Below are 56,155 nucleotides of genomic sequence, written 5' to 3'. Positions count from 1 at the left end.
GAGATCAGGCGCGGGTCGTGGGACCCGATCATCGGGTACCCGGAACCCTCCATGAGGATGCGCAGGATCCGGACGTACGCCTTGTCGGTCTCCGCCTTGTCCTGGTACGCGACCTCGGCGGGCTCCTTGTAGGCGCCCTTCACGATGCGGACGCGGCTGCCGTTCTCGGCCAGGCGGCGGGCGTCGGCCTCGGTGCGGAAGAGGTAGGCCTGGATGACGCAGCCGGTCTGCGGGAAGTCCTTCCGCAGCTCCTCGTGGATGGCGAACATCGAGTCGAGGGTGGTGTGGTCCTCGGCGTCCAGGGTGACCGTGGTGCCGATGGCGGCGGCGGCCTCGACGACCGGACGGACATTGGCGAGGGCCAGCTCGTGGCCGCCCTCGAGCGCCTGGCCGAACATGGACAGCTTCACGGACATCTCGGCCTTGGTGCCGAGGCCGAGGTCCTTCAGGCGCTCGATGAGCTCCAGGTACGCGTCGCGCGCGGCGTACGACTGCTCGACGGTGGTGATGTCCTCGCCCACCACGTCCAGCGTGACCTCAAGGCCCTTGTCGGCGGCGTCCACGATGATCGGGACGACCTGGTCGACGGTCTCACCGGCGATGAACCGGGCGACGACCTGCTTGGTGCCGGGGGCCGCCGAGACGAAACGGCGCATCTGGTCGCTGCGCGACGCGGCGAGGATCACGGGACCCAGCACGGGGCACCTCCACGGGTGTACGAAAGCGGGTGCCCTACCGGCATAGCCCTGCATAAGGGGTATGCGGCGGTACGGCACGGAGAACCACCGTGAAATTTAAGGATCCCTCCGATCCTGGGCCATCGACAGCTGTCACGCATCCGTGCCCTGGATCTCAGACAGATGTCTGAAGGAACGGACGGGCTGCGCGAGAATGGTCGCGTGAAGGGCGATTACCAAGAACTGGTCGACGAGATCTCGGCGCTGCTCGGCGCCCCCGCGACCCTGGAGAACCGGGACTTCGAGCTGATCGCCTTCGGCGCGCACGACGGCGGGGGCGACAGCGGCTTCGACGCGACCGTCCTCGACCCGGTGCGCACCCGCTCGATCCTGACCCGCCGCTCCACCGCCGAGGTCCGCGCCTGGTTCGAGGGCTTCGGCATCACCCGCGCCACCGGCCCGGTCCGCATCCCGCCCACCCCGGAGGCCGGGGTCCACCGCGGCAGGATCTGCCTTCCCGTACGTCACAGGGGATTCGCCCTGGGGTACGTGTGGCTGCTCGACGACGACCCGGGCCCGAGCGCGCAGCAGCTGACCGCGGCCATGGAGGTGGCGGGCAGGATCGGCGCGCTGCTCGCCGACGAGGCGCAGGCGGGCGCGGACCTGACCCGGGAGTTCCGCGCGGTCCTGACCGCCGAGCGCGGCTGGCAGCGGGACATGGCGGTCGCCGCCCTGCGCACGGCACTCGGCGCCCGCGGCGACGGCCTGCACGCCGTGGTGTGCGTGGTCCCCTGGCTCTCCGCCGACCCGGACGGCGCCCCCGCGGCCCGCACGGTGCCCGGAGCCGCGGCGGTCTGCACGGTGCCGTGGGGCACCGCGGGCCAGTCCCTCGCGGCGCTCGTGCGGCTGCGCTCGGCCGATGTGCCGGCCCCCGCCCACACCGCGGCGGCCCGCCTCCTGGAGACCGCGCGGGACGCGGCCGCCGGGATCGCGGGCCCCCGGCACGGCCTGGAGGATCTCGGCACCGCCTGGTGGGAGGCGTCGGGCGCGGCCCGCGCCGCGCTCGCCGAGCGGCGCTTCGGACCGGTGGCGCAGTGGTCGGACGTGGGCCCCTACCGCCTTCTGACCGCCCTGCCCCCGGAGGCCGCGCACGACCCGGTGGGCCGGGAGCTGCTCGGCCCCGCGCACCGCGAACTGGCGCGCACCGCCGAGGTGTTCCTGGACTGCGCGGGCCAGGCGGGCCGCACGGCCGCGGAACTGGGCATCCACCGCCAGACCCTCTACTACCGGCTCTCCCGCGTCGAACAGCTCACCGGCCTCGACCTGGACGACGGCGAGGACCGGCTCCTGCTGCACATGGTCCTGAAGTCGTCACGACTGTAAAGACCCCGCAACGAACGATTACGGCCATGATCGCGGAGCGGTACGGTTCTCGGCGTCCGAACAACCATCCCCCCACTCGGGAGAACGAACACCTCATGAAGTTCAGGCTGTTGGCCCCCGCGGTCGCCTTCTCCGCCGTAGCGCTCGTCGGCACCACGCTCGCCACGGGCGGCACCGCCGTCGCCGCGTCGAAGCCCGACTGCTTGCGCGGCATCACCAATGTGCCCGCCAAGGAGACGGTCAAGCTCCGCACCCACGCCAAGACGAGCGCCACCGCGGTCGGCCAGTGGAACAAGGGCAAGAAGGGCTACCTCTGCCAGGACGGCGACTTCTTCAAGGGCGGCTCGTACAACCTGTGCGGCAAGAAGAGCAACAAGTGGCTCTACGCCAGGCCGTACGGCACCAACAAGGAGGGCTACGTCCCCGCCACCTGCATCAAGTGGTCATAACCACCGCAGACTTGAGGTCGGCCCGCAACCCGGGCCGGCCTCGCCCCCCACGGGGATCACCGACTCCCCACCGTTCTCAGGCAGTTGTGGCCGCCCGGCGCATCACGCGCCGCATTCCCTCGGTGAGCTGGTCGGCGGTGGTCGCCGAATCGGGGTCGAAGAGCCACTGGACCATCAGGCCGTTGAGCAGTGTGCTGTAGAGGCGCCCTTCAGTGTCGATCACATCGTCGGGGAGTTCGCTCTCCTCGATGCCGGTGAACAGTGCGGCGATGCCGCTGCGGCCCTCGCGCTGCGCCTTCGCGAGCAGTTCGCGCACCTGGGCGAGCCGCTCCCCCTGAGTGATGACCTCCAGGTTCAGCATCCAGATGGCGCGGAACTCGGGGAAGGTGCGGATGACGTTCGCCCACACCGCCCGGAAGCGCTCCAGATCGCCCGCATCGGCGCTCCCCGTGCCCGGCGGGACCTCGAAGACCTCACCCATCGGCTCGATGAGGCCGACGAACGCCTCCACGAGCAGTGCGTCCTTCGAGCCGTAGTGATAGCCGATGGACGCGAGATTCGTCCCCGACTCCTTCACGATCTCGCGGGCCGTCGTGCGGACGAAGCCCTTCTCCAGCAGGCAGCGCTTGGCACCTTCGAGCAGATCTTCACGGTGTCCCATGCGGTCACCCTACGCCCGGTCCATACGGGCGTCCCAGACCACCGTCTCACTCACTCGTCTCATTCAACCGTCTCACTCTACCGATCTATACGCCCGTACTAGACAGCTGTTTAAGACGTGCGTACAGTCCACGACATGCAGACGAACCCGCACGCCACCCGCAAGGAATGGACCGCCCTCGGCGTCCTGATGCTCCCGCTGCTCCTGGTCTCGATGGACGTCTCCGTCCTCTACTTCGCCATCCCGGAGATCAGCGCCGATCTGGCACCGAGCGGCACACAACAGCTGTGGATCTTCGACATCTACGCGTTCGTGCTCGCCGGACTGCTGATGACGATGGGCTCGCTCGGCGACCGCATCGGCCGCCGCAAACTGCTCCTCTTCGGCGCCACCGCCTTCGGCCTCGCCTCGCTCGCCGCCGCGTACGCCGAGAGCGCCGAGACCCTGATCGCCGCCCGCGCGGTCCTCGGCATCGGCGGCGCGACCCTGATGCCGTCCACACTGGCCCTGGTGCGCAACATGTTCCGGGACGCCGGACAGCGCGCCAAGGCGATCGGCATCTGGCAGGGCGTCCTGGTCGCGGGCATCGCGCTCGGCTCGGTGCTCAGCGGCGTCCTCGTCGAACACTTCTGGTGGGGCTCGGTGTTCCTGGTCAACCTGCCCGCGATGGTGCTGCTCCTGATCCTCGCCCCGGTCCTGATCCCGGAGTTCAAGGACCCGGCGCCCGGCCGCTTCGACCTGCTGAGCGTGCCGCTCTCGATGGCCGCCGTACTGCCGCTGGTCTGGGGCCTCAAGGAACTGCCCGCCGAGGGCGTCGAGCCCCAGTACCTCGCGTCCGTGGCCGTCGGCCTCGTCTTCGCCGCCCTGTTCGTCCACCGTCAGCGCACCGCCGCGTCGCCGATGATCTCGCCGGACCTGTTCCGCGGCCACGGCCGTGCCTTCGGCGCCGCCGTCTCCCTGAACCTCATCTCCTCGCTGGCGATGATGGGTTCGGCCTACTTCACCACCCAGTATCTGCAGTCCGTGCTCGGCAAGAGCGCCATGGAGGCCGCGCTGTGGGCGCTGCTCCCCTCCGTCCCGATCGGCCTCGCCGCACCCCTCGCCACCACGCTCGTGCAGCGCGGCATGAACCGCGCCCATGTCGTCGCCACCGGCTTCGCCATCTCCGCCTGCGGATACGGCCTGTTGGCGGTGACCGGCACCGACTCCCTGTGGCTCGTCCTCGCCGGTGCGGGCGTCCTGGCCTGCGGCGCGGTCGTCATCGGCTCACAGCTCACCGACCTCGCCCTCGGCGCCGCCCCCGCGGAGAAGGCGGGCACGGCCTCCTCGCTCCTGGAGACGGGCCAGGAGTTCGGCGGCGCGCTTGGCATGGCTCTGCTCGGCTCCATCGGCAACGCGGTCTACCACGCCGGAATCCCGGACTCCGCCCCCGCCGAGGCCCACGAGACCCTCGGCGGCGCGGTGGCCGTCGCCCACCGCCTGCCGACCGAAGCGGCCGACGACCTCCTGACCGCGGCCCGCGACGCCTTCACCGACGGCATGCATGTCGCGGCGCTGGCCGGAGCGGTGATCCTGCTCGCGGCGGCGGTCCTGGCCGCGGTGACGCTGCGGAAGGTACGGACGCAGACGCAACAAACGCCGGAGGGACTGGATCTCTCCAGCCCGTCCGGCGTTTGAGGACGCGCTCGGCATACATCCAGCCCGTCCGGCGTTTGAGGACGAACTCGGCGAAGCCGGTGATCTACGGCAACCGCCCCCGCAGACCAGCCACTAGTCCGTCAGATCCACCGCACGCGCGGACTCCGCACCGATCTCCGCAGCCAACTCATTGAGCACCGGCTGCGGCACGGTGTCGTCCACGGTGAGCACGGCCAACGCCTCCCCGCCCACGTCGGCACGAGCGACCTGCATGCCCGCGATGTTGATGCCCGCCTCGCCGAGCACGCGGCCGACCGTGCCGACGACGCCGGGACGGTCCGCGTACCGCAGGACGACCATGTGGTCGGCGAGCGCCAGGTCCACGTCGTACTCACCGATGGCGACGATCTTCCGGAGGTGCTTGGGACCGGCCAGCGTGCCGGAGACGGCGATCTCCTCGCCGCCGGAGAGCGTGCCGCGCACGGTGACCACATTGCGGTGGTCGGGCGACTCGGAGCTCGTGGTGAGGCGGACCTCGACGCCGCGCTCCTGGGCGAACAGCGGGGCGTTGACGTACGACACGGTCTCGTCGACGACGTCCTCGAACACGCCCTTCAGCGCGGACAGTTCGAGCACCTTGACGTCGTGCTGGGTGATCTCGCCGCACACCTCGACGTCGAGGCGGGCCGCGACCTCCTGGGCGAGCGCGGTGAAGATCCGGCCGAGCTTCTCGGCGAGCGGCAGACCGGGGCGCACGTCCTCGGCGATGACACCGCCCTGCACGTTCACGGCGTCCGGCACGAGCTCACCGGCGAGCGCGAGGCGCACCGACTTGGCGACGGCGATGCCCGCCTTCTCCTGCGCCTCGTCCGTGGAGGCGCCGAGGTGCGGGGTGCAGACGACCTGGTCGAACTGGAAGAGCGGGGAGTCCGTGCAGGGCTCCTTCGCGTACACGTCCAGGCCCGCGCCCGCGACGCGGCCCTCCTTGAGGGCGGAGTGCAGCGCCTCCTCGTCGACGATCCCGCCGCGCGCGGCGTTCACGATGCGGACGGTCGGCTTGACCTTGTGCAGCGCGTCGTCGCCGATGAGACCGAGGGTCTCGGGGGTCTTGGGGAGGTGCACGGTGATGAAGTCGGAGACCTCGAGCAGCTCGTCCAGCGAAAGGACCTTCACGCCCATCTGCGCGGCGCGCGCGGGCTGCACGTACGGGTCGTAGGCGACGACCTTCATGCCGAAGGCGCTCATGCGCTGCGCGACGAGCGCACCGATGCGGCCGAGGCCGACGACGCCGAGGGTCTTCTCGGCCAGCTCGACGCCGGTGTACTTGGAGCGCTTCCACTCGCCGTTCTTCAGGGCGGTGTTGGCCTGGGGGATGTTGCGCGCGGTGGCCAGGAGCAGGCCGCAGGCGAGCTCGGCGGCGGTGACGATGTTCGAGGTCGGGGCGTTCACGACCATCACGCCGGCCTTGGTGGCGGCGGACACGTCCACGTTGTCCAGACCGACGCCCGCGCGGGCGACGACCTTCAGCTTCTTGGCGGCGGCGATCGCCTCGGCGTCGACCTTGGTCGCGGAGCGGACCAGGATCGCGTCGACGTCGGCGATCGCGGGCAGCAGCTCGGCGCGGTCGGCGCCGTTGCACTTCCGGATCTCGAAGTCCGGGCCCAGGGCGTCGACGGTGGCGGGCGACAGCTCTTCAGCGATGAGTACGACGGGTTTGCCGTTGGCAGCAGTGCTCACGTGAGTCCTCACAGATCCAATGCGGACGGCCGTCCCGACGGCCGCAGGCGGTGGAGGGTGCTAGCCGCGTGGAAGACGCACGACGCTGTGGGCCCGACGCGAATGTTGAACAGCAGTGTAGTGGCGTGCGGGGGCCACTTTTCCCGGCCGGGGAGAAGGATCACCCGCACGGGGAGCAGGGGGCCAAGAATCAGCCCCTCCGGCGTTTGAGGAGCGGGGTCCGGGGCGGAGCCCCGAGGCATCAGCCCCGGACCCGGGCAACATCACTCGTCGTCGTTGACCCAAGACATGAGCTTGCGCAGCTCCTTGCCCGTGGTCTCCAGGAGGTGGTTCTCGTCCTGGGTCTTGTACTCGTTGTACTTCTTCAGACCGCCGTGGTACTCGTCCATCCAGTTCTTGGCGAACGTGCCGTCCTGGATCTCCGCGAGGACCTTCTTCATCTCGGCCTTGGTGGCGTCGGTGATGATCCGCGGTCCGGTGATGTAGTCGCCCCACTCCGCGGTCTCGGAGACGGACCAGCGCATCTTCTCCAGGCCGCCCTCGTACATGAGGTCCACGATCAGCTTCAGCTCGTGGAGGCACTCGAAGTACGCGATCTCCGGCTGGTAGCCCGCCTCGGTCAGGGTCTCGAAGCCCGCCTTGACCAGCGCGGCCGTACCACCGCAGAGGACGGCCTGCTCGCCGAAGAGGTCGGTCTCGGTCTCCTCGGTGAAGGTCGTCTTGATGACGCCCGCACGCGTGCCGCCGATGCCCTTGGCGTACGAGAGCGCCAGCGGGAAGCCGTTGCCGGTGGCGTCCTGCTCGACGGCCGCGATGCACGGGACGCCGCGGCCCTCCTCGTACTGGCGGCGGACCAGGTGGCCCGGGCCCTTGGGGGCGACCATGGCGACGTCGACACCGGCCGGGGGCTTGATGAAGCCGAAGCGGATGTTCAGGCCGTGGCCGAAGAACAGCGCGTCGCCGTCCTTGAGGTTGTCCTTGATGGACTCCTCGTAGACCTGGGCCTGGATCGGGTCCGGCACCAGGATCATGATGACGTCGGCCTCGGCGGCGGCCTCCGAGGGGGTCACCACGCGCAGGCCCTGCTCCTCGGCCTTGGCCTTGGACTTGGAGCCCTCGTGCAGACCGACGCGGACGTCGACACCCGAGTCGCGCAGCGACAGCGCGTGGGCGTGGCCCTGGCTGCCGTAGCCGATGACCGCGACCTTGCGGCCCTGGATGATGGACAGGTCGGCGTCGTCGTCGTAGAACAGCTCGGCCACTGGGAATCTCCTATGTGTGCTGGTGTTGCGTCCCACCGTACGGCGGGTTCGGTGAGGGAAGTTGTCGGGTCTCGCGATGCGGTCCGGAATGCGCTTACGCGGTCCGGATCACGCTCAAGCGGTCCGGTCGAGCGCCCGCAGGCTGCGGTCCGTGATGGAGCGGGAGCCGCGGCCGATCGCGATGGTGCCGGACTGGACGAGCTCCTTGATGCCGAAGGGCTCCAGCATCTTGAGCATGGCCTCCAGCTTGTCGCTGCTGCCGGTGGCCTCGATGGTGACGGCCTCCGGGGAGACGTCCACGGTTTTGGCGCGGAACAGCTGGACGATCTCGACGATCTGCGAGCGGGTCTCGTTGTCGGCGCGGACCTTGGCGAGGACCAGCTCGCGCGCCACCGCGGCGGCCGGCTCGAGTTCGACGATCTTCAGGACGTTGACCAGCTTGTTGAGCTGCTTGGTGACCTGTTCGAGCGGCAGGTCCTCGACGTTCACGACGATGGTGATGCGCGAGATGTCGGGGTGCTCGGTGACGCCCACGGCCAGTGAGTCGATGTTGAAGCCGCGGCGGGAGAACAGGGCGGTGATCCGGGCGAGGACACCGGGCTTGTTCTCGACCAGGACGGAGAGCGTGTGCTTGGTGGACATGACTCTTGGTCTCTCTTTCGCTCTCGGTCTCAGTCGTCTTCGTTGTCGCCGAAGTCGGGGCGGACGCCCCGGGCGGCCATGACCTCGTCGTTCGAGGTGCCGGCCGCGACCATCGGCCAGACCTGGGCGTCCTCGTGGACGATGAAGTCGACCACGACGGGGCGGTCGTTGATGGCGTTCGCCTCGGCGATGACCTTGTCCAGGTCCTCGGGCCGCTCGCAGCGCAGCGCCACGCAGCCCATGGCCTCCGACAGCTTCACGAAGTCCGGGACGCGCGTGCCCTTGTTGGGGCCGACGTCGTCGGGACCGCTGTGCAGGACGGTGTTGGAGTAGCGCTGGTTGTAGAACAGCGTCTGCCACTGGCGGACCATCCCGAGGGCGCCGTTGTTGATGATGGCGACCTTGATCGGGATGTTGTTCAGGGAGCAGGTGGTCAGCTCCTGGTTGGTCATCTGGAAGCAGCCGTCGCCGTCGATCGCCCAGACGGTGCGCTCGGGCTGGCCCGCCTTGGCGCCCATCGCGGCCGGGACCGCGTAGCCCATCGTGCCCGCGCCACCGGAGTTGAGCCAGGTCGCGGGCTTCTCGTACTCGATGAAGTGCGCGGCCCACATCTGGTGCTGGCCGACACCCGCCGCGAAGATCGTGCCCTCCGGGGCGAGTTGGCCGATGCGCTCGATGACCTGCTGCGGGGAGAGCGAGCCGTCCTCCGGCTGGGTGTAGCCGAGGGGGTAGGTGTCGCGCCAGCGGTTGAGGTCGGTCCACCAGGCGGTGTAGTCGCCCGTGTGGCCTTCGTTGTGCTCGGCCTGGACGGCCTGCACCAGGTCGGCGATGACCTCGCGGGCGTCGCCCACGATCGGCACGTCGGCGGCGCGGTTCTTGCCGATCTCCGCCGGGTCGATGTCGGCGTGGACGATCTTCGCGTACGGGGCGAAGCTGTCCAGCTTGCCGGTGACGCGGTCGTCGAAGCGGGCTCCGAGGGCGACGATCAGGTCGGCCTTCTGCAGCGCGGTGACGGCGGTGACCGCACCGTGCATGCCCGGCATTCCCACGTGCAGCGGGTGGCTGTCGGGGAATGCGCCGAGCGCCATCAGGGTGGTGGTGACGGGCGCTCCGGTGAGCTCTGCCAGGACCTTCAGCTCGGCGGTGGCCCGGGCCTTCAGGACGCCGCCGCCGACGTACAGGACCGGGCGCTTGGCCGCGGTGATCAGCTTGGCGGCCTCGCGGATCTGCTTGGCGTGCGGCTTGGTCACCGGGCGGTAGCCGGGCAGGTCCTGGGTGGGCGGCCAGCTGAAGGTGGTCTGCGCCTGGAGGGCGTCCTTGGCGATGTCGACGAGGACCGGTCCCGGGCGGCCCGTGGAGGCGATGTGGAACGCCTCCGCGATGGTCCGCGGGATGTCCTCGGCCTTGGTGACCAGGAAGTTGTGCTTGGTGATCGGCATCGTGATGCCGACGATGTCCGCCTCCTGGAAGGCGTCCGTGCCGATCGCCTTGGAGGCCACCTGCCCGGTGATCGCGACCATCGGGACGGAGTCCATGTGGGCGTCGGCGATCGGCGTGACCAGGTTGGTGGCACCGGGACCGCTGGTCGCCATGCAGACACCGACCTTGCCGGTGGCCTGCGCGTAGCCGGTGGCGGCGTGGCCCGCGCCCTGCTCGTGCCGGACCAGGACGTGCCGGACCCGGGTGGAGTCCATCATCGGGTCGTACGCGGGAAGGATGGCGCCGCCGGGAATGCCGAATACCGTGTCGGCCCCGACTTCCTCGAGAGAACGAATGAGGGACTGCGCACCCGTGACGTGCTCGACGGGGGCGGACTGCTGTCCTGAGGATCGGGGCCGCGGCTGCGGATGGTGGGCCCCGGTGGCCTGCTCGGTCATCGGCATTCTCTTCTCGAAGCTGAGGGTTTTTGCGGGGTGTTTGCGGGGGTTTGGCAGGTGCCAGTGCAACAAAAAACCCCTCGTGCCGTGAGGCAAGCGAGGGGAGCGCGCCGGGTGCGGTCGCTGGGGATTCCGGTGGTGTTCGGACCGGTCAGTCCCAGCTTCAGCCGACGCGCTTTCCAAGTACGAGAATTCGGGTGCGCATGGCATTGACCCTCCCCCCGGCACGCTGTGCGTGTCAAGTAGGTGGGACGGGGGTCTCATTATGTGAACGGGCGTAGGAGGAGGGGCCGCTCGCGTACGCACCCGGGGCCCCGCCCGCGTAGGCCGCCGAGGGGCCGCCCGTGAGCGGACCCGCGGGCCCGCCCGCGAACACGGGCTCGGCCGGGCAGCGCGGCACCGGGTACTCACCGATCGAGAGCGCCCGGCGCAGCCGGTACTCGTCGAGCGGCCCGGAGAACGCCATGCCCTGTCCGTGCGTACAACCCATCGCGCGCAGGGCGACCACCTGCTCGGGCAGGTCGACGCCGTCGGCCACGGAGCGCAGCCCCAGATCGCCCGCGATGCGCAGCAGACCAGAGGTGATCTTGAAGAGCCGCGCGGATTCCACGACGCCCTCGATCAGACTGCGGTCCAGCTTCAGTACGTCCACGGGGAGCCGTCGCAGCGCCGTGATGGCCGCGTAACCACTGCCGAACCCGTCGAGCGCGATGCGTACGCCGAGTCTGCGCAGGGCCGTGAGGCGGCGCTCCAGCTCGTCGAGCGGCACCCGGGGGTCGCTGTCGGCGAGCTCGATGACCAGCCCGCCCGACGGCAGGCCGTGCCGGGTGAGCAGCGCCTCGATGGAGCCGAGCGGCATGGAGCGGTCGAGCAGCCGGCGCGCGCTCATCCGGACCGCGACGGGCACCGCGTGACCGGTGCTGCCGCGCTCCGCCGCCTGCTCGACGGCCTCCTCCAGCATCCACCGGCCCAGCTCGGCCGCGCGGTCGCCGTCCTGCCCCTCGCCGCTCTCGGCGACGCGCAGGAACTCGGCGGGCGTGAAGAGGATGCCCTGCGCCGAGCGCCAGCGGGCCTGCGCGGCGACCGCCGTGATCCGGCCGCTGTCCAGGGAGACCACCGGCTGGTGGAGCAGCGCGAACTCGCCGTCGTGCAGGGCGGCGCGCAGCCGCGTGGCGAGTTCCGCCTTGCGGACGACGTCGGCCTGCATCTGGGGCGCGTACAGCTCGACGCGGCCCTTGCCCGCGGCCTTGGCGCGGTACATCGCGAGGTCGGCGTTGCGCAGCAACTCCCCCGCGCCGATGCCCGGTTCGGCGAAGGACACACCGATGGACGCCGCGACGCGCACGTCATTGCCGTCGATGGCGTAGGGCTGGGACAGGGTGATTCTCAGCCGGTCGGCGAGCTCGAAGATGTGCTGTTCTCTCGCGGCCTGGTCCCTGGTCCCGTCGCCGACGATGAGGGCCGCGAACTCATCGCCGCCGAGCCGGGAGGCGGTGTCGCCCGAACGCACCGCCTCCTGAAGTCTGCGCGCCGCCTGGATGAGGAGCTCGTCACCGGCCTGGTGCCCGATGGTGTCGTTGACGGCCTTGAAGCCGTCGAGGTCGATGAAGAGCACGGCCGTGCCGCGGTCGGTCACTCTGCGGCCGGTCAGGGCCTGGCTCACGCGCCGGGTGAACAGGGCGCGATTGGGCAGGTCGGTGAGCGGGTCGTGCTCGGCGTTGTGCTGCAACTGCGCCTGGAGGCGGACCCGTTCGGTGACGTCCCTGCTGTTGAAGATGAGGCCGCCCTGGTGCCGGTTGACCGTGGACTCCACGTTCAGCCAGTCGCCGTCGCCGGACTTGAAGCGGCACTCGATGCGGGTGGTGGGCTCCTCGACCGGGTTGGCGGCGAGGAATCTGCGGACCTCGTGGACGACCCGGCCGAGGTCTTCGGGGTGCATGAGCGAGGCGAGTTCGGAGCCGACGAGCTCCTCGGCGTCGCGGCCGTAGACCCCGGCGGCGGCCGGGCTCACGTACCGCAGGATGCCGTTCGGCGCGGCGATCATGATGACGTCGCTCGAGCCCTGCACCAGGGAGCGGAAGTGGTTCTCCTTCTGGGCCAGTTCCTGGGTGAGGGTGATGTTGTCCAGGAGCATGATGCCCTGGCGCACCACGAGGGCGAGCACGACGGTGCCCGCGGTGAAGAGCACGACGTGGTCGACGCTGCGCCCGCTGAGGATGTTGTAGAGGATCCCCAACGTGCAGACGGCGGCGGCCAGATACGGCGTGAGGGCGGCCAGCGACCCGGCGATCGGCCGGGTCGCCGCGGAGAGCGCCCGGGGCTCCTCGGGGCCGCAGTCGTACGCCATGCGTGCGTGCCCGCGCCCCAGCCCCCCGCGCGCGTGCCAGGGCGCCGCCCACGGCGCGTACGCAAGGAGGAGCGAGCCCGCGAACCAGCCCGCGTCCAGCATCTGCCCCGAGCGGTAACTGGCGTGCAGCAGCGGCGAGGTGAACAGCGCGTCGCACATGACGGTCAGGGCCAGCGCGCCGATCGCGGTGTTCACCGCGGTGCGGTTGGCCGACGAGCGTCTGAAGTGCAGCGCGAGGACCATGCTGACCAACGCGATGTCGAGCAGCGGGTACGCGAGCGAGAGCGCGGCGTGCGCGACGCTCTGCCCCTCGAACTGTGCGGTGTGCGCGAGCGCCAGGCTCCAGGAGAGCGTGAGGAGCGAGCCCCCGATCAGCCAGGAGTCGAGCGCGAGGCACACCCAACCGGCCTTCGTCACCGGCCTCTTGGCTAGCACGAGAAGGCCGATGATCGCGGGCGGGGCGAAGCACAGGAAGAACAGGTCGGCGAGGCCGGGGCTGGGCACGGGCCACTGGAGGACGACCTCGTACCAGCCCCACACCCCATTGCCGAGGGCTGCCATCGCGGAGGAGAGCGCGAACAGCAGCCATGCGGGTCGAAACCGGCTGCGGCGGGTGCGGGAGTAACGGAAGCAGGAGATCGCGGCGGCCGCGGCCGCGACGCTCAGCCCGAAGTCGCCCATGATCAGGGCGAGTCGGTCGGATCCCCAGCCGAGCGCCGAGCCCGCCGCGTACCCGCCGCAGACCAGCAGCAGGACCAGCTGGGAGACCAGGCCCCGGCCGCCGGGCAGGGGGCGGCGCGCCAGTGGGGTCCTGGGGGGCAGTGGTGCCGCCAGGCCCCCGTCGAGGACGGTGGTGCTGGACGGGCGGGCGTTCACCGGGCCGCCCTGGTCCGCGCCGCCCCCGTGTCCGCCCGGCTCGCGCGACGGCCGTGCTGGCTCTGCCGCTGGTGCGTGCGGCGTCGGCCACTCGTGCGACAGGTGCCCCGCCTGCGTCTGCGGGCCGGTGTGCGCGAGAGTCGGCGGCGGCTGTCCCGCCGCGTCGGATCGTTCGCCCATAGGCCGTGCATCGCCCGTCGCCCCCCTCGCAGTCTGGTGTCTCAATCCCCGGCGCCGAACGGTGCACGGCGCATCCCCTGTCGGGACGATACACCAGTCTCGTCACTCAGGGACATAGTCGCTCTACTCTCCGTGACTATCGGAGCCTTGTGGACACGGGGCGCACGCAGGCGGGTGCGGAGCGTGCGCGAACCGACCTCAAACGATCAACTGCCCGTGGTCAGCACGAGGTTGTCGAGTGGATCGCCGGCGACGTAACGGGTCAGCTGCGCGGCGAGCAGCCGCTTGGCGCGGGGCAGGAAGGCCGAGCTCGATCCGCCCACATGTGGGCTGATGAGTACTCCGGGAGCGTGCCACAAGGGGTGACCTGCGGGCAGCGGTTCCGGATCGGTCACGTCCAGGGCGGCGGTGATACGTCCGGAATCCAGTTCGGCGAGGAGCGCCTTGGTGTCGACCACGGGGCCGCGGGCGACGTTCACCAGGAGCGCGCCGTCCTTCATGCGGGCCAGGAAGTCGGCTCCGGCCAGGCCACGGGTGGCCTCGGTGAGCGGCGTCGAGAGGATGACGACGTCGGCGTCGGGCAGCAGCGAGGGCAGTTCGGCGAGCGGATGCACAGGGCCGCGCTCCGTGGCACGGGCGGAGCGCGCGACGCGCGCCACCCGCGCGCATTCGAAGGGAGCGAGCCGGTCCTCGATGGCGGAACCGATCGATCCGTACCCCACGATCAGCACCGACCTGTCCGCGAGCGCCGGATAGAACCCGCCCCTCCACTCCTCCTGGCGCTGACCTTCCACGAAGCGCGGCACGCCCCGCAGCGAGGCGAGGACCAGGGTGAGCGCGAGTTCGGCCGTGCTCGCCTCGTGCACACCACGCGCATTGCACAGCCGCACGCCCGGCGCGAGGAATCCGATCCCCGGCTCCACGTGGTCGATCCCCGCGGTCAGGGTCTGTACGACACGCAGGGACGTCATCGCGGACAGCGGGCGTACCGCGACCTCCGTGCCCTTCATGTACGGCACCACATAGAAGGCGCAGTCGGCCGGGTCAGCGGGAAAGTCGGGACCGCCGTCCCAGAACCGGTAGTTGAGCCCGGCGCCGGCGGCCGCGGGCAGCCCCTCGATCTCGTGCGGGTCAAACGGAAGCCATACGTCAGTCGTCATGGTCGCGAGGCTAGTGCGCCCCGGTCACGGGGAGGCAGCGCTCGGCGATGGGACGGCAGAGGTTAGTTTGGATGATCTCCGGACGAGGAGTGGGGAGGGCACGTCCAGGTGGAGCGCAGGACGATCGGTGCGGCGGCACTCGAAGTGGGCGCGGTCGGACTCGGTTGCATGCCGATGAGCTGGGCGTACACCGGCTCACGGCAGCGGGGCGACACGTCGCTGCGCACCGTGCATGCCGCGTTGGACACCGCGGGTCAGGGGGTGACGCTGCTGGACACGGCGGACATGTACGGCCCCTTCACCAATGAGCTGCTGCTCGGCCGGGTGCTGAAGGAGCGGCGCTCCGAGGCGTTCGTGTCGACGAAGTGCGGGCTGCTCGTGGGCGATCAGCACATCGTCGCCAACGGCCGCCCCGGCTATGTGAAGCGGGCCTGCGACGCGTCGCTGCGGCGGCTGCAGACGGAGACCATCGACCTGTACCAGCTGCACCGCGCCGACCCCGAGGTGCCCATCGAGGAGACCTGGGGCGCGATGGCGGAGCTCGTCGCGGCGGGGAAGGTGCGGGCGCTCGGGCTGTGCGCGGTGGGGGCGCGCGCCCGGCGGCGCCCCGTGCCGGGGAGCCCGGGGGCGGGGCTGCACGACGCGACGATCCGGCAGCTGGAGCGGGTGCAGCAGGTCTTTCCGGTGAGCGCCGTGCAGGCCGAGCTCTCGGTGTGGTCGCCGGAGGCGCTGGACGCGCTGCTGCCCTGGTGCACGACGCGCGGGATCGGCTTCCTCGCGGCGATGCCGCTGGGGAATGGTTTCCTCACGGGGACGCTGACGCCCGGCCAGGGCTTCGAGCCGGACGACCTGCGGGCCCGGCACCCGCGCTTCACCGCCGAGATGATGGCCGCCAACCAGCCGCTGGTGGTGGGCCTGCGCCGGATCGCGGAGCGGCACGGGGCGACTCCCGCGCAGGTCGCGCTGGCGTGGGTGCTCGAACAGGGCCGCCACGTGGTGCCGGTGCCCGGCGCGAAGCAGGAGCGCTGGGCGGTGGAGAACGCCGGGGCGGCGGATGTGCGGCTCACGGCGGCGGACCTGGCGGAGATCGCGGCGCTGCCCGCCGCGTTGGGGTCGTGGGACTGAGAGCCCGAGGACTCGTGACGGCGGATCGGGAACCTGCGGGACGCGAGCGGTGTATGAACAGGAGAACCGCTGCGTCGAAAGGACCCCGATCGTGCAACGACCTGCTGTTACGGCCGTGTTGGCCGCCGCTGCCCTCGTGTTCGCGGCCGGATGTTCGTCCGGCGGTGGTGACGGGCCCGGCGACCGCGGGAGCCCGGAGCCGACCGGATCGAGCGGGTCCCCCACCGGGAAGCGGGGCGCCGACGCCCCGCCGGAGAAGGGCTCGGCGAAGGTCACCCGCACCCTCACCGAGGGCCTGAAGTCCCCCTGGGGCCTTACGGCGCTCCCCGACGGTGACCTGCTGGTGTCCTCGCGCGACGAGGGGACGATCACCCGTGTCGACGGCACGTCGGGCAAGAAGACGGAGCTCGGCTCGGTGCCCGGCGTCTCGCCCGGCGGCGAGGGCGGTCTGATGGGCCTCGCCGTCTCCCCCACGTACGCCTCGGACCACATGGTGTACGCGTATTTCACGACCGAGTCCGACAACCGCATCGCCCGCATGCTGTACGACGAGAAGAAGCCCTCCGGCGAGCAGCTCGGCGCACCCGACACCCTCTTCAAGGGCATCCCCAAGGGCATGATCCACAACGGCGGCCGGATCGCCTTCGGCCCGGACAAGATGCTCTACGCGGGCACGGGCGAGACGGGCGACACGGGTCTGGCGCAGGACAAGAAGTCCCTGGGCGGCAAGATCCTCCGCCTCACCCCGGAGGGCGAGCCCGCGCCGGGCAATCCCTTCGGCGACTCCCCCGTCTACTCGTACGGCCACCGCAATGTGCAGGGCCTCGCCTGGGACGAGCAGAAGCGGCTGTGGGCCTCGGAGTTCGGCCAGGACACCTGGGACGAGCTGAACGAGATCAAGGCCGGTGACAACTACGGCTGGCCGGAGGTCGAGGGCAAGGGGGACGGCGACGAAGGGGACGGCTTCCACGCTCCGATCGCCCAGTGGAAGACCGCCGAGGCCTCACCGAGCGGTGTCGCGTACGCCGAGGGCTCGGTCTGGATGGCGGGTCTGCGCGGCGAGCGGCTGTGGCGGATCCCGGTGCGCGGCGTGTCCGGCGAGGTGAAGCCGCAGGCGTTCCTGAAGGGCGAGTACGGCCGGCTGCGCACGGTGCTCGCGGCGGGCAAGGACAAGCTCTGGCTGCTCACCAGCGAGACGGACTCGCGGGGGACGCCGGAGAAGGGGGACGACAAGATCCTTGAGGTGCGGGTGAAGTGACTCAGTCACGGGGTGCGCCGGAGGGCGACGCCTCACCGGACGGCTCCGCGTCCGGCGTCCCGTCGGCGCCCTGCGGCGTCCCGTCCCCGCCCGGTGCCTCGTCCGTGCGGGGCGACGGCACAGGGGTGCGGACGACGACCTTGCCCGACGTCAGGTCGATCGGTCCCCGGCCCGGGTCGCCGTCCGCGAGGTCGACCCGGGTCAGCTCCAAGCGCTTCTGCTCGTCGTCGGTGTGCTTGCGCCCCGGTGCGAACAGAGCCTCGATCGCGTTGAACACTGCGCCTCCCTGGAGCCGAAGTTCCTGCCGTCAAGCGTAAGCGAGGCCGCGGAAATCCGGCCGGGAGGATGAAGGCACAGGTCAGCGAGGGGTCTGCGGGTCGGCCACCGGGAAGAGCCGGAGCCGGTGGGCGAGCGCGGCGGCCTCGCCGCGGCCGGTGACGGACAGCTTGGCGAGGATGTTGGAGACGTGCACGCTCGCCGTCTTCGGGGAGATGAAGAGCTCCTCGGCGATCTGACGGTTGCTGCGGCCCACCGCGACCAGGCGCAGGACGTCCCGTTCCCTGCTGGTCAGGCCGAGCGCGTCGGCGGGGTCCGCGGGGGCGGCGGCCCGCGCGGCCTCGGCCGGGCGCAGGGTGAGGCGGGCCCGCTGGGCGAGGCCGGTGACGGCGTCGGCGAGCGGCCGGGCGCCGAGCCGGTCGGCGACCTGCCCGGCCGCGCGCAGGAGGTGGGCGGCGCGGTCGCGGTCGGTGGTGTCCGGGGCGAGGAGGGACTCGGCGAGGCGCAGTCGCGCCTGGGCCAGGTCGTAGGGGCGTTCGAGGGGTTCGAGCGCGGTGACCACGGCGGACCAGTCGGCGGGGCCGTCGCGGCCTTCGGAGCGCAGGAGTTCGGCGCGCGTCCACTCGTCGTAGGCGCGCCAGAGCGGGATGGGGGTGGCGAGGGACTTGGCGGCCTTGCGGATCCGGGCGACGGCGGCGGGGCGGCCGGGTTCGGCGGCGGGCAGGCCGCGGGCGTCGGCCTCCATGGTCGCGGCGGCGAGCAGCAGCGGCCAGCCGTATTTGTAGGTGCCGACGGGGAGGCCGGTGGCGAGGCCGCGTTCGAGTTCGGCGCGGCCGTCCAGGATGCGGCCTTCGGCCGCGGCGATGCCGAGGGCGATGCGGATCAGGAGGAGCAGGTACTGCGGCTGCGGATCGTGGTTGCCGAGGTACTGGTGGGCGGCCTGCATGTGCCGGGTCGCGGCGGCGTGGTCGCCGCGGAAGAGCGCCATGCGGGCGGTGCGTTCGGCGGCCGAGACCCGGGGCTTCGAACTCTGCACGCAGCGCTGGGTGTGGGTGACGGCCTCGGCCGCCTCGTCCCAGCGGCCGAGCGAGATCAGCGACTCGGCGACGTTGGCCCAGACCCAGCCCTCGGTGTCGACCAGGCCGTACTTCCGGCAGAACTCGATGCCCTGCATCGCGACCTGTACCGCCTCGGCGGAGCGGCCGACGCCTTCGAGGGAGGAGGGGAGGTTGATGTGGGCCCGGCTCAGATTGGTGACCAGGGCCTCGCGGACGACGCGGTCCCTGATCTCGTACATCTCGGCGAGGCCCGCCTCGGGGTCGCCCGCCTCGATGAGGAGGGCGCCCCGGGTGAGGCGGGCGTTGAGCTCGATGGTGTCGGCCTTGACCATGCGGGCGTATTCGACGGCGCGTTCGGCGGCGGCCAGGGTCTCCGGGCCCGGGTCGTGCAGCATGCCCCAGGAGGCGGCGTGCACGAGGACGTCCGCGTGCACCTCGGAGGGCGGCAGGCCGCGCACCAGTTCCTGGGCCTTGGCGATCTCCTCCCAGCCGTCGCCGCGGCCGAGGGCGGAGACGAGACGGGAGCGGGCGACCCAGAACCAGGCGGAGCGGAGGGGGTCGTTCTCGTCGTCCAGGAGGCGCAGGGCGCGCTTGGTGATCTTCAGGGCGCGGTCGCGTTCGCCGCAGAGCCGTCCCGCGACGGTGGCCTCGGCCATCAGGTCGAGATAGCGCAGCGGGGTGGTGGCGGGGTCGCAGCCGCAGGCCGGGTAGCCCTCCACGTAGTCGGCGGGCCGGAGTCCTTCGCGTACGGCGTCGGGGGCGTCGTCCCAGAGTTCCATCGCCCGTTCGAGCAGGCGCAGTTGCTCGGCGTAGGCGTGGCGGTGGCGGGCCTCGACGGAGGCGGCGAGGACGGCGGGCAGGGCCTTGGCCGCGTCGTGCGCGTGGTACCAGTAGGTGGCGAGGCGGGCGGCGCGCTGGTCGGCGGCGACGAGCGCGGGATCGGCCTCCAGGGCCTCGGCGAAGCGGCGGTTGATGCGGGAGCGTTCGCCGGGCAGCAGGTCGTCGCTGATGGCCTCGCGGACCAGGGAGTGCCGGAAGCGGTAGCCGTCGCCGTCGCCGTCGGGCGAGGCGAGCAGGATGTTGGCGCCGACCGCGGCCCGCAGGGCCTGGATCAGGTCGTCCTCGGAGAGCCCGGCGACCTCGGCGAGCAGTTCGTACTCGACGGTGGAGCCGCCCTCGGCGACGATCCGCGCCACCCGCTGGGTGTCGTCGGGCAGTTCCTCGACGCGGACGAGGAGCAGGTCGCGCAGGGAGTCGGTCAGGCTCGCGCAGCTGCGGCCGTGGGAGGCGACGGCGAGTTCCTCGACGAAGAAGGCGTTGCCGTCGGAGCGGTCGAATATGTCGTCGACCAGGGACGGTTCGGGTTCGGCCGCGAGTATCCCGGCCATCTGGCGGGCGACTTCGTCCCTGCTGAACCGGCCGAGTTCGATGCGCCGCACCGTGCGGAGCCGGTCGAGCTCGGCGAGCAGGGGGCGCAGCGGGTGGCGGCGGTGGATGTCGTCGGCGCGGTAGGTGGCGAGCAGGACGAGGCGGCCGCCGCGCAGCGTACGGAAGAGATAGGAGAGCAGGTGGCGGGTGGAGGCGTCCGCCCAGTGCAGGTCCTCCAGGGCAACGACGACGGTGCGGTCGCGGGAGAGGCGTTCCAGGAGGCGCGCGGTGAGTTCGAAGAGGCGGGCCATGCCCTGCTCGTCGGACCTGGCGCCGGGTCCGTGCCCGTGCGGGGCGGCGCCGGCCAGTTCGGGCAGAAGCCGGGCGAGTTGTTCCTCCTGGCCCTCGGCAGCGGCGGCCAGTTCGTCGGGGAGGCGGCGGCGCAGCGAGCGCAGCGCGGCGGAGAAGGGGGCGAACGGCAGGCCGTCGGCGCCGATCTCCACACAGCCGCCGAGCGCGACGACGGCGCCCCGCTCCTCGGCCGCGGCGGCGAACTCCTCGACGAGGCGCGTCTTGCCGACGCCCGCCTCGCCGCCGAGCAGCAACGCCTGCGGCTCGCCCGTGCCGGGACCCCCGGCTCCGGCGAGCGGGGTTCCCGTGGCGCGGGCGAGCGCTTCGTTCAGTGCGCCCAGTTCGTCGGCTCGGCCGACGAACACCGGGCTGACGGACCTGGTTTCCACAGCGGCGAGCATCGCACAGTGTGCGGACCGTGCGGCACCCGCTGTCCGGTGGCCGGGCACCGGTACCGTCCACCGCATCTCAGGCGGCCCGCATGAAGCGGGATCTGCCGAGCCGTGTGCTCACCCGCCCCTCGGCTTCGTCGCGGGCCGAACGGCGGGCGGCGGCGCGGGACGTGCGGGCCTCGCGGACCAGGCGGCGGTGCCCGGCCTCCCTGGCCAGCTCGGCGGCGCGCATCTGGTGCATCTCGTACGCGAACATCTCGTACCCCTCGGGTTCTCGGTGGTGCCATCGCTCTCTGCGATGTCTCCACTTTCGTCGCCCAGGGGGGTCCCTCACATCGGGCGGGTGCCGCATCTCCGTGAGGTGGGGGGCCTTAGGTACGACGAAGGGCGGGGCGGGGTCCTTAGACCCTGCCCCGCCCCTGCCTTACGGCGCGTACGGAGTGGCTCAGGAAGGTGCCGAAGGCAGCCCGAGCAGCAGGTCGGAGTACTTGGCGATGGCGAGGACAAGACCGATCACGCCGAGCACGAGGCCCGCCCACGCCACGGACTTGATCCACGCGGGCTGTTCCGGGCCGGGGGCGCCGAACGCGGGCTTGGCGAGGACCACGAAGCCGATGACCAGCGCGGTGAGCGCGAAGATCCCTGCGACCAGCGCCGTGGCCTGCCAGGAGTCGCCGTACATGGCCTGGACCGTCGTGGCGACGCTCGCGCCCTGCTGGGTCTCCAACTGGCCGTAGAGGTTCTCGCGAGCCGACGCGATCGTGCCGAGCCAGCCGCCGGAGAGGCCGATCAGGCCGAGCGCGGCGGAGACGATGGCAGCGGCGCCCGCGCCGACGCCGGTGTACTTGGCGGTCGCGGCGTCCGCGGGTTCCGCCTCGTCGTCCTCGTCCGCCTCAGTGTCGTCTGCGGCGGACGGCTCGGCGTCGTCGTCGGCCTTGGCGGCATCGTCCTTGGTGACGTCGGCCTTCTCGGCCTTCTCGGCCTTCTCGGCCGTCTCCGCCTCCGCGGACGCGGTCACGTCCTCGGTTCCGGCGGCTTCCTCTGCTCCGGGTGCGTCCTTGGCCCCGGCCGCCTCATCTGTCTTGGTTCCCATGCACCGCACCGTACGGACGGAGTCTGAGAGCTCTCTTAACGAATCGGCTGACGAATCGGCGCGCCGTCCCGCGCCGCCCGCCACTCCGGTGCGAGCACGGACCACACCTCCATGTCGTGGCGCACCCCCTGCCAGGGGAAACTCTCCCGCAGCACGCCGTCCTTGGTGAATCCGAGCCGCTTGGCCGCGGCCTTGCTGCGGTCGTTGAGGGAGGACACGAGCCACTCCACGCGGTGCATGCCGCGCTCGTCGACCGCCCAGTCGATGAGGACCCGCGCGGCCCGGTGCACCAGGCCGCGTCCCGCGAACTCCGGCTCCAGCCAGACGGCCAGCTCACAGCCGTCGACGCTCGTGTCGAAGATGCGGAAGGCGACGCCGCCGACGAGCGTGCCGTCGACCCGGATGCCGTAGAAGCGGCCGGTGTCGGCGGCCTGCTTGTCGGCGTACGTCTGGAGGTGGCGCCGCGCGGATGCGAGGTCGTGCACGGTCACGGTGAAGGGCACCCACGGCCCCGTGTACTCCCGCGCACGGTCGACGTGTTCGAGGAACTCCTGTGCCTGCCACGGCTCGATCGGCCGCAGTTCAGCGCCCTCGGCCAGCGATATCGCGAACATCCCGCTCCTTCAGCCCACTCACGTCGTCGTCTACGTCACGCTGTCCGGGGATCCTCGCACGCGCGCCGCGCACACTCGAACGACATTCGGGCGGCTCGATGCTGATGCGCGGAAGCAGGCGGTCCAGACCGCGCGGCAGCCACCAGTTGGCGCCGCCGAGCAGATGCATGAGGGCGGGTACGAGCAGGGTGCGCAGGACGAAGGCGTCGAGCGCGACCGCCGCGGCGAGCGCGATGCCGAACATCGCGATGACCCGGTCGCCGCTCAGCACGAAGGCGAGGAAGACCGAAATCATGATCACGGCCGCGGAGTTGATCACGCGGCTGGTCTCGGCGAGGCCGACCCGCACGGCCCGGCGGTTGTCGCCGGTCTCCAGCCACTCCTCGTACATCCGGCTGACCAGGAAGACCTGGTAGTCCATGGAGAGCCCGAAGAGCACCGACACCATGATCACGGGCAGGAAGGGTTCGATGGGCCCCGCCCTGCCGAGCCCGAGCAGCTCGCTCCCCCAGCCCCACTGGAAGATCGCGACGACGATCCCGAAGGCGGAGGCGACCGCGGCGACGTTCATCGCGGCGGCCTTGAGCGGTATGCCGATCGAGCGGAAGGCGAGCAGGAGCAGCACGCAGCCGAGCCCGATGACCACGCCCACGAAGAGCGGCAGCTTGCCGACGATGATCTCCGCGAAGTCGTCGTAGCTCGCGGTGACGCCGCCGACCTGCACGTCGAGGGAGCTGTCCGCCGCGGCCTTCGGCAGCACGTCGCCGCGCAGCCGGTCGACGAGTTCGCTGGTCGCCTCGGACTGCGGGGCCGAGTCGGGGACGACGGTGAGGAAGGCCGTGCGGCCGCTCTCGTCGTACGTCACCGGGCTCACGGAGGCGACGCCCTCGGTCGACTTCAGCGTGCCCGCGAGGTCGTCGAGGGCGGTGTGGTCGCCCGCGCCGTAGACCTTGCTGACGAGGGTGAGGGGGCCGTTGACCCCGGGCCCGAAGCCCTCGCCGAGCAGGTCGTACGCCTGCCGTGTGGTGGTCTTGGCCGGGTTGTTGCCCTGGTCGGAGGTGCCGAGGTGCAGCGCGAAGGTGGGCAGCGCGAGCACGGTCATGACGACGACGGCGATGCCGCCGAGCAGCTTGGGGTGGCGCTCCACGAAGGCGGCCCAGCGGGCGGCGAAGCCGGTGGGCAGCTCCGGTTCGGGCCCGTTCTCGGCGAGCCTGCGCCGTTCGCGGCGGCTGAGGGCGCGCGGCCCGATCCAGCCGAGGAGCGCGGGCAGCAGGGTCACGGAGGCGGCGACGGTGAGGACGACGGTGAGCGAGGCGGCGATCGCGACGCCGTTGAGGAAGCTGAGCCGCAGGATGAGCATGCCGAGCAGGGCGATGCAGACGGTGGCGCCCGCGAAGACGACGGCGCGCCCGGTGGTGGCGACGGCGCGCTCGGCGGCGACGGCCACGGGCAGCCCGCGTTTGAGCCCCTTGCGGTGTCTGGTGACGATGAACAGCGCGTAGTCGATGCCGACGCCGAGGCCGATGAGGGTGCCGAGCATCGGCGCGAAGTCCGCGACCGTCATCACATGGCCGAGCAGCACGATGCCCGCGTAGGCGGTGCCGACCGAGACCAGCGCGGTGGCGATGGGCAGTGCGGAGGCGGCGAGCGAGCCGAAGGCCAGGAAGAGGACGACGGCGGCGACGGCCACCCCGACGATCTCCGCGACCTGGGCGTTCTTGGACTCGGTGAGCCCGATGGCGGTCCCGCCGAGCTCGACCTGGAGGTCGTCGGACCCGGCGGCCTTGGCGGTGTCGACGACCGCCTGCACGTCGGCCTTGTCGATCTCGTCGGCCTGCTCGTGGAAGGTGACGGTCGCGTACGCCGTACGGCCGTCGGAACTGATCTGGCCCGCGCCCCTGCCGTCGTACGGGCTGGTCACGGACGCCACCGCGGGCATGTCGGCGATCTTGTCCAGGGCGCGGGACATGCTCTGCTCGACGTCGGCGGCGCGCACGAAGGTGCCCGCGCCGGTGTGCCAGACGACGGTGTCGCTGTCGCCGCCGAGGCCGTGGAAGCCCTCGTTCAGGAGCTGGGTCGCCCGGCCCGACTCGGTGCCGGGCACCTCGTAGTCGTTCGAGTACGCGGATCCGGCGACCGCGGCGGCCGATGCGGCGCCGCCGAGTGCGAGGAGCCACAGCAGGACGACGACGAGGCGGTGCCTGACGCACCACCGGGCGAGTGCTGCCACGGGCTGGCTCCCTGGATGATTCGTGGATCTTTATCGGGAACAGCCGTAGATCAACCGAACAGCCCGCAAAGAACGCATGAGAGGCGACATGAGCGCCAGGGTCACCTTGACAGCCCTTGGAGATCCTTGGTCCCTTTCGTGGCCTTACTCACAAGGGCACGAGGAGTGTGCGGGGGCCGCACGAGGAGTGCGCGGGGGCTCGCACCGGGCCCTCGCGCACTCCACGTGCGCCGGACTCAGCCCGAGACGCTCGCGCGCCCGTTCTCGATGTGACCCATCAGCCGTCGCCGGAAGGCTTCGTCGCCCTCCGCAGTGACCTCGACGTCGTACCAGCCGTGCTCGTCGGCGGTCCGCCAGGCGACGGTGCGGCTGCTGCCCGCCCTGACGCGAACGGTCCGCGTCCGCGAGCGCATGTCCGCTTCATCCACATATCCGAGCGGCTTGACCGTGAAGACGAGCTCCTTGCGGCCCCGGTTGGCCAGTGTGAGGTGGATCTCACGGCGGGTGATCGCGGAGGCGAGCCGCGCGCCGCCGTCCGCGCCCGCCGTGCCGGGCCTGCCGCCCGCGAACTCACGCCGGAAGCCGTTCGGCCCGGTGACCGTGAAGGCGTACGCGTCCCCCGGCACCGGCACGGTCCAGGACCCCTTGCGCACGACGTCCTGATGCTGCGGGACGGTGAACTCACCGGCGTATGGATAGAGCGCGAAGTGCGCACTGGAGCTGCCGCCGTTGCGCAGCCGCACCGTGAGCGCGCCGCCCTCGCCGGGCGTCACGTCCGCGTCGGGCCGGTACGGCAGCGGGCGGGCGCGGCGGGTGCCGGGCTCCTGCACCGGCATCGACTGCTTCAGGGGCGGCTGCGGGGACCAGCGGCCGCTGAACTCCGGGATGGCGCCGGGCTGTTCGACGTCGGGCTGCCGGTGTCCTCGGCGGAAGTCGAAGGCGCCGGTGAGATCGCCGGTGACCTTGCGGCGCCAGGCGCTGATGTTGGGCTCGCGCACGCCCGTCCACTTCTCCAGGAAGCGCACCACGGAGGTGTGGTCGAAGACCTCGGAGCAGACGTAGCCGCCGACGGTCCACGGCGAGACGACCAGCATGGGCACCCGCACACCGAGCCCGGTCGGCCTCCCCTCCCAGCGCTCCTCCTGCTCCTCGGCGGAGTCGCCGCCGGGCACGGGCGGCGGGACGTGGTCGAAGAAGCCGTCGTTCTCGTCGTAGTTGATGAAGACGGCGGTCCGGCGCCAGACCTCGGGGTGGGAGGCGAGCGCGTCGAGGACCTTGTAGACGATGGTCGCGCTGTGGATCGGCGAGGAGACGCTGGGGTGCTCGGAGTCCTGGGCGGACGGCACCAGATAGGTGACCTTCGCCAGCTTTCCGCCCGCGACGTCCTTGGCGAACTCCTCGGCGAGCTTCCCGGTGGGCACGCGCCGCAGACCGCGCTCGAAGAGGGAGCGCTCGCGCTTGTTCAGCGTGGCGACCCCCTTCTCCAGGGTGGCGAGCAGCTCGGCGCGCGCGGCCTCGTCCTTGGCGTCGCGCACCTTGGCGTAGAAGGCCTCCATGTAGGTGAGGCCGGTCCTGGCGAGGACCTTGCGGGCGATGGCCTTGAAGGTGGTGAAGAACTCGATCTGGTTGTCGGTGAAGTTCTCCCACTCCGTGTACGTCTGCCAGCTCACGCCCGCCTTCTCCAGGCGCTCGGCGTACGTGCCCCAGCCGTAGCCGGGGTGCGTGCCCTCGTCGTACGCGTCGTTGCCGACGGCCCGCTTGCCGTTCGCCTCGTAGCCGGTCCTGCCGCTCCACAGGTGGTTGCGGTTGGGGCTCGTGGAGGTGTGGATGGAGGAGTGGTAGGCGTCGCAGACGGTGAAGGTGTCGGCGAGTTCGTAGTGCAGCGGGATGTCCTCGCGCGTGTAGTACGCCATGGTGGCCGCCGTCTTGGCGGTGATCCAGCCGTCCGTCCAGCCGTCGTGCCACGCCTTGGCGCCGCCGCTCCAGGAGTGGTCGAGCGCCCCGATGTACTGGAGGTCCTTCTTCTGCGTCTCGGCGGCACCGCGGACCGGGAAGGGCAGGATCGTGCGCAGGCTGCCGGGCTGCTCGAACACCGACGTTCCGCCGGGCAGTTGGATGGCGTTGCGGTCGCCGAAGCCGCGCACGCCGCGCAGGGACCCGAAGTAGTGGTCGAAGGAGCGGTTCTCCTGCATCAGGATGACGACGTGCTCGATCGAGTCGAGACCGCCGCCCGTGGGCCGCTCGTGCGCGAGCGCCTCCTGCAGCGAAGGCGGCAGGAACGAGCCGACGGCGGCCGCGCCCAGCGCACCGCCGCCGATCGCCATGAGACGTCTGCGCGAAATCTCCGGAGCCACATCACTCACGTCAGCCACACCCGACCTTCCCGTCAACACCCAATGGTTCCCGTCTGATCCATTGACCTGTTCGGCGGGGACGCTAGTGACGTCCGGTTTCACTGTGAAGACCGTGGACCAAAGTCGCGGTGAACGTCCAAAAGGTTCCGGACGTGGAGGTGTTGATTCCCGTGCCGGACGGCGTTGTCAGTGCCGGGTGCCATGCTCGGACGCATGGACATCACCGCACGCATCGCCGCCCTCACGGACCTGTTCGGGCCGCCGCCCGCCGCCGCGCCCGCCGTCGACTGGGCCGCGGTGGAGGCCTGGCTCGAAGTCCCGCTGCCCGCGGAGTACAAGGCGCTGGTGTCGGCCTTCGGCCCCGTCGAGCTCGGCCACCCCGACTCCGCGTCCATCCGGCTGCACACACCGTGCGTCGCCGCCGACGGCCGCTATGAGTACGCCTCCTGGGTCGTGGAGACGCACCGGCACTCCGCGATCAGGCCCCTGATGTTCACCCGGCGGCAGCGCCCCTTCCTGCCCGAGGAGGGCGGCCTGCTCGCCTTCGCCACCACCTCGGACGGCGACCACCTGTTCTGGGACACCTCCGCCGCCGAGGACCCGGACGACTGGCCCGTGGTGCTCCTGACCACATCGGTCGCGGTCGGCGGCGACGACCCCTGGGTGGAGTACGAAGTCCCGCTCCTTGAGCTCCTGTTCACGGCCCGGCGCACCGGCGTCCCGCACCCCACCCGGCCGGACCGGCTGCTCGGACCGCTGCCGGGCACCGTGCGCACCTGGGCCCCGCTGGCCGGCGCCACCGCCTGGTCCCCGCCGCCCCGGGGCACCTATGTGGACGCCCGCCAGCACGCCGCCCTCACCGAGGGCGAAGGCCTGGCCGCGATCACCGAGCTGATACCCCCGCCGCTCACGCCCCATCTGGGCAAGGGCAGTTGGGAGGAGCTCTTCGAGCGGCTCGGCACCCGCCTTCCCCCGGACTTCGTCGCGCTCTCGGAGCGGTACGGGGCGGGGATCTGGAGCTGGTGGATCGACATGCCGGCCCCGCTCGACCTCGACCACTGGCGCGGCCTCGCGGCGACCGTCGAGGAGATGCTGGAGGGCTACCGGTCGCTCCAGGAAGAGTTCCCCGAGGACTTCCCGCTGCCCGCCTGGCCCGCGCCCGGCGGCTTCCTGCCCGCCGTATCGACCATCGACGGGGACCAGATCGGCTGGTGCGTCGAGGGCGAGCCCGAGGAGTGGCGCGTCGCCGTCAATCCCCGGCACTCCGAGCAGGGCCCGCCCCTGCAGGGGAACTTCACCGAGACCCTCCTGCACTGGCTGCGCGGCGGCCGCCCGGCCGTCGAGGGCTTCTCCTGGCTGCGCAGGGACCAGGACCCGCTGGAGTACATGTTCTTCGAGCCGTTCGCACCGCCGCGCGGGGACGAGGCATAGCCACGCACGAGGGGGCGGCGCCCCTTGCGGGTGCGCCGCCCCCTCGTGCGGGCGAAGAGACCGTCAGCCCTCGCTGACGCCCAGCTTCTCCAGGATGAGCTCCTTGACGCGGGCCGCGTCGGCCTGGCCACGGGTGGCCTTCATGACCGCGCCGACCAGCGCGCCGACCGCGGCGACCTTGCCGCCGCGGATCTTGTCGGCGATCGCGGCGTTGCCCGCGATGGCCTCCTCGACGGCGGTCGTCAGCGCGCCCTCGTCGGAGACGACCTTCAGTCCGCGCTTCTCGACGACCTCGTCCGGGGTGCCCTCGCCCTTGAGGACGCCCTCGATGACCTGACGGGCCAGCTTGTCGTTCAGGTCACCGGCGGCGACGAGCTCGGTCACCCGGGCGACCTGCGCCGGGGTGATGGCGAGCTCTTCGAGGGCCTTGCCCGACTCGTTGGCGTTGCGGGCCAGTTCACCCATCCACCACTTGCGGGCCGACGCCGCGTCGGCGCCCGCCTCGATGGTGGCGACGATCGAGTCGACGGCACCCGCGTTGAGCATCGACTGCATGTCGTGCTCGCTGACGCCCCACTCCTCGCGCAGCCGGTTGCGGCGCACGCGCGGCATCTCGGGCAGCGCGGCACGCAGCTTCTCGACCCACTCGCGGGCGGGAGCGACCGGCACCAGGTCCGGCTCCGGGAAGTAGCGGTAGTCCTCGGCGTTGTCCTTGATGCGGCCGGACGTCGTGGAGCCGTCCTCCTCGTGGAAGTGCCGGGTCTCCTGGACGATCGTGCCGCCGCCGTTCAGGACGGCCGCGTGGCGCTGGATCTCGAAGCGCGCCGCACGCTCCACGGAGCGCAGCGAGTTGACGTTCTTGGTCTCCGAACGCGTGCCGAACTCCTGCTGCCCCTTGGGACGCAGCGAGAGGTTCACGTCGCAGCGCATCTGGCCCTTGTCCATCCGGGCCTCGGACACGTCGAGCGCCTTGATGACCTCGCGCAGCTCGGCGACGTACGCCTTGGCGACCTCGGGGGCCCGCTCGCCCGCGCCCTCGATCGGCTTGGTGACGATCTCGATGAGCGGGATGCCGGCGCGGTTGTAGTCCAGGAGCGAGTGCGAGGCGCCCTGGATGCGGCCCGTCGCGCCGCCCACGTGCGTGGACTTGCCGGTGTCCTCCTCCATGTGGGCGCGCTCGATCTCCACGCGGAAGATCTCGCCGTCCTCCAGCTGGACGTCCAGATAGCCGTTGAAGGCGATCGGCTCGTCGTACTGCGAGGTCTGGAAGTTCTTCGGCATGTCCGGATAGAAGTAGTTCTTCCGGGCGAAGCGGCACCACTCGGCGATCTCGCAGTTCAGCGCGAGGCCGATCTTGACGGCGGACTCGACGCCGATCTCGTTGACCACCGGGAGCGCGCCCGGCAGGCCGAGGCAGGTGGGGCAGGTCTGCGAGTTGGCGTCGGCGCCGAGCGTCGTCGAACAGCCGCAGAACATCTTGGTCTTGGTGCCGAGCTCGACATGGACCTCAAGGCCCATGACGGGGTCGTACGTCGCGAGGGCTTCCTCGTACGACACCAGGTCAGTAGTGACAGTCACGGTGAAACTTTCCCTCTCAGCCCAGCAGGACGTCGTCGTCGCCGAGGCGCTTGAGCTCGCGCACGAGCAGCGCGACGCCGGTGGCGATGGCGGCAGCGGAGACGACGGCGTCCACGAGGCGGAGCGTGTCGTGCTCGAAGCGGGCCTTCTTGGCCTGCTTGAGCACGCTGATCGCGCCGAACGCGGTGGTGCCGATCGACAGATACGTACCGGTCTTGGACTTCTTGAAGCCCTTGGCCTTGGTCATGGCACTCACAGCGACGGAGCCTCCTCAAGCAGCGGGTGACCCCACTTTTCCACGAAGGCGGCCTCGACGGCAGCGCCCACCTTGTAGAGGCGGTCGTCCTTCATGGCGGGGGCGATGATCTGCAGTCCGACGGGCAGGCCGTCCTCCGGCGCGAGGCCGCAGGGCAGCGACATGGCGGAGTTGCCCGCCAGGTTGGTCGGGATGGTGCACAGGTCCGCGAGGTACATCGCCATCGGGTCGTCGGCGCGCTCGCCGATCGGGAAGGCGGTGGTCGGCGTCGTGGGCGACACGATCACGTCGACCTGCTCGAAGGACGCCTCGAACTCGCGGGTGATGAGCGTGCGGACCTTCTGGGCGCTGCCGTAGTACGCGTCGTAGTAGCCGGAGCTCAGCGCGTACGTACCGAGGATCACGCGGCGCTTGACCTCGTCGCCGAAACCGGCCTCGCGGGTCAGCGCGGTGACGTCCTCGGCGGACTTCGTGCCGTCGTCGCCGACGCGCAGGCCGTAGCGCATGGCGTCGAAGCGGGCCAGGTTCGAGGAGCACTCGGACGGCGCGATCAGGTAGTACGCGGAGAGCGCCAGGTCGAACGTCGGGCAGTCCAGCTCGACGATCTCGGCGCCCAGCTCCTTGAGGAGCTCCACCGACTCGTTGAAGCGCTGGACGACACCGGCCTGGTAGCCCTCGCCCGAGAACTGCTTCACGACGCCGACGCGCATGCCCGCCACGCTGCCGTTGCGCGCGGCCTCGACGACCGGCGGGACCGGGGCGTCGATGGACGTCGAGTCGAGCGGGTCGTGCCCGGCGATGGCCTCGTGCAGGAGCGCGGCGTCGAGCACCGTGCGCGCGCAGGGGCCGCCCTGGTCGAGCGAGCTGGAGAAGGCGACCATGCCGTACCGCGAGACGCCGCCGTAGGTGGGCTTGACGCCGACCGTGCCGGTGACGGCGGCGGGCTGGCGGATGGAGCCGCCGGTGTCCGTGCCGATCGCGAGCGGGGCCTCGTAGGCGGCGAGGGCCGCGCTGGAGCCGCCGCCGGAGCCGCCGGGGATGCGGGTGAGGTCCCAGGGGTTGCCGGTGGGGCCGTACGCGCTGTTCTCCGTCGACGACCCCATGGCGAACTCGTCCATGTTGGTCTTGCCGAGGATGACGACGTCGGCGGCCTTGAGGCGCTTGGTGACCGTGGCGTCGTACGGCGGGATCCAGCCCTCGAGGATCTTGGAGCCGACCGTGGTCGGCACGCCCTCGGTGGTGAAGATGTCCTTCAGCGCGAGCGGGACGCCGGCCAGCGGGCCGAGCTTCTCGCCCTTGGCGCGCTTCTCGTCGACGGCGCGGGCCTGCGCGAGCGCACCCTCGCGGTCGACGTGCAGGAAGGCGTGCACCTTCTCGTCGACGGCCTCGATGCGGGCCAGGTGGGCCTCGGTGACCTCGACGGCGGTGAGCTCGCCGGAGGCGACCTTCGCCGCGATCTGGGCGGCGGTGAGCTTGATGATGTCCGTCATGTTCTTTAGTCCTCCCCCAGGATCTGCGGCACCTTGAAACGCTGCTGCTCCTGGGCGGGGGCGCCCGAGAGCGCCTGCTCGGGGGTGAGCGACGGGCGGACCTCGTCCGCGCGCATGACGTTCGTCAGCGGCAGCGGGTGCGAGGTCGGCGGTACGTCTTGGTCGGCGACCTCCGAGACGCGGGCGACCGCGCCGATGATGTCGTCGAGCTGTCCGGCGAAGTGGTCGAGCTCCTCGGCCTTCAGCTCCAGACGTGCAAGGCGGGCGAGGTGGGCGACCTCCTCGCGCGTAATGCCAGGCATGCGGCGATCCTCAGGGGTGAGTGTGTGGGTTGTGGCCCCAATCCTATGGGTCGCCGTCCCGTGCCCGCGAAACACTTCTCTGCGCCGACGCGGGGAGGGGCCCCGCGGCTGTCCCGCGAGGGCCCTCGGCGTCCGGCGCGGTCGTAGTCCGCGGTGCCTGTGCCGGTGGCGGAGATCACGAACAAGTCGGGGTAGGTGCCGTGCAGTACGGCGGCTCCCGGGAGGCGGTACCGCACGGGACGTGCGAGGGGGCGCGCGGGACAGGCCCGGGCCACGCGCGAGCGGGCCGGGGACCGCGCCCCGCCGAGCGCGGTTACTGCACCGCCTGCCCGGACGGCTGCTCCGCGGTGTTCGGCGCCTCGGCCGTCTCGGTGTCGCCCGCGGCCGCCGCCGCCCGCGCCGCGGCGAGATCCGCGGGACGCTGCCAGCCGCGCGAACCGCGCGCCCGCAGCCAGGCCGTGGTCTCCCCCGCGGGCATCGCCGCGGCGACCAGCCAGCCCTGCACCGCGTCGCAGCCCAGGTCCCGCAGCCGCTCCCAGGTCTCGTCGTCCTCGACGCCCTCGGCGACGACGAGCAGTCCGAGGGAGTGCGCGAGGTCGACCGTGCAGCGGACGATCTCGGCGTCCTCGTTGTCCACGGCGAGCCGGGCCACGAAGGAACGGTCGATCTTCAGCTCGCTCACCGGGAGGCGGCGCAGGTGCACGAGCGAGGAGTAGCCCGTGCCGAAGTCGTCCAGGGACATCTTGACCCCGTGCCCGGTGAGCCCGGCGAGGGTGTCGGCGGCCCGCTGCGGGTCCTCCAGGAGCACGTGCTCGGTTATCTCCAACTGCAGGGCGCCCGCCGGGACTCCGTGCCGGGCCAGGCGCGCGGCGACGGCGCCCGCGAAGCCGGGGGTGTGCACGTCACGCGGGGAGACATTGACCGCGACGGGGACCTTGAGGCCCTGCGCCTGCCACTTCGCGACCTGTCCGAGGGCCGTCTCCAGGACGTACTCCGTGAGGTGCGGCATGAGTCCCGAGGACTCGGCGATGGCGATGAACTCGTCCGGCGGCACCTTCCCGCGCTCGGGGTGCACCCACCGCACCAGCGCCTCCAGGCCCGCCACCTGCCCGTCGAAGCGGACCTTGGGCTGGTAGTGCAGCTCCACGTCGCCCGCGTCGAGCGCCCGGCGCAGGTCCCCCAACAGGCCGAGGCGGTCGGGGGTGTTGGAGTCCCGCTTGGACTCGTAGACCTCGACGCCCGTGCGGTCCCGCTTCGCCTGGTACATCGCGACGTCCGCCCTGCGCAGCAGCCCCTCCGCGTCGAGCGCGTGGTCGGGGAAGACGGCGAGGCCCGCGCTGGCCTCCAGGACCAGCGTCAGGCCGTCCAGGTCGAGCGGCGAGCCGAGCGCCGCGACCAGCTGGCGCGCCACGCGCGTGGCCGACGTCGTGGAGTCGGCGATCGGCAGGAGCACCGCGAACTCGTCGCCGCCGAGCCGGGCCGCCTCCGCGCCGCGCGGCAGCGCGAGGCGCAGGCGGTCGGCTATCTGCAACAGCAGCCGGTCACCGGCGAGATGGCCGAGGGTGTCGTTGACCGAACGGAAGCGGTCCATGTCGATCAGCATCAGGGCGGACCGCGCACCGATCCGCTCGGCGTCGTCGAGCGCCGTCCAGGTGCGCTCCAGGAGCCACTGCCGGTTGGGCAGTCCGGTCAGCGGATCGCGCAGCTGCTCCTCCGCCCTGGCCCTGGCGATCCAGAGCGTGGAGTCCAGGGCGACCAGCGGGATCGCGAAGAGGGGCAGCAGGATCGGCAGGGAGATCGCCACCACGCAGATCAGCGGGGCGATGCCGAGCAGCGCGATGCCGAGGAGGCCCTGTCTGACCAGGGCGGTGCGGGTGACCGTCGGCAGGGCGCCGGTGCGCGGCGCGTGCACGTACCAGAGCAGGACGCGGGTGACGGCGAGATAGGCGACGGCGGCCAGGGCCACTTCGAGCGCGGTGTACAGGTCCCAGGTCTCGGGCAGCCAGGGCGACTCGGTCGTCGGCGCGGTGCCGAACGCGGCCAGGGTGAGGGCGCCCGCGCCGATGCCGAGGATGTCGACCGCGCCGTGCAGCACCCCCTGACGCCACCGGTGTCTGCGCGCGGCGCCGACCAGGACGACGACGGTGAGGCTGACGAGGCCCGCGGGCACCCAGCCGTACAGCAGCAGGACGGCGACGGTGAGCGCGCCGCCCGAGCCCGTGCCGCCCCACCAGCGGTCGCGGCCCAGGGCGACCAGATGGCCGACGATCAGGCCCGTGAGCACGGCGAGCGACCAGCCCACGGTGCCGGCGGGGAAGAGCGGGTGCCTGCCGCTGAACGCCTGGTAGAAGCCCGCGCCGAGCAGGGCCGCGGCCGCCGTGACGACCACGACGGGCAGCAGCGGCCAGGGGTCACGGGCGTGCTGCGCGTCCCGGCCGCCGGGGCCCGTCAGGGGGCAGGGGGTGTCCGCGCCGCGCGTCGCCGGGCCGCTCCAGGCGCGCTCGCGGGGTTCTATCGCCGTGCTCAGCGCCCCGGATCCGGCCGGGCCGCCCGTCGTGTCGGTGGTCGGTGCTTCCCGGCGGCCGCGCAGCCAGGCTCCCGGCGCGCGCCACAGGCGCGCGCGCAGCCGTGAGTCCGGGGCGGCGCTCTCGGTCGGTTCCATTCCCGTCCCTCTCACAGCCGGCGGTGCCCACGCCACGCGGACTCGGCCCGGAGTCGGCCGCGTCCGTATTTTCCTGCCCCAAGCCCTGGACGAGCGCGGGATGACCCACTCCCGAACTCGTGCCGAGCAGGGGATGCCCCTTCCAAGCTCTGGGTGAGCAGGAGATACCCCGTTCGCAGCGGGGCACGGCAGGCGCACACCTCAACAGTAGGCCGCAGAAGGCTTCCACGGGCAGCGGTCGACTACGGTTGCCCGAATGCGACCCGGCCACCCGTATGCATCTGGTATGCGCTGAACGGGTGGCCTTCAACCGCTACTCTTCGGTCGGAAGCGCGACTTCCTTCGCCGCGTCCGGTCCCTGTTCGAGCAGGACAGCGAAGCCTTCCTCGTTGAGAACCGGAACCTTCAGTTGCATGGCCTTTTCGTACTTCGATCCAGGGTTGTCCCCCACAACCACGAAAGCGGTCTTCTTCGAAACGGAACCCGTCACCTTGGCTCCCCGGGTCTGCAGCGCCTCTTTCGCGCCATCCCGGGTGTGGTGCTCGAGGGTTCCGGTGACCACGACCGTGAGGCCCTCCAGCGGACGGGGCCCTTCGTCCTCGCCGCTCGCCTCTTCCTCCATGCGGACGCCCGCCGCCCGCCACTTGCGCAGGATCTCGCGGTGCCACTCCTCGGCGAACCACTGTTTGAGTGAGGCGGCGATGATCGAGCCGACGCCCGCCACCGCGGCCAACTCCTCCTCCGTGGCCTGCTCGATACGGTCGATGGAACGGAACTCGCGGGCCAGCGCCTCGGCGGCCACCGGGCCGACGTGCCGGATCGAGAGGCCCGTGATGATGCGGGCGAGCGGCCGCTCCTTGGCCGCCGCGATGTTCTCCAGCATGGCGAGGGAGTTCTTCTTCGCCTCGCCCTTCTGGTTGGCGAAGAAGGTGACGACCTTCTCCTCACCGGTCTTCGGGTCGCGCTTGGGCAGGCCCGAATCCTGGTCAAGGACATACGACTTGATGGGGAGCAGCTCCTCGATCTTCAGGTCGAAGATGTCGCCCTCGTCGAGGATCGGCGGCTCGGCGGGCTCCAGGGGCCGGGTGAGCGCGGCCGCCGCGACGTACCCGAAGTTCTCGATGTCCAGGCACTTGCGGCCCGCCAGGTAGAAGAGACGTTCACGCAACTGGGCGGGGCACAACTGGGCGTTGGGGCAGCGGAGGTCGATGTCGCCCTCCTTCATCGGGCGCAGCGCCGTGCCGCACTCGGGGCACTCGGCGGGCATCTCGAACTCCCGCTCGCTGCCGTCCCGCAGGTCCACGACGGGGCCGAGGATCTCCGGGATGACGTCGCCCGCCTTGCGCAGCACGACCGTGTCGCCGATGAAGACGCCCTTCTTCTTCACCACGTCCTGGTTGTGCAGGGTCGCGAACTCGACCTCGGAGCCCGCGACGGTGACGGGCTCCACCTGGGCGTACGGCGTGACGCGGCCGGTGCGGCCGACGCCGACGCGGATGTTGATCAGCTTGGTGTTGACCTCCTCGGGCGCGTACTTCCAGGCGATGGCCCAGCGCGGTGCGCGCGAGGTGGAGCCGAGGCGGCCCTGGAGCGGGATCTCGTCGAGCTTGACGACGACGCCGTCGATCTCGTGCTCCACGGAGTGGCGGTTCTCCCCGAAGTACGCGATGAAGTCCCGGACGCCCTGGAGGTCTTCGACGACCTTGTTGTGCTTGGCGGTGGGCAGGCCCCACTCGTGGAGCAGTTCGTAGGCGTGGCTGAGGCAGTCGATGTCGAAGCCCTCGCGGGCGCCGATGCCGTGCACGACCATGTGCAGCGGGCGGGTGGCCGTGATGCGGGGGTCCTTCTGGCGCAGCGAACCCGCCGCCGCGTTGCGCGGGTTGGCGAAGGGCTTGTCGCCCGCCTCCACCAGGCGGGCGTTCAGCTCCTCGAACTTCTCCATCGGGAAGAAGACCTCGCCGCGGATCTCGACGAGGGCGGGCACGCGGTCGCCCTTGAGGCGGTCGGGGATGTCGGCGATCGTGCGGACGTTCGGCGTGATGTCCTCGCCGGTGCGGCCGTCGCCGCGGGTCGCGGCGCGGGTCAGCTTGCCGTCCTCGTACGTGAGGTTGACCGCGAGGCCGTCGACCTTCAGCTCGCACAGGAAGTGGTACCCCGGGGAGCCGACGTCCTTGGCGATGCGGTCGGCCCAGGCGGCCAGCTCCTCGTCGTCGAAGGCGTTGTCCAGGGAGAGCATCCGCTCGCGGTGCTCGACCGACGTGAACTCCGTCTCGTACGCACCGGCGACCTTCTGGGTGGGCGAATCCGGCGTACGCAGCTCCGGGTGCTTGTCCTCCAGGGCTTCGAGCGCGCGCAGGAGCTTGTCGAACTCGGCGTCGCTGACGACCGGTTGGTCCTTCACGTAGTACCGGAAGCGGTGCTCCTCGATCTGTTCGGCCAGCTGGGCATGCTGATCCCGTGCCTCGGCGGGCACAGAGCCTTGCTGTTCGACAGCCACCGTTTCGTCCTCCCGTTACGTCATACCCAATTACTCAGGGTTGTCTGCGAGCGATCTCGCCGCCCTGACGCAGTGGGCGAGCACCGCGCGTGCGTACGCGGGAGAAGCTCCCGCGAGTCCGCACGACGGAGTGACCACGACCGACTCCGCGAGTGATCCCGGATTCAGCCCCAGCCTGCGCCACAGCGTCCTGACACCCATGACGCTACCGGCAGGGTCTGACAATCCGGCGTCCACGCCCGGCACGACACCGACGAAGAGCTTCGTGCCGCCCTCGACCGCCTCGCCGATCACCTCGTCGTCACGCTCGGTGAGGAGCGAGAAGTCGAAGGAGACCGCGTCGACCCCGGCGCGGCGCAGTAGCGCGAACGGCACGTCCGGCGCGCAGGAATGCACGGCCGTGGGTCCGTCGTGGACGCCGAGGACGTCCCGCAGCGTGCTCTCGACGAGCTGGCGGTCCACGGCACGGTGCGTGCGGTACTCGCTCGCGGTCTTGATCTGCCCGCGCAGCACGGCGATGAGCGAGGGCTCGTCGAGCTGCAGGATCACCTGGGCGCCCGGCACCCTGCGGTGGACGTCCGCGAGGTGCGCGCGCAGCCCTTCGGCGAGCGATGCCGCCAGGTCGCGGCAGGCGCCGGGGTCGGAGAGCGCGGCCTCGCCGTTCTTCAGCTCCAGGGCGGCGGCGAGCGTCCACGGCCCGACGGCCTGGACCTTGAGCGGGCCCTCGTACCCCTGGGTGAACTCCTCCAGGGCGTCGAGGTCTTCGCCGAGCCATGCCTTCGCGCGCCGGGTGTCACGGCCGGGGCGGTCGCCGATGCGCCAGCCGCTGGGCTCCACGCGCGCGTACAGCTCGGTGAGCAGGCCCGCGGTGCGGCCGATCATGTCGGCGCCGGGGCCGCGCGCGGACAGTTCGGCGAGGTGCGGCATGCCCTGCTCGGGCCCCTCGAAGCTGCCGGTGACGGTCTTCGCGGCCTCGCGGGCGTCGCCGCCCGGCATGGACCCGACGCCGGTGGCCGGGCCCCAACGGAACTCGCTCATCGTCCCGGCCGCACCGTCAGGTCGTTGACCTCCGCGTCGCGCGGCAGGTCCAGGGCCATGACGATCGTCGTGGCGACGGACTCGGGGTCGATCCAGCGCGAGGCGTCGTACTCCTTGCCCTCCTGCTGGTGGACCTTGACCTGCATGGCGCTGGCCGTGCGGCCGGGGTAGACCGAGGTGACCCGGACTCCGTTGCCGTGCTCCTCCTGGCGCAGGGAGTCGGCGAGGGCCTTGAGGCCGTGCTTGGAGGCGGCGTACGCGGACCAGTCGGCGTGGGCGTTGAGCCCGGCCCCCGAGTTGACGAAGAGCACGTGCCCCTGGGAGACGCGGAGTTGGGGCAGGAAGTGGCGGGTCAGCTCGGCGGGCGCGATGAGGTTCACGTTGAGCTGGTGGCGCCAGGACTTGGGGGTGAGCTCGCCGACCGGGCCGAGGTCGACGACGCCCGCGATGTGCAGCAGGGAGTCGACCTGCGGGGGCAGCGACTGGTGCCCGAAGGCCCAGGACAGCTTGTCCGGGTCCGCGAGGTCGCCGACGAGGGTGCTCGCGCCGGGGAACTGGGCGGCGAGCTCCTTGGCGCGGCCCGCGTCGCGCGCGTGCAGGACGAGGTCGTCGCCCCGTGCGTGGAGGCGGCGGGCGACGGCGGCGCCGATGCCTGAGCCCGCCCCGGTGATCACATGTGTTGCCATACCCGCCATGCTCGCATCACTGGGTGCCGAAGGATTCCTCCAGGTGGGCCAGGGCGCCCACCGGCTCCTCCGCGAAGAAGACGAGGTCGGTCAGCGGGACGGGCAGGAAGCCCTCGTCCTCCATGCGGCGGAACTGCTCCTTGAGGCCGTCGTAGAACCCCGCGGAGTTGAGCAGGACGACCGGCTTGGTGTGCTTGCCGTGCTTCTTCAGCTCCAGGATCTCGGTGGCCTCGTCGAGCGTCCCGGTGCCGCCGACCATGATCACGACCGCGTCGGACTTCTCCAGGAGGAGGGCCTTGCGCTCGGCGAGGTCGCCCGCGATCACCATGTCGTCGGGCGCGGTGACCTGCCTGGCCTTGGCCGCGAGGAAGTCGACGGAGACGCCGACGAGCCGGCCGCCCGCCTCCGCGACGCCGTCCGCCACGACCTTCATCAGGCCGCTCTCGGAGCCGCCCCAGACCAGGGTGTGGCCGCCCTTGCCCAGCAGTTCGGCGAATTCCCTGGCGGGGCGGGTGTAGCGGTCGTCGAGGTCGGCGGCGGAGAGAAAGACGCAGATGTTCATGCGCCCACGGTACGTTCCGCCTCTGACAGCGCGGCCGCCCGCATGATCCGGATCTTGGACTGGCCGTGCGGCTTGTCCTCCCAGTCCGCCATGAAGACGGCCGACAGACCGTGCTTCTCCGCGAGCCCGATCAGCGTCTCGGTGCGGTAGTAGAAGTCCTCGCGCAGCACGTGGTGTTCCGCGCCCTCGGTCCTGTCGAAGGTGAAGTCGAAGAATCCTTCGGGCGCGAGGATCCGGCCGACGTGCCGGAAGCACTCCTCGATGACGTTCAGCGGCGAGTGCGAGAAGACGCTGTGCGCGTGCACCACGTCGAAGTGCCCGTCGGGCAGGAAGTCGAAGGTGAGGTTGTCGGCGATGGTCAGGTAGGGCAGCTTCTCGCGCAGACCGTGGCGTACGAGGGTGTGCTTGGCGGCGACGAGGATGTCCGGCGAGATGTCGATGCCGTAGTAGTGCCCCGGTTCGAGGTGGTCGATGAACAGCCGTCCCGCGCGCAGGTTTCCGCAGCCGATCTCCAGCATCGTGTGCCGCGGCAGGAGGCCGTGCCCGACGAGGTAGTCGAACTGCATCTTGCCGATCCAGGTCCACCGGTCCAGGGAGGGGCCGCCGCCGACCGCGGCCTCGGCGCTGCGGGCGGCGTCGGACGCCATCACCGCGCGGTAGTAGGCGACGTGGTCGCGGTGCCTGACCCGCAGCACGGCGTCACGCAGGGCCCGGCGCACGTGCGCGGGGACGCGGCGGGGGTGCCGCAGGGCGTAACGGGCCTTGTGGAGAAGGGACTTGCGGTTCCTGGTCATGCTCTTGTCCGGTCCTGCGGCTGCCATGCACGCCTCCATCACAGTGGGTCACCATTCGTTACGGTGCGTGATTGTGTCATGTCGCCCGACGGGAAGAAGTGCACGCCCTGAGGTGCTGAAACCAGCGGGGAGAGCACAGCGAACGCCCCGGGAACCACTCGACGAGGAGGCACGACCGTGGCCGAAGGACACCGGATCACCATCGAGCAGGGCACGGACCACGTGCGCGTGGTGCGCGACGGGCAGGTCGTGGCGGAGAGCGAGCGCCCGCTGCTGCTGCGCGAGACGGGCTACCCCGTGCGTTATTACCTCCCTCCGGAGGACGTGCGCACCGACCTGCTGACGCCGTCCGCCACCACTACGTACTGCCCGTTCAAGGGGACGGCCGCCTACTGGTCGCTGCCGGACGCGGCGGACGCGGTGTGGGGATACCCCGACCCGAAGCCGGACGTGGCCGGGATCAAGGACCACTTCTGCTTCTACGACGTGGAGGTCATCGAGCAGCGGTGAACGTCCTGCGGTAGGCGGCGGGCGAGACGCCGAGGACGGACCGCATGTGCTGGCGCAGGGAGTTGCCGGTGCCGAACCCGGCCCGGTGGGCCACCACGTCCACGGGCAGGTCGCTGGACTCCAGGAGCTGGCGGGCCAGTTCGATGCGCTGGCCGGTCAGCCAGCGCCCCGGCGACATGCCCACCTCCTCCTGGAAGCGCCGCGTGAACGTCCGCAGGCTCATGCGCGCGTGGGCGGCCAACTCGCCCAGGGGCAGCGGCTCCTGGAGCCGTTCCAGGGCCCACGCGCGCGTGGCGGCGGTCGTGGCGAGCGTCGGCTCGGGGACGGGCCGTTCGATGTACTGGGCCTGGCCTCCGTCGCGCCAGGGCGGTACGACGCAGACCCGGGCGACGTGGTTGGCGACGGCGGCGCCGTGGTCGGCGCGCACGATGTGCAGGCAGAGGTCGATGCCCGCGGCCACGCCCGCCGCGGTCAGCACGTCGCCGTCGTCCACGAAGAGCACGTCCGCGTCGACCTTGATCCTGGGGAAGGCCCGCTGGAAGTCGCGGGCGACCTGCCAGTGTGTCGTCGCGGGCCGCCCGTCGAGGAGGCCGGCGGCCGCGAGCACGTACGAGGCGTTGCAGAACGACACGATCCTGGTGCCGGGCCTGATCCGCGCCAGCGCCGCGGCCACCGGGCCCGGCAGCTCGTCGGCCGCGCCCCTGTCGAAGTCGCGGGTCGGCGGGATCACCACGGTGTCCGCCCGCTCCAGGGCCTCGGGGCCGTGCTCGACCGCCACCGTGAACCCGGAGTCCGTGCGCACCGGGCCACCGTCCACCGCGCAGACCACGACGTCGTAGAGCGGCCGCCGCCGGTCGTCCAGCGCGGTGCCGAACACCCGGGAAGGGATGCCCAGCTCGAAGGCGTACACGCCGTCCAGGGCGAGGACGGCCACGCGATGTCTGCCCCTGCGTTCCATGGCCGAATCCTGTCACATCATGGCCAAACTGCCAGCACCATGATCGGCCGGGGCGACGCACTCTGGGCTCATCACCCGCTTTTGCGAAGAGCCTGAAGAGGAAGACCATGAAGATGCGTGCCGTCAGCCCCCGCGCCTGGGGCGCCCCCGAGAACCTGGTCCCCGTGGAGGTGGACCGCCCCGTGCCCGGCCTGACCGAGATCCTGGTCAAGGTGCACGCGGCGGGCGTCAACCCCGTCGACTGGAAGACCCGCGCGGAGGGCGCGTTCGGCACCTGGGGGGACACACCGATCCTCGGCTACGACGTGTCGGGCGTCGTCGAGGAGGTGGGCCCCGGAGTGACCCTGTACCGGCCGGGCGACGAGGTGTTCGGCATGCCCCGCTTCCCCGAACAGACGGGCGGATACGCCGAGTTCGTCACGGCGCCCGCCCGGCGCTTCGCGCCCAAGCCGCGGGGCATCGACCATGTCCAGGCCGCCGCGCTGCCCCTCGCGGCGCTCACCGCGTGGCAGGGGCTCGTCGAGACGGCCGGGCTGCGGTCCGGGCAGCGGGTGCTGATCCACGCGGCGGCCGGCGGCGTCGGGCACCTCGCCGTACAGATCGCCAAGGCCCACGGCGCGTACGTCATCGGAACCGCGCGCGAGGACAAGCACGCGTTCCTGCGCGGCCTCGGCGCGGACGAAATCATCGACTACACGCGCGTGGACTTCACCGAGGCGGTGCGCGACGTGGACATCGTCCTGGACGGGGTCGGCGGCGCCTACGGCACGCGGTCCCTCGATGTCCTGCGCCGCGGCGGCCACCTGGTCACGCTGCCCGACCCGGGCGGCCTGCCGGATCCCGTGCGGGCCGCGGAGCTCGGCGTGCACACGGGCTGGACGGTCGTCGAGCCCGACCGCCTGGGCCTGCTGGAGATCGCACGCCTGGTCGACGAGGGCAAGCTCCGCGTCGAGGTCGACACGGTGCTGCCCCTGGCGGACGCCGCGCAGGCCCACGCGTACGGCGAACAGGGCCGCACGCAGGGCAAGATCGTCCTTCAGGTCGCCTAGCGCCCCGAAAGGGGCGCGGGGAACGGCGCGGGCAACCGGCACGGACCCGCGGATGCGCACCGGTCCGGCGAAGCGCCTACGCCACCGCCACGGCCCGCTCCGTAGTCGCGATCGTCGCCGAGCCGACCACGCGCGTGCCGTCGTAGAGCACGATCGCCTGGCCGGGGGCGACACCGCGCACGGGCTCGGTGAACGAGACGTTCAGGGTGCCGTCGACGAGCTCGGCGGTCACCTCCGTCTCGCCGCCGTGCGCGCGCAGCTGCGCGGTGTACGTGCCGGGGCCCGAGGGGGCGGCGCCGCACCAGCGGGGCTTGATGGCGGTCAGGCCTGTCACGTCCAGGTCGGCGGCCGGGCCGACCGTCACGGTGTTGTTGACCGGGGAGATGTCCAGGACGTAGCGGGGCTTCCCGTCGGGGGCGGGGGTGCCGATCCGCAGGCCCTTGCGCTGGCCGATGGTGTAGCCGTACGCACCCTCGTGCGTGCCGAGCTTGTTGCCGTCGGCGTCCACGATGTCGCCCTCCGCCTTGCCGAGGCGGGCGGCGAGGAAGCCCTGGGTGTCGCCGTCGGCGATGAAGCAGATGTCGTGGCTGTCGGGCTTCTTGGCGACGGCGAGCCCGCGGCGCTCGGCCTCCGCGCGGATCTCCTCCTTGGTGGTGACCGTGTCACCCAGGGGGAACATCGCGTGGGCGAGCTGCTTCTCGTCGAGCACCCCGAGGACGTAGCTCTGGTCCTTGGCCATGTCGGAGGCGCGGTGCAGTTCGCGGGAGCCGTCCTCGCGGACGATCACCTGGGCGTAGTGGCCGGTGACGACCGCGTCGAAGCCGAGGGCGAGGGCCTTGTCGAGCAGCGCGGCGAACTTGATCTTCTCGTTGCAGCGCAGGCACGGGTTCGGGGTGCGCCCCGCCTCGTACTCGGCGATGAAGTCCTCGACCACGTCCTCGCGGAACCGCTCGGCGAGGTCCCACACGTAGAAGGGGATGCCGATGACGTCCGCGGCGCGGCGGGCGTCGCGCGAGTCCTCGATGGTGCAACAGCCACGCGCGCCCGTGCGGAACGATTGCGGGTTCGCCGAGAGCGCGAGGTGCACTCCCGTCACGTCGTGCCCGGCTTCGGCGGCACGGGCGGCGGCGACGGCGGAATCCACGCCGCCGGACATGGCGGCCAGGACACGGAGGGGACGCTGGGGACGCTGGGAGGTCTCGGTCAAAGTCATAGCCCTAACAGGGTACGGGGCGACGGGAACCGTACGCCCGTGAGTAAGCGTTCACGATCACATGGGGGAAGAGACCGAGAAGGCGACACCGGAGAAGCCGCGGCGGCGCGGCGTCGACCGGCGGACGCTGCTGATCGGCGGCGCGGCGGCCGCCGTGGGCTCGGCGCTGCTCGCGAAGGACGAGCTCGGCCGGCTGTGGTGGCGCCTGCCCGGCGTGGTCAAGAAGCGCAAGGAGGGCGAGGTCGACGCCCGGGGCGCGCAGTGGATCGCCGCGTCGGACTACAACTGGCGGCGCGCGGACCGCCCCGACGACTACGAGATCGACCGCGTCGTCATCCACGTCGTCCAGGGCGGCTACGCGACGGCGCTGCGCGTCTTCAAGGACCCGGCCCATGGCGCCGCCGCCCATTACGTGGTGCGCAAGGACGGGCACATCGCGCAGATGATCCGCGAGCTGGACGTGGCGTTCCACGCGGGGAACAAGAGCTACAACGAGCGCAGCATCGGCATCGAGCACGAGGGCTTCGTCGACAAGAAGTCGTCGTTCACCGACGCGATGTACGCGGCGTCCGCGCGGCTCACGGCCGGGATCTGCGAGCGGTACGGCATTCCTGTGGACCGGGAGCACATCGTCGGCCATGTGGAAGTCCCCGGCACGGATCACACGGATCCGGGGCCGTACTGGGACTGGGACAGGTACATACGCCTGGTGCGGACCGAGCGGAACCGCCCCGAGCAGTCCGCGAAACCCAAGAAGCCCGAGAAGCCCGAGAAGAAGGCCTAGCTCAGCCCAGCCGACCGCGCCCGCTCCACCGCCGGGCCGATCGCCGCCGCCACCGCGTCGACGTCCGCCTTCGTCGACGTATGGCCGAGGGAGAAGCGCAGCGTGCCGCGGGCCAGGTCCGGGTCGGTGCCCGTGGCGAGCAGGACGTGGCTGGGCTGGGCGACGCCCGCCGTGCAGGCCGATCCCGTGGAGCATTCGATGCCCTGCGCGTCGAGCAGGAGCAGCAGCGAGTCGCCCTCGCAGCCGGGGAAGGTGAAGTGCGCGTTGGCGGCGAGGCGGCCGCCCGGTGCCGGGTCGCCGCCGAGGATCGCCTCGGGGACCGCCGAGCGGACCGCGGCCACCAGGTCGTCGCGGAGCGCGCCGATCTCGGCGGCGAACCACTCGCGGTGCGCGGCGGCGTGCTCGCCCGCGACGGCGAACGCGGCGATGGCGGGCACGTCGAGGGTCCCGGAGCGCACGTGCCGCTCCTGGCCGCCGCCGTGCAGCACGGGCACGGGGCTGTACTCGCGGCCGAGCAGCAGCGCGCCGATGCCGTACGGGCCGCCGATCTTGTGGCCGGACACGGTCATCGCGGCGAGCCCGGAGGCGCCGAAGTCGACGGGGAGCTGGCCGTACGCCTGCACCGCGTCGGCGTGCAGCGGGATGCCGAACTCGGCGGCGACGTCGGCCAGTTCGCGGACCGGCTGGATCGTGCCGATCTCGTTGTTGGCCCACATGACGGTGGCCAGGGCGACGTCGTCGGGGTCGCGCTCGATGGCCTCGCGCAGCGCGTCGGGGTGCACGCGGCCGTACCGGTCGACCGGCAGGTATTCGACGGTGGCGCCCTCGTGCTCGCCGAGCCAGTGCACGGCGTCGAGGACGGCGTGGTGCTCGACGGGGCTGGACAGGACGCGGGTGCGGGCCGGTTCCGCGTCGCGGCGGGCCCAGTACAGGCCCTTCACCGCGAGGTTGTCGGCCTCGGTGCCGCCGGAGGTGAAGACCACCTCGCTGGGGCGTGCGCCGAGTGAGGCGGCGAGCGTCTCGCGGCCCTCCTCGACGGTACGCCGCGCACGGCGCCCCGCCGCGTGCAGCGAGGAGGCGTTGCCGGTGACGGCGATCTGCGCGGTCATCGCCGCGATCGCCTCCGGGAGCATCGGAGTGGTCGCTGCGTGGTCGAGGTAGGCCATGGTGCGCACGATTCTACGAGCCGTGCGGGGCCGGACGACCGGGTGGTATCAGCCTGCGAGACCCCACGACACGGTGTTGTCCATCGAGACGAGTGCGGCGAGGACGACGAGGTCGGCCACGCCGAGCCCGAGGCCGAGGAGCGCGCGACCTTTGCGGGTGGTGCCGCGCCACAGGGCGAGGCCCGCGAGGACGATCGCGACGGGCCCGAGGAAGAGGTTGAGGACGAGCAGTCCGAGCAGCCCGAGGACGAAGGAGGCGACGGCCATGCCGTCGGCGTCCCGCCGTGCCGCGGGCCGGGGGGCGGTGAGTTCCATGGTGCGACTCCTGGCAGGTGGAGGTGTCGTACGAAGTGGGGGGCGGGTCAGCGGTGGTGGGCGCGGCGCTCGCGGATGGCGAAGACGGCGAGCCAGGTGCCGATGACGGCGGCGGCGACGAGGGTGACGGAGAGCGGGGCGTGGGCCACGGAGCCCATGGCGACGCCGAGCAGGAGGAGGGCGGCGACGAGGAAAAGCATGAGATCCCTCTCGGTTGCGGTGACCTCTCGATTCAGTGAACGCTTGTGGTAACAACTGTTCACTGACCGAGGAGTCTACTCTTCTTCCGGCTTCCCAATCCCAGAGAACAGCTGTTAACTGAATGGCATGAGTCACACCCTCGGCACCCGGCAGGCGCAGAAGCTGAAGACCCGGCAGGCCCTCCTCGACGCGGCGCTCCAGCTGCTCGAGGAGCAGAGCCTCAGCAGCCTGGGCCTGCGCGAGGTCACCCGTGCCGTGGGCGTCGCACCCACCGCCTTCTACCGGCACTTCCGCTGCACCTCCGACCTCGGCGTCGCCCTGGTCGAGGAGGCGCTCGGCAGCCTGCACACCACACTCGCCGCACTGCTCTCGGCGGTCGGCGACGGCGAGGAGCGCATCGCGGCCACCGTCGACCTGATCGCCGCCTATGTGCGCGAGCACCCCGCGCACGTCCGCTTCATCGCCCGCGAGCAGCACGGCGGCGTCAAGGCGGTGCGCGCCGCGATCGGTGGCCAACTCGCCCTGTTCGCACGGGAGGTGAAGGAGCAGTTCGCCCGCGAGCCGGAGGCGGCGGGCTGGGCCGACGACGATCTGCTGATGCTCGCGCGGATGTACGTCGACCACATGGTGATGACCGCGTCGGCCCTCCTGGAGGCGGAGTCCGACCCCGAGGCCGCGGCACGGGTCGCGGACACCGCGCGCAGACAGCTGCGCCTGGTCACCCTGGGCCGCCGCCACTGGCTCGACGAGCCGCAGCCGTAACCTCCTCGACTCCCGGGTAAGGGGCAACTACCCTTTACGGTCATGACGACCGACCGTGATTCCTGGACCCTCGACCGCACCTTCACCGGCTCGTCCGGCACCGTCCGCTGGACCGCGCTCGGCCCCGCCGACGCGCCGCCCGTCGTCCTGGTCCACGGCACGCCCTTCTCGTCGTACGTCTGGCGGGGCGTGGCCCGCGCCCTCTCCCGCGAACACCGCGTGTACGCCTGGGACCTGGCGGGGTACGGCGCCTCCGAGATGAGCGCGGGGCAGGACGTCTCGCTGGCCGCGCAGGCCCGCGTGCTCACCGAACTGCTCGACCACTGGGGCCTGGCCCGGCCCGCCGTCGTCGCCCATGACTTCGGCGGCTGCGTCGCCCTGCGCGCCCATCTGCTGCACGGCGCCCGCTACGACAGGATCGCCCTCGTCGACCCGGTGGCCCTGGCCCCCTGGGGCTCCCCCACCTACCGGCTGCTCGGCGCGCACGCCGAGGTCTTCGCGCAGCTGCCGCCCGCCCTGCACGAGGCACTCGTCCGCGAGTACGTGAGCTCGGCGAGCCACCGCGGACTGCACCCCGCGGTCCTCGACCGGCTCGTGGCGCCCTGGTGCACGACAGAGGGCAGGCCCGCCTTCTACCGGCAGATCGAGCAGAACGACCAGCGCTACACCGATGAAATCCAGGGCAGGTACGGCGAGTTGGACCTGCCGGTGCTGATCTGCTGGGGCACGGACGACACCTGGATCCCGGTGGCGCGCGGCCACGAACTCGCCAAGGCGATCCCCGGCGCCGAGCTGCGTCTGATCGAGGGCGCGGGACATCTCGTACAGGAGGACGCGCCCGCCGAACTCACCGGGGAGCTCGCGGGTTTCCTGCGTACAGCTCCGTGACCGCCGCGGCGGCCCGCGCCAGCTCCGCGCGGGCCTCGGGCGGCGAGAGCACCTCCACGTCCGCGCCGAAGGGCAGCAGCGTGCGGGTCTCGCCGACGACCCCGAACCCGAGGACGACGGCGATCCACTCGCTCGCGCCGTCGTCGTCGGGCGGCCCGCAGAGCCGGTGCCCCTGGAGCCGCAGGAACAGCTGGAAGCGGCCGCGCGCCACGCGTGCCGTGACCTCGACGCCGACCGGACGGTCCTCGACGTGGCGCTTCAACACGCCCCATACGTCGGCCAGTTCCACTCCCTCGCGGCGCTCCACCGGCGCGTCCGTGAGCGTCGCCGACCGCACCCGGTCGGCGCGGAAGAGCTGCGGGGCGCCGCGCCGGTCCGCGACCAGGTACCAGACGCCCGCCTTCGACACGAGGCCGTAGGGGTCCACGGTGTAGGTGCTCGGCTCCACGTCGCCGCCGTGCCGGTAGCGCAGCCGCAGCCGCCGGTCGGCGAAGACGGCGTCCCGCAGTACGTCGAGGTCGACGGCGGCCGGAGCCGTCTCACGGGCGCCCGGCATCCAGCGCTCCGCGTCGACGAGGACCCGGCGGCTCATCAACTCGGCGGCGGGGCGGTGCGGTTCGGGCAGCGCCGCCATGACCTTGCGCAGCGCGGAGCCGAGCGCCGCGTCCAGGCCGAGGGCGGCGTGCGTGCCCTTGGCCGCGAGGATGAACAGCGCCCGCGACTCGTCGGCGGTCAGCCCCGTCACATCCGTGCGGAACCCGGCGAGCAGCTCGATGCCGCCGTGCCTGCCCCGCTCGGCGTAGACCGGGACACCGGAGGCGGACAGGGCCTCGATGTCCCGGTAGATCGTGCGGACGGAGACTTCGAGCCGCTCGGCCAGCTCATGGGCGGGCACCCGCCCACGGGTCTGGAGCAGCAGCAGGATGGAGAGCAGCCGGTCGGACTTCACGCGGTCAAGGATCCCTCAGCGCGTACGAGCCCCGGCGGTCCCACCGCGCTCCGGCCGACCGGTCGGCCTCCCTATGCCTTCAGCGCCCGCGCCAGCTGCCGCGACTGCGCGACCAGACGGCCCGCGCTGTCCCAGACCTCGGCGTCCTCCTCCAGGAAGCCGCCCGCCAGGTTCCGCGTGGAGATCGCGACGCGCACCGGGCCAGGGGCCGGGCGGCAGCGGATGTGGACCGTCAGCTCCACGGTCGGCACCCAGCCCATCAGGCCGAGCTCGAAGGCGGTCGGCGGCAGGGCGTCCACGGCGAGGAGCAGCGACAGCGGGTCGGCGTCGCGGCCGTCGGCGAGCCCGAACCAGCCCCGCATCTCCCCCTTGCCCGACGGCTGGCCGAGCGCCCAGCCGAGGGTCGCGGGGTCGAGCTTGAGGAAGAGGCGCTCGGCGATGGGCGAGCCACCGGGCACCGGGCCCTCGCCCGGTGCGTCGTCGGCGCCGAGGCACTGGTCGACCGGCGGCATCACGGGCGGCTCGGCCGTCGTGCGGACATCGTCGGGGAGCGCGTCGAGGTCTCCGTACGAGGCGACCACGCGGATCCGTTCGACCTCGCGGCCCTCGTCGTCGTACTGGAAGAGCGAGGCCTGCCCGGTGGAGAGCGAGCGGCCGTCGCGCACCACGTCCGTGCGGATCACCGCCGGTCCCGGGCGGGACGCGGTGAGGTAGTGCGCGGAGACGGTGAACGGGTCGCCGTGCGGCAGGGTGTCGGCGAGGGCGCGGCCGACGACGGCCAGGAGATAGCCGCCGTTGACGGCGCCGAAGATCGTCCACCCTGCGGAGAGCTCGGTGTCGTGGACGCCGGGCTCCCGCCGGACGACCGCGGTGTCACGGTCGAACTCGCTGTCGCCGATGCTCGCGGGCACCGCCGCGGGAAGGGATGCTGCCGTTGCCATGGCAGCAACGTACAACAGGAAACTACTGAGCGGTAGCTTTTTCTGTTGTGCGCTGTCCGTCCGGCTCGGCCCCGCTACGGCGTCTCCTCGGCCTCCGCCTCCACCGCCGTCGAGCGCCGGTTCCAGGCCCGCGGCGCGCGCCAGTGGTAGCGCATCGCGAGGAGCCTGAGGACGAACGCCGTGACGATGGCGAGGCCGCTGGTGAAGGCCGTCAGCTGGTCGTAGCGGATGCACAGGGCGACCATCGTGGCGCCCACGATGGCGGGCACCGCGTACAGGTCGCGGTCCCAGCGCACCAGCGAGGGCACTTCGTTGGCGACGACGTCGCGCAGCACGCCGCCGCCCACCGCGGTCGCGAGGCCGAGGGCCACCGACGCGGTGAGGCCGAGCCCGTAGTCGTACGCCTTGGTCGTGCCCGTGACGCAGAAGAGGCCGAGCCCCGCGGCGTCGAAGACGTTCACCGCGAGCTGGGTGCGCTCCACCTCCGGGTGCAGGAAGAAGACGAGTGCGGCCGCGAACAGCGGGGTGATGAAGTAGCCGAGGTCGGTGAAGGCGGCCGGCGGGACCGCCCCGATGACCAGATCGCGGAAGAGTCCCCCGCCCAGCGCGGTGACCTCGGCGAGGACGGCGATGCCGAAGACGTCGAAGTTCTTGCGCACGGCGAGCAGCGCGCCGGAGATCGCGAAGACGAAGATCCCCACGATGTCGAGCGCGTGCTGGACGGAGGGCGTGAACAGATCCTGGAGCACGCGCCATTCTTACCCGCGCGTGGCCCGGGTCCGGCGTTGCCGTCACCCGGAGTTGAGACTTTTGCCGCAGGGCTTCGCCCGGGAAAAGGAGCCCGGCGGGGAAAAGTCCCACAAAGCAGTTCAATGAGAAAGTTGAAGGCAGGGAATTTCGCGGGACATGGTCCGCGGACCGTTCACAGCCACGGAAGAGGTGCGGGGCATGAAGTTCGTCCTTGAGGTCGACATGGGTGAGGCGGCCTTCGAGGGGAAGGCCGCCGACGAGCTGGGGCGGATCCTGCGGTACTGGGGCGGGAACCTGCGGCACTACGCCCTGGAGCCCGGCACCGGCGAGGCCGTGTACGACTCCGGGTACCGCGAGGTCGGCGGCTGGCGGATCACCGCGTCGGAAGCGCCGGCTTCCCCTTCGTGAACAGCCAGGTCTGGAAGAGCCCGTCGAGCTGCTCCCCTGAGATGTGCTCGGCGAGCCGGATGAAGTCGGCGGTGCTCGCGTTGCCGTACCGGTGCTGCTTCACCCAGGTCTTCAGGAGCTTGAAGAAGTCCTTGTCCCCGATGCGCTCCCTGAGCACCTGGAGCGTCATCGCGCCGCGCTGGTAGACGGCGGAGGAGAACATCGTGTCGCGCTGCGGGTCGCCGACGGTGATCTGCCAGAAGGCGGAGTCGGCCGGACGGGCGTCGTAGGCGGCGCGGAAGGCGTCGTGCGCCGTGGCGCGGCCCTTGTGCTCGCCCCACAGCCAGGGTCCGTAGGTCGCGAAGCCCTCGTTGAGCCAGATGTCCCGCCAGGACGCGGGCGTGACGGAGTCGCCGAACCACTGGTGGGCCAGCTCGTGCACGATCGTGTTCTCCGAGCGCACGGCCGAGTAGATCGGCTTGGTCTGCGTCTCCAGGGAGAAACCGGCCTGCGGCATGTCGTCGACGATCGCGCCGGTCTCCTCGAAGGGATAGGGGCCGAAGACCTCGGACCAGTAGTCGGTGACCTCGGCGGTGATGCCGTACACGTCGACGGTGCTCGGCGGCAGCACCGGGTCCATGGCGACATAGATGGGCGTGCCGCCCGGGGTCGTCCCGGTCCGCACGTCGAACTTCCCGATGGTGGCGGTCGCGAGGTAGGTCGCCATCGGCTTGGTCGAGCGCCAGTGCGCGACGGTCTGGCCGTCCTTGTCGTACGTCCCGACGAGGCGGCCGTTGGAGACCGAGGTCAGCCCCTTGGGCGCCTTGATGCGGATGTCGAAGGGGGCCTTGTCGGAGGGGTGGTCGCTGGACGGGAACCAGGTGGAGGCGGCGTTCGGCTCGCAGGCGACGAAGACGCCGTCGGGGGTTTTCATCCAGCCGTAGTCGGAGCCGAACACAATGGGGCCGCTGAGCGGTTCGGGCACGCCGCCGTAGGTGACGGCGACCGTGAAGTTCTTGTTCTTGCCCAGGGCGTCGCGCGGCGTGATGCGGATCTCGTCGCCGGTGCGCGTGAACGGGGCGCGTCTGCCGTTGACTTCGATCCGGGTGACCGTCAGCTTCTGCAGGTCGAGGTCGAAGGACGACAGGTTCTGGGTGGCGCGCGCGGTGATCGTGGTGCGGCCGTCCAGGCGGTCGGTGTCCGGGTCGTAGGCGATGTCGAGACCGTAATGACGTACGTCGTAGCCGCCGTTGCCGAGCTGCGGGAAGTACGGGTCGCCGACGCCGTCGGAGCCGGGCGTCGGAGCGGGGGCCGCCGCGACGAGACAGAACGAGGCGGCCGCGAGGGTGACGGCCGCCAGACGTGCCGAACGGGAGAGTGCCATGAGTCTTCCCTTCGAACGCGTTCCGATGGGGTGTCCGAGAAGACGGACACGCAGACTCTGCACTCTCCCGCTAGGGCATGTACATGACCCAGGACGCGTACTTCGTCCGGGTCAACTTGCCTTATTCCTCAGTCGACTTCTGACCCTTGTCCTTCGTGGCCTCGCTCTTCGCGACGTCCGGCTCCGGCTTCGCGCCGGACGCGGCGACCTCGCCGGACTCAGCAGGCTCAGCGGCCTCGGCGGACTCCCCCGCCCCGGTGGCCGCCTCCTCCGCCTTGGGCACCACCGTCACCACCTCGATCGCCTCCTTGGCCACCGAGAGCAGCTTGGCGTCCTCGGGCGCCTGGTCCTCGGCGTTCTCCGGGTGGTGGCACGCCACCTGGTGCCCCGTGGCGAGCGCGAGCAGCGGCGGCTCCTTCGTCGTGCAGATCTCCGTCGCCTTCCAGCACCGCGTGTGGAAACGGCAGCCGGTGGGCGGGTCGATCGGCGAGGGGACGTCGCCGCGCAGCAGGATGCGCTCGCTCTTGGCGCCGCGCCGCTTCGGGTCGGGCACCGGCACCGCGGAGAGCAGCGCCTTGGTGTACGGGTGCATCGGCGTGGCGTAGAGGTCCTTGCGGTCCGCCAGCTCCACGATCTTGCCGAGGTACATCACCGCGATGCGGTCCGAGACGTGCCGGATGACCGACAGGTCGTGCGCGATGATCACATACGTCAGGCCGAGCTCGTCCTGCAGGTCGTCCAGGAGGTTGACCACCTGGGCCTGGATGGACACGTCGAGCGCGGAGACCGGCTCGTCCGCCACGACCAGCTTCGGACGCAGCGCCAACGCCCGCGCGATGCCGATGCGTTGACGCTGGCCGCCGGAGAACTCGTGCGGATAGCGGTTGTAGTGCTCGGGGTTGAGGCCGACGCGCTCCAGCATCTCCTGCACGGTCTTCTTCACGCCGCCCTCGGGCTTGACGCCCTGGAGCTTGAAGGGCGCGCCGACGATCGTGCCGATGGTGTGCCGCGGGTTCAGCGACGAGTACGGGTCCTGGAAGATCATCTGCACATCGCGGCGGAGCGGACGCATCCGGCCGGTGTTCAGGTGCGTGATGTCCGTGCCCTCGAACTCGACGCGGCCGCCGGTCGGTTCGAGCAGCCGCGTGATGAGCCGGCCCATCGTCGACTTGCCGCAGCCGGACTCGCCGACGACGCCGAGGGTCTCACCGGGGCGCACGTCGAAGCTGAGGCCGTCGACCGCCTGCACCGCCGCCACCTGGCGCTGGAGCAGCCCCTTCTTGATGGGGAAGTGCTTCACCAGGCCGTCGACCTTGAGCAGCGGCTCGGGGGAGCTCTTCGCCTGCGCCGGGATCGTCATCTCACGGCCCTTCACGTCATCGTTCACAGCTTCGGCGCAATCTCTTCGGTCCAGATCCGGGTGCGCTCTTCCTGCGACATGTGGCAGGCCGAGTAGTGACCTGCGGCCACCTCGCGCAGTTCGGGGCGCTCACGGCGGGTGATCTGGTCCTTGGGGACGTCCGCGTAGGGGCAGCGCGGGTTGAAGGCGCAGCCGCTCGGCAGGTTGATCAGGCTGGGCGGGGAGCCCTTGACCGGGATGAGCCGGTCGGTCTCCTCGCGGTCGATGCGCGGCATCGAGCCCAACAGGCCCCAGGTGTAGGGGTGCTGGGGTTCGTAGAAGACCTTCTCGGCGGTGCCGCGCTCGACGCACCGGCCGCCGTACATGACCAGGAGCTCGTCCGCCATCTCGGCGACCACGCCCAGGTCGTGCGTGATCATGATGACGGCGGAGCCGAACTCCTTCTGCAGATCCCTGATGAGGTCGAGGATCTGCGCCTGGACGGTCACGTCGAGGGCGGTGGTCGGCTCGTCCGCGATGAGCAGCTCGGGGTTGTTCACCAGGGCCATCGCGATCATGGCGCGCTGGCGCATGCCGCCGGAGAACTCGTGCGGGTAGGAGTCGACACGCTTGTCCGGCTGGGGGATCCCGACCCGGTCGAGCATCTCGATCGCGCGCTTGCGGGCGGTCTTCTTGTCGACGTCGTTGTGGACCCGGTACGCCTCGGTGATCTGCTTGCCGATGGAGTAGTACGGGTGCAGCGCGGACAGCGGGTCCTGGAAGATCATCGCCATCTCGCGGCCGCGCAGCTTGCGCACGGCGTCCGGGTCGGCGCCGAGCAGCTCCTGGCCGTTCAGCCAGATCTCGCCGGAGATCTGCGCCCTGCGGGAGCCGTACTGGCCGGCCGTGTGCAGGCCCAGGATGCCGAGCGAGGTCACCGACTTGCCGGATCCGGACTCGCCGACGATGCCGAGGGTCTTGCCCTTCTCCAGCTGGAAGCTGAGCCCGTCGACGGACTTGACCAGGCCGTCGTCGGTCGGGAAGTGCACCTTGAGGTCGCGCACCTCGAGGAAGGCGGACGGAGCGGGCGAGTCCGCGGCGACGGGTTCGCCCACCGCGGCTCCGCTCTTGGACAGTTCGGTCATCCCAGCCTCACTCGCGGGTCGATGACGGCGTACAGGAGGTCGACGACGAGGTTGGCCACGGCGATCGCGAGCGCCGCGCACAGGGTGACGCCGAGAATGACGGGCAGGTCCTTGCTGCTGATGGCCCTGACCGCTTCGAGGCCGAGCCCCGGCAGGTTGAACGTGGACTCGGTGAGCACGGCGCCGCCCATCAGGACGCCGAGGTCGAGTCCGAAGACGGTGAGGATCGGCGTCATCGCGGAGCGCAGCGCGTGCTTGCGGATGACGGTGCCCTCGCCGAGCCCCTTGGCGCGCGCGGTGCGGATGTAGTCCTCGCCGAGCACTTCGAGCATGGTGGCTCTGGTGAGGCGGGCGTACATCGCCGCGTTGAGGAAGGCGAGCACGATCCACGGCAGGATCAGCGTCTGGAGCCAGACGCCCGGTGAGTCGTCGGTACTGAGACTGTCCGCGATCTTCACCCAGCCGAGCTGGTGGACGAAGATGCCCATCGCGATCATGCCGGTGAAGAAGACGGGGAGCGAGACGCCGCCGAGGGCGGTGGTCATCGCGAGCCGGTCCCAGACGGTGCCGCGCCGCAGCGCGGAGACGACACCGGTGGCGACACCGGCCGCCAGCCACAGCACACAGGCTCCGGCGGCGAGCGCGCCGGTGACGGGCAGGGCGTCCTTGAGGGTCTCCCAGACGGGCGCCTCGGTGCGGAAGGAGTAGCCGAAGCAGGGCGCGGGGCAGTGCGTGACGTCAGTGCCGTTGACGTAGTCGCGCCCCATCGGGATGCCCTTGATGAAGTCCCAGAACTGGACGAGGAGCGGGTCGTCGAGTCCCAGTTTGGTCCGGATGCCCTCGATCTGCTCGGCACCGGTCGACTTGCCGGCGAAGAGGACGGCGATGTCCTGTCCCGCCCACTTGGGCAGCATGAAGAAGACGGTGAAGGTCGCGAGCAGTACGACCAGCACCATGATGATGACGGCGATCAGGCGCCGGATGAGATAAGCAAGCACTGTGCGCGGCCCGGCGGTGGGCGGGGGCCCCCAGGGGGGGGGGCCCCGCCCCCCCCCGAGACGGCGCTCAGGACGGAAACCGGTCCGCACCACCCACCCGGAACTGCGACCA

Annotated in this window: 49 protein-coding genes (1 of these 49 cut by a window edge); 12 read left to right on the top strand and 37 right to left on the bottom strand. The window is 71.3% G+C overall.

The window, feature by feature from the left end; translation table 11 throughout:
* Positions 1-698, bottom strand: the 5' portion of a protein-coding gene (locus tag ACFWZ2_RS33005) for a proline dehydrogenase family protein (RefSeq protein WP_384551958.1). 229 nt of this gene lie to the left of the window's left edge; the window shows 698 of its 927 coding nt (coding positions 1-698); it begins with the start codon at positions 696-698; its stop codon lies beyond the left edge, outside the window.
* Between the two features lie 162 nt (positions 699-860).
* On the opposite strand from ACFWZ2_RS33005, the gene ACFWZ2_RS33000 reads away from it, so the two are divergent.
* Positions 861-2,060, top strand: a complete 1,200-nt coding sequence (locus tag ACFWZ2_RS33000) for a PucR family transcriptional regulator (protein ID WP_384551956.1) — start codon at positions 861-863, stop codon at positions 2,058-2,060.
* 95 nt (positions 2,061-2,155) lie between these two features.
* Positions 2,156-2,509, top strand: a complete 354-nt coding sequence (locus ACFWZ2_RS32995) for a hypothetical protein (protein ID WP_384551954.1) — start codon at positions 2,156-2,158, stop codon at positions 2,507-2,509.
* Between the two features lie 76 nt (positions 2,510-2,585).
* Here the strand turns inward: ACFWZ2_RS32995 and ACFWZ2_RS32990 are convergent, their stop codons facing one another.
* Positions 2,586-3,170 carry a TetR/AcrR family transcriptional regulator gene (locus tag ACFWZ2_RS32990; RefSeq protein WP_384551952.1) on the bottom strand — a complete coding sequence of 195 codons (585 nt, stop codon included), beginning with the start codon at positions 3,168-3,170 and terminating at the stop codon, positions 2,586-2,588.
* A gap of 135 nt (positions 3,171-3,305) precedes the next feature.
* Between ACFWZ2_RS32990 and ACFWZ2_RS32985 the strand changes: the two genes are divergently transcribed.
* Positions 3,306-4,847: an MFS transporter gene (locus ACFWZ2_RS32985; protein WP_384551950.1), complete on the top strand. Its 1,542-nt coding sequence runs from the start codon at positions 3,306-3,308 to the stop codon at positions 4,845-4,847.
* A gap of 93 nt (positions 4,848-4,940) precedes the next feature.
* Here ACFWZ2_RS32985 and serA read toward each other — a convergent pair whose 3' ends face one another.
* The 6 genes from serA to ACFWZ2_RS32955 form a co-directional block, all read right to left on the bottom strand.
* Positions 4,941-6,545, bottom strand: a complete 1,605-nt coding sequence (serA, locus tag ACFWZ2_RS32980; protein ID WP_384551948.1) for a phosphoglycerate dehydrogenase — start codon at positions 6,543-6,545, stop codon at positions 4,941-4,943.
* A 263-nt stretch (positions 6,546-6,808) separates the two neighbouring features.
* Positions 6,809-7,807 (bottom strand): ketol-acid reductoisomerase, encoded by a 999-nt coding sequence (gene ilvC / locus ACFWZ2_RS32975; protein ID WP_384551946.1) that lies wholly within the window; start codon positions 7,805-7,807, stop codon positions 6,809-6,811.
* Between the two features lie 114 nt (positions 7,808-7,921).
* The gene (gene ilvN / locus ACFWZ2_RS32970) at positions 7,922-8,449 is read right to left on the bottom strand and encodes an acetolactate synthase small subunit (RefSeq protein WP_384551944.1); all 528 of its coding nucleotides are present in this window, start codon (positions 8,447-8,449) and stop codon (positions 7,922-7,924) included.
* 29 nt (positions 8,450-8,478) lie between these two features.
* Entirely contained in the window at positions 8,479-10,326 is a 1,848-nt protein-coding gene (locus tag ACFWZ2_RS32965) for an acetolactate synthase large subunit (RefSeq protein WP_384551942.1), read from the bottom strand.
* A gap of 238 nt (positions 10,327-10,564) precedes the next feature.
* Positions 10,565-13,729, bottom strand: coding sequence for a putative bifunctional diguanylate cyclase/phosphodiesterase (locus ACFWZ2_RS32960; protein WP_384551940.1), 3,165 nt, complete (start codon positions 13,727-13,729; stop codon positions 10,565-10,567).
* 206 nt (positions 13,730-13,935) lie between these two features.
* Positions 13,936-14,889: a 2-hydroxyacid dehydrogenase gene (locus tag ACFWZ2_RS32955; protein WP_384551938.1), complete on the bottom strand. Its 954-nt coding sequence runs from the start codon at positions 14,887-14,889 to the stop codon at positions 13,936-13,938.
* Between the two features lie 108 nt (positions 14,890-14,997).
* Between ACFWZ2_RS32955 and ACFWZ2_RS32950 the strand changes: the two genes are divergently transcribed.
* A complete protein-coding gene (locus tag ACFWZ2_RS32950) occupies positions 14,998-16,014 on the top strand; it encodes an aldo/keto reductase (RefSeq protein WP_384551936.1) in 1,017 nt (338 codons plus the stop codon).
* Positions 16,015-16,132: 118 nt separating this feature from the next.
* The gene (locus ACFWZ2_RS32945; RefSeq protein WP_384551992.1) at positions 16,133-17,272 is read left to right on the top strand and encodes a PQQ-dependent sugar dehydrogenase; all 1,140 of its coding nucleotides are present in this window, start codon (positions 16,133-16,135) and stop codon (positions 17,270-17,272) included.
* A gap of 1 nt (position 17,273) precedes the next feature.
* Here the strand turns inward: ACFWZ2_RS32945 and ACFWZ2_RS32940 are convergent, their stop codons facing one another.
* From ACFWZ2_RS32940 to ACFWZ2_RS32910, 7 genes are all read right to left on the bottom strand, one after another.
* Positions 17,274-17,549, bottom strand: a complete 276-nt coding sequence (locus tag ACFWZ2_RS32940) for a DUF6191 domain-containing protein (protein ID WP_384551934.1) — start codon at positions 17,547-17,549, stop codon at positions 17,274-17,276.
* A gap of 81 nt (positions 17,550-17,630) precedes the next feature.
* Positions 17,631-20,726 carry an AAA family ATPase gene (locus ACFWZ2_RS32935; RefSeq protein ID WP_384551932.1) on the bottom strand — a complete coding sequence of 1,032 codons (3,096 nt, stop codon included), beginning with the start codon at positions 20,724-20,726 and terminating at the stop codon, positions 17,631-17,633.
* 67 nt (positions 20,727-20,793) lie between these two features.
* On the bottom strand, positions 20,794-20,973 hold the full coding sequence (locus tag ACFWZ2_RS32930; protein ID WP_384551930.1) for a hypothetical protein: 180 nt from the start codon (positions 20,971-20,973) through the stop codon (positions 20,794-20,796).
* Between the two features lie 189 nt (positions 20,974-21,162).
* A complete protein-coding gene (locus ACFWZ2_RS32925; protein ID WP_384551928.1) occupies positions 21,163-21,810 on the bottom strand; it encodes a hypothetical protein in 648 nt (215 codons plus the stop codon).
* A 35-nt stretch (positions 21,811-21,845) separates the two neighbouring features.
* The gene (locus ACFWZ2_RS32920) at positions 21,846-22,424 is read right to left on the bottom strand and encodes a GNAT family N-acetyltransferase (RefSeq protein ID WP_384551926.1); all 579 of its coding nucleotides are present in this window, start codon (positions 22,422-22,424) and stop codon (positions 21,846-21,848) included.
* Complete coding sequence (locus ACFWZ2_RS32915; protein WP_384551925.1) at positions 22,393-24,654, bottom strand: MMPL family transporter; 2,262 nt, start codon at positions 24,652-24,654, stop codon at positions 22,393-22,395. The genes ACFWZ2_RS32920 and ACFWZ2_RS32915 overlap by 32 nt, the downstream gene beginning before the upstream one ends.
* A 236-nt stretch (positions 24,655-24,890) precedes the next feature.
* Complete coding sequence (locus tag ACFWZ2_RS32910; protein WP_384551990.1) at positions 24,891-27,008, bottom strand: phosphocholine-specific phospholipase C; 2,118 nt, start codon at positions 27,006-27,008, stop codon at positions 24,891-24,893.
* Positions 27,009-27,221: 213 nt separating this feature from the next.
* On the opposite strand from ACFWZ2_RS32910, the gene ACFWZ2_RS32905 reads away from it, so the two are divergent.
* Positions 27,222-28,439, top strand: a complete 1,218-nt coding sequence (locus tag ACFWZ2_RS32905; protein WP_384551923.1) for an SMI1/KNR4 family protein — start codon at positions 27,222-27,224, stop codon at positions 28,437-28,439.
* 63 nt (positions 28,440-28,502) lie between these two features.
* Here the strand turns inward: ACFWZ2_RS32905 and gatB are convergent, their stop codons facing one another.
* The 10 genes from gatB to ACFWZ2_RS32855 all read right to left on the bottom strand — a co-directional run bounded on the left by gatB (position 28,503) and on the right by ACFWZ2_RS32855 (position 40,331).
* On the bottom strand, positions 28,503-30,017 hold the full coding sequence (gene gatB / locus ACFWZ2_RS32900) for an Asp-tRNA(Asn)/Glu-tRNA(Gln) amidotransferase subunit GatB (protein ID WP_384551921.1): 1,515 nt from the start codon (positions 30,015-30,017) through the stop codon (positions 28,503-28,505).
* Between the two features lie 16 nt (positions 30,018-30,033).
* Complete coding sequence (locus ACFWZ2_RS32895) at positions 30,034-30,273, bottom strand: hypothetical protein (protein ID WP_384551919.1); 240 nt, start codon at positions 30,271-30,273, stop codon at positions 30,034-30,036.
* On the bottom strand, positions 30,270-31,763 hold the full coding sequence (gatA, locus tag ACFWZ2_RS32890; protein WP_384551917.1) for an Asp-tRNA(Asn)/Glu-tRNA(Gln) amidotransferase subunit GatA: 1,494 nt from the start codon (positions 31,761-31,763) through the stop codon (positions 30,270-30,272). Before gatA ends, ACFWZ2_RS32895 begins: the two co-directional genes overlap by 4 nt.
* Positions 31,764-31,768: 5 nt before the next feature.
* Positions 31,769-32,065 carry an Asp-tRNA(Asn)/Glu-tRNA(Gln) amidotransferase subunit GatC gene (gene gatC / locus ACFWZ2_RS32885; protein ID WP_010984178.1) on the bottom strand — a complete coding sequence of 99 codons (297 nt, stop codon included), beginning with the start codon at positions 32,063-32,065 and terminating at the stop codon, positions 31,769-31,771.
* A gap of 313 nt (positions 32,066-32,378) precedes the next feature.
* Entirely contained in the window at positions 32,379-34,727 is a 2,349-nt protein-coding gene (locus ACFWZ2_RS32880) for a putative bifunctional diguanylate cyclase/phosphodiesterase (RefSeq protein WP_384551915.1), read from the bottom strand.
* Positions 34,728-35,040: 313 nt separating this feature from the next.
* Entirely contained in the window at positions 35,041-37,224 is a 2,184-nt protein-coding gene (ligA, locus tag ACFWZ2_RS32875; protein ID WP_384551913.1) for an NAD-dependent DNA ligase LigA, read from the bottom strand.
* Positions 37,225-37,254: 30 nt separating this feature from the next.
* The gene (locus tag ACFWZ2_RS32870; protein WP_384551911.1) at positions 37,255-38,262 is read right to left on the bottom strand and encodes a methionine synthase; all 1,008 of its coding nucleotides are present in this window, start codon (positions 38,260-38,262) and stop codon (positions 37,255-37,257) included.
* Positions 38,259-38,957, bottom strand: coding sequence for an SDR family oxidoreductase (locus tag ACFWZ2_RS32865; RefSeq protein WP_384551909.1), 699 nt, complete (start codon positions 38,955-38,957; stop codon positions 38,259-38,261). Before ACFWZ2_RS32865 ends, ACFWZ2_RS32870 begins: the two co-directional genes overlap by 4 nt.
* A gap of 7 nt (positions 38,958-38,964) precedes the next feature.
* On the bottom strand, positions 38,965-39,510 hold the full coding sequence (locus ACFWZ2_RS32860; RefSeq protein ID WP_384551907.1) for a TIGR00730 family Rossman fold protein: 546 nt from the start codon (positions 39,508-39,510) through the stop codon (positions 38,965-38,967).
* Positions 39,507-40,331 carry a class I SAM-dependent methyltransferase gene (locus tag ACFWZ2_RS32855; protein WP_384551905.1) on the bottom strand — a complete coding sequence of 275 codons (825 nt, stop codon included), beginning with the start codon at positions 40,329-40,331 and terminating at the stop codon, positions 39,507-39,509. Before ACFWZ2_RS32855 ends, ACFWZ2_RS32860 begins: the two co-directional genes overlap by 4 nt.
* A 150-nt stretch (positions 40,332-40,481) precedes the next feature.
* Between ACFWZ2_RS32855 and ACFWZ2_RS32850 the strand changes: the two genes are divergently transcribed.
* A complete protein-coding gene (locus ACFWZ2_RS32850) occupies positions 40,482-40,814 on the top strand; it encodes a DUF427 domain-containing protein (protein ID WP_384551903.1) in 333 nt (110 codons plus the stop codon).
* Here the strand turns inward: ACFWZ2_RS32850 and ACFWZ2_RS32845 are convergent.
* On the bottom strand, positions 40,798-41,772 hold the full coding sequence (locus ACFWZ2_RS32845) for a GlxA family transcriptional regulator (protein ID WP_384551901.1): 975 nt from the start codon (positions 41,770-41,772) through the stop codon (positions 40,798-40,800). The genes ACFWZ2_RS32850 and ACFWZ2_RS32845 overlap by 17 nt on opposite strands.
* Positions 41,773-41,885: 113 nt before the next feature.
* On the opposite strand from ACFWZ2_RS32845, the gene ACFWZ2_RS32840 reads away from it, so the two are divergent.
* Positions 41,886-42,821: an NADP-dependent oxidoreductase gene (locus ACFWZ2_RS32840; protein ID WP_384551988.1), complete on the top strand. Its 936-nt coding sequence runs from the start codon at positions 41,886-41,888 to the stop codon at positions 42,819-42,821.
* A 76-nt stretch (positions 42,822-42,897) separates the two neighbouring features.
* Here the strand turns inward: ACFWZ2_RS32840 and mnmA are convergent, their stop codons facing one another.
* A complete protein-coding gene (gene mnmA, locus ACFWZ2_RS32835; protein WP_384551987.1) occupies positions 42,898-44,028 on the bottom strand; it encodes a tRNA 2-thiouridine(34) synthase MnmA in 1,131 nt (376 codons plus the stop codon).
* A 67-nt stretch (positions 44,029-44,095) separates the two neighbouring features.
* Between mnmA and ACFWZ2_RS32830 the strand changes: the two genes are divergently transcribed.
* The gene (locus tag ACFWZ2_RS32830; protein WP_384551900.1) at positions 44,096-44,818 is read left to right on the top strand and encodes an N-acetylmuramoyl-L-alanine amidase; all 723 of its coding nucleotides are present in this window, start codon (positions 44,096-44,098) and stop codon (positions 44,816-44,818) included.
* Here the strand turns inward: ACFWZ2_RS32830 and ACFWZ2_RS32825 are convergent.
* From ACFWZ2_RS32825 to ACFWZ2_RS32815, 3 genes are read right to left on the bottom strand one after another with little or no spacing between them, the layout of a single operon-like run.
* Complete coding sequence (locus ACFWZ2_RS32825) at positions 44,815-45,984, bottom strand: cysteine desulfurase family protein (protein ID WP_384551898.1); 1,170 nt, start codon at positions 45,982-45,984, stop codon at positions 44,815-44,817. The two genes, ACFWZ2_RS32830 and ACFWZ2_RS32825, sit on opposite strands and share 4 nt — an antisense overlap.
* A gap of 48 nt (positions 45,985-46,032) precedes the next feature.
* Entirely contained in the window at positions 46,033-46,299 is a 267-nt protein-coding gene (locus tag ACFWZ2_RS32820; protein ID WP_384551896.1) for a DUF4190 domain-containing protein, read from the bottom strand.
* 47 nt (positions 46,300-46,346) lie between these two features.
* Positions 46,347-46,499, bottom strand: coding sequence for a hypothetical protein (locus tag ACFWZ2_RS32815; RefSeq protein WP_384551894.1), 153 nt, complete (start codon positions 46,497-46,499; stop codon positions 46,347-46,349).
* A 127-nt stretch (positions 46,500-46,626) separates the two neighbouring features.
* Here ACFWZ2_RS32815 and ACFWZ2_RS32810 point away from each other — a divergent pair, with 127 nt between their 5' ends.
* Together ACFWZ2_RS32810 and ACFWZ2_RS32805 are read left to right on the top strand one after the other, a co-directional pair.
* A complete protein-coding gene (locus ACFWZ2_RS32810; RefSeq protein ID WP_384551892.1) occupies positions 46,627-47,262 on the top strand; it encodes a TetR family transcriptional regulator in 636 nt (211 codons plus the stop codon).
* Positions 47,263-47,304: 42 nt separating this feature from the next.
* The gene (locus ACFWZ2_RS32805) at positions 47,305-48,150 is read left to right on the top strand and encodes an alpha/beta fold hydrolase (protein ID WP_384551890.1); all 846 of its coding nucleotides are present in this window, start codon (positions 47,305-47,307) and stop codon (positions 48,148-48,150) included.
* Here the strand turns inward: ACFWZ2_RS32805 and ACFWZ2_RS32800 are convergent.
* From ACFWZ2_RS32800 to ACFWZ2_RS32790, 3 genes are all read right to left on the bottom strand, one after another.
* The gene (locus ACFWZ2_RS32800) at positions 48,110-49,099 is read right to left on the bottom strand and encodes a helix-turn-helix transcriptional regulator (RefSeq protein WP_384551888.1); all 990 of its coding nucleotides are present in this window, start codon (positions 49,097-49,099) and stop codon (positions 48,110-48,112) included. The genes ACFWZ2_RS32805 and ACFWZ2_RS32800 overlap by 41 nt on opposite strands.
* Before the next feature lie 71 nt (positions 49,100-49,170).
* Positions 49,171-50,040, bottom strand: coding sequence for a thioesterase family protein (locus tag ACFWZ2_RS32795; RefSeq protein ID WP_384551886.1), 870 nt, complete (start codon positions 50,038-50,040; stop codon positions 49,171-49,173).
* Positions 50,041-50,114: 74 nt separating this feature from the next.
* Positions 50,115-50,789, bottom strand: a complete 675-nt coding sequence (locus tag ACFWZ2_RS32790) for a trimeric intracellular cation channel family protein (RefSeq protein ID WP_384551884.1) — start codon at positions 50,787-50,789, stop codon at positions 50,115-50,117.
* 199 nt (positions 50,790-50,988) lie between these two features.
* On the opposite strand from ACFWZ2_RS32790, the gene ACFWZ2_RS32785 reads away from it, so the two are divergent.
* Positions 50,989-51,198 (top strand): hypothetical protein, encoded by a 210-nt coding sequence (locus tag ACFWZ2_RS32785; RefSeq protein WP_384551882.1) that lies wholly within the window; start codon positions 50,989-50,991, stop codon positions 51,196-51,198.
* On the opposite strand, the gene ACFWZ2_RS32780 is transcribed toward ACFWZ2_RS32785, so the two are convergent.
* The 4 genes from ACFWZ2_RS32780 to ACFWZ2_RS32765 form a co-directional block, all read right to left on the bottom strand.
* A complete protein-coding gene (locus tag ACFWZ2_RS32780) occupies positions 51,164-52,561 on the bottom strand; it encodes a M1 family metallopeptidase (RefSeq protein ID WP_384551880.1) in 1,398 nt (465 codons plus the stop codon). The two genes, ACFWZ2_RS32785 and ACFWZ2_RS32780, sit on opposite strands and share 35 nt — an antisense overlap.
* Before the next feature lie 121 nt (positions 52,562-52,682).
* Positions 52,683-53,921, bottom strand: coding sequence for an ABC transporter ATP-binding protein (locus tag ACFWZ2_RS32775; protein ID WP_384551986.1), 1,239 nt, complete (start codon positions 53,919-53,921; stop codon positions 52,683-52,685).
* A 23-nt stretch (positions 53,922-53,944) separates the two neighbouring features.
* Entirely contained in the window at positions 53,945-55,045 is a 1,101-nt protein-coding gene (locus ACFWZ2_RS32770; protein ID WP_384551878.1) for an ABC transporter ATP-binding protein, read from the bottom strand.
* The gene (locus ACFWZ2_RS32765; RefSeq protein ID WP_384551877.1) at positions 55,042-56,043 is read right to left on the bottom strand and encodes an ABC transporter permease; all 1,002 of its coding nucleotides are present in this window, start codon (positions 56,041-56,043) and stop codon (positions 55,042-55,044) included. Before ACFWZ2_RS32765 ends, ACFWZ2_RS32770 begins: the two co-directional genes overlap by 4 nt.
* Between the last annotated feature and the right edge of the window lie 112 nt (positions 56,044-56,155).

The sequence above is a fragment of the Streptomyces sp. NPDC059002 genome (genome assembly GCF_042740435.1).
Lineage (GTDB): Bacteria > Actinomycetota > Actinomycetes > Streptomycetales > Streptomycetaceae > Streptomyces.
The sequence above is the reverse complement of the archived record's forward strand: the minus strand, read 5'-3'. Positions and strand labels throughout refer to the sequence as shown.

Coding starts and splice junctions, on each gene's coding strand:
- ACFWZ2_RS33000 (WP_384551956.1), top strand. CDS start 861: ATGTCTGAAGGAACGGACGGGCTGCGCGAGAATGGTCGCGTGAAGGGC.
- ACFWZ2_RS32995 (WP_384551954.1), top strand. CDS start 2,156: ATGAAGTTCAGGCTGTTGGCCCCCGCGGTCGCCTTCTCCGCCGTAGCG.
- ACFWZ2_RS32990 (WP_384551952.1), bottom strand. CDS start 3,170: ATGGGACACCGTGAAGATCTGCTCGAAGGTGCCAAGCGCTGCCTGCTG.
- ACFWZ2_RS32985 (WP_384551950.1), top strand. CDS start 3,306: ATGCAGACGAACCCGCACGCCACCCGCAAGGAATGGACCGCCCTCGGC.
- ilvN (WP_384551944.1), bottom strand. CDS start 8,449: ATGTCCACCAAGCACACGCTCTCCGTCCTGGTCGAGAACAAGCCCGGT.
- ACFWZ2_RS32965 (WP_384551942.1), bottom strand. CDS start 10,326: ATGACCGAGCAGGCCACCGGGGCCCACCATCCGCAGCCGCGGCCCCGA.
- ACFWZ2_RS32960 (WP_384551940.1), bottom strand. CDS start 13,729: ATGGGCGAACGATCCGACGCGGCGGGACAGCCGCCGCCGACTCTCGCG.
- ACFWZ2_RS32955 (WP_384551938.1), bottom strand. CDS start 14,889: ATGACGACTGACGTATGGCTTCCGTTTGACCCGCACGAGATCGAGGGG.
- ACFWZ2_RS32935 (WP_384551932.1), bottom strand. CDS start 20,726: ATGCTCGCCGCTGTGGAAACCAGGTCCGTCAGCCCGGTGTTCGTCGGC.
- ACFWZ2_RS32930 (WP_384551930.1), bottom strand. CDS start 20,973: ATGTTCGCGTACGAGATGCACCAGATGCGCGCCGCCGAGCTGGCCAGG.
- ACFWZ2_RS32925 (WP_384551928.1), bottom strand. CDS start 21,810: ATGGGAACCAAGACAGATGAGGCGGCCGGGGCCAAGGACGCACCCGGA.
- ACFWZ2_RS32920 (WP_384551926.1), bottom strand. CDS start 22,424: ATGTTCGCGATATCGCTGGCCGAGGGCGCTGAACTGCGGCCGATCGAG.
- ACFWZ2_RS32905 (WP_384551923.1), top strand. CDS start 27,222: ATGGACATCACCGCACGCATCGCCGCCCTCACGGACCTGTTCGGGCCG.
- gatA (WP_384551917.1), bottom strand. CDS start 31,763: ATGACGGACATCATCAAGCTCACCGCCGCCCAGATCGCGGCGAAGGTC.
- gatC (WP_010984178.1), bottom strand. CDS start 32,065: ATGCCTGGCATTACGCGCGAGGAGGTCGCCCACCTCGCCCGCCTTGCA.
- ACFWZ2_RS32880 (WP_384551915.1), bottom strand. CDS start 34,727: ATGGAACCGACCGAGAGCGCCGCCCCGGACTCACGGCTGCGCGCGCGC.
- ACFWZ2_RS32870 (WP_384551911.1), bottom strand. CDS start 38,262: ATGAGCGAGTTCCGTTGGGGCCCGGCCACCGGCGTCGGGTCCATGCCG.
- ACFWZ2_RS32865 (WP_384551909.1), bottom strand. CDS start 38,957: ATGGCGGGTATGGCAACACATGTGATCACCGGGGCGGGCTCAGGCATC.
- ACFWZ2_RS32860 (WP_384551907.1), bottom strand. CDS start 39,510: ATGAACATCTGCGTCTTTCTCTCCGCCGCCGACCTCGACGACCGCTAC.
- ACFWZ2_RS32855 (WP_384551905.1), bottom strand. CDS start 40,331: ATGGCAGCCGCAGGACCGGACAAGAGCATGACCAGGAACCGCAAGTCC.
- ACFWZ2_RS32845 (WP_384551901.1), bottom strand. CDS start 41,772: ATGGAACGCAGGGGCAGACATCGCGTGGCCGTCCTCGCCCTGGACGGC.
- ACFWZ2_RS32840 (WP_384551988.1), top strand. CDS start 41,886: ATGCGTGCCGTCAGCCCCCGCGCCTGGGGCGCCCCCGAGAACCTGGTC.
- ACFWZ2_RS32830 (WP_384551900.1), top strand. CDS start 44,096: ATGGGGGAAGAGACCGAGAAGGCGACACCGGAGAAGCCGCGGCGGCGC.
- ACFWZ2_RS32825 (WP_384551898.1), bottom strand. CDS start 45,984: ATGGCCTACCTCGACCACGCAGCGACCACTCCGATGCTCCCGGAGGCG.
- ACFWZ2_RS32820 (WP_384551896.1), bottom strand. CDS start 46,299: ATGGAACTCACCGCCCCCCGGCCCGCGGCACGGCGGGACGCCGACGGC.
- ACFWZ2_RS32815 (WP_384551894.1), bottom strand. CDS start 46,499: ATGCTTTTCCTCGTCGCCGCCCTCCTCCTGCTCGGCGTCGCCATGGGC.
- ACFWZ2_RS32810 (WP_384551892.1), top strand. CDS start 46,627: ATGAGTCACACCCTCGGCACCCGGCAGGCGCAGAAGCTGAAGACCCGG.
- ACFWZ2_RS32805 (WP_384551890.1), top strand. CDS start 47,305: ATGACGACCGACCGTGATTCCTGGACCCTCGACCGCACCTTCACCGGC.
- ACFWZ2_RS32795 (WP_384551886.1), bottom strand. CDS start 50,040: ATGGCAACGGCAGCATCCCTTCCCGCGGCGGTGCCCGCGAGCATCGGC.
- ACFWZ2_RS32785 (WP_384551882.1), top strand. CDS start 50,989: ATGAAGTTCGTCCTTGAGGTCGACATGGGTGAGGCGGCCTTCGAGGGG.
- ACFWZ2_RS32780 (WP_384551880.1), bottom strand. CDS start 52,561: ATGGCACTCTCCCGTTCGGCACGTCTGGCGGCCGTCACCCTCGCGGCC.
- ACFWZ2_RS32775 (WP_384551986.1), bottom strand. CDS start 53,921: ATGACGATCCCGGCGCAGGCGAAGAGCTCCCCCGAGCCGCTGCTCAAG.
- ACFWZ2_RS32770 (WP_384551878.1), bottom strand. CDS start 55,045: ATGACCGAACTGTCCAAGAGCGGAGCCGCGGTGGGCGAACCCGTCGCC.